This is a genomic window from Amedibacillus sp. YH-ame10, assembly GCF_053848885.1.
On record NZ_JBSPFA010000009.1, the window covers coordinates 1 to 57,671 of the forward strand.

49 protein-coding genes (1 of these 49 running past the window's edge) are annotated in these 57,671 nt (G+C 30.7%); 43 read left to right on the forward strand and 6 right to left on the reverse strand.

All coding sequences use genetic code 11. From position 1 onward, the window contains the following. The 16 genes from ltrA to ACWG42_RS05170 all read left to right on the forward strand — a co-directional run. On the forward strand, positions 1–1,230 hold a 1,230-nt coding region (gene ltrA, locus ACWG42_RS05095), incomplete at its 5' end, for a group II intron reverse transcriptase/maturase (RefSeq protein ID WP_455790558.1). Between the two features lie 321 nt (positions 1,231–1,551). Then, positions 1,552–2,274 carry a LytR/AlgR family response regulator transcription factor gene (locus tag ACWG42_RS05100; protein WP_455790559.1) on the forward strand — a complete coding sequence of 241 codons (723 nt, stop codon included), beginning with the start codon at positions 1,552–1,554 and terminating at the stop codon, positions 2,272–2,274. A gap of 147 nt (positions 2,275–2,421) precedes the next feature. Continuing rightward, positions 2,422–3,567 carry a sensor histidine kinase gene (locus tag ACWG42_RS05105; RefSeq protein WP_455790560.1) on the forward strand — a complete coding sequence of 382 codons (1,146 nt, stop codon included), beginning with the start codon at positions 2,422–2,424 and terminating at the stop codon, positions 3,565–3,567. A 107-nt stretch (positions 3,568–3,674) separates the two neighbouring features. After that, entirely contained in the window at positions 3,675–3,818 is a 144-nt protein-coding gene (locus ACWG42_RS05110; protein ID WP_455790561.1) for a cyclic lactone autoinducer peptide, read from the forward strand. After that, positions 3,818–4,396 (forward strand): accessory gene regulator ArgB-like protein, encoded by a 579-nt coding sequence (locus ACWG42_RS05115; RefSeq protein ID WP_455790562.1) that lies wholly within the window; start codon positions 3,818–3,820, stop codon positions 4,394–4,396. The genes ACWG42_RS05110 and ACWG42_RS05115 overlap by 1 nt, the downstream gene beginning before the upstream one ends. Further along, positions 4,389–4,862, forward strand: a complete 474-nt coding sequence (locus ACWG42_RS05120; protein WP_455790563.1) for a hypothetical protein — start codon at positions 4,389–4,391, stop codon at positions 4,860–4,862. The genes ACWG42_RS05115 and ACWG42_RS05120 overlap by 8 nt, the downstream gene beginning before the upstream one ends. Before the next feature lie 2 nt (positions 4,863–4,864). Further along, entirely contained in the window at positions 4,865–13,456 is an 8,592-nt protein-coding gene (locus ACWG42_RS05125; RefSeq protein WP_455790564.1) for a DUF6531 domain-containing protein, read from the forward strand. A gap of 587 nt (positions 13,457–14,043) precedes the next feature. Continuing rightward, positions 14,044–14,553: a hypothetical protein gene (locus tag ACWG42_RS05130; RefSeq protein ID WP_455790565.1), complete on the forward strand. Its 510-nt coding sequence runs from the start codon at positions 14,044–14,046 to the stop codon at positions 14,551–14,553. 86 nt (positions 14,554–14,639) lie between these two features. Next, on the forward strand, positions 14,640–15,749 hold the full coding sequence (locus ACWG42_RS05135) for a hypothetical protein (protein WP_455790567.1): 1,110 nt from the start codon (positions 14,640–14,642) through the stop codon (positions 15,747–15,749). Positions 15,750–15,835: 86 nt separating this feature from the next. Then, positions 15,836–16,720: a hypothetical protein gene (locus tag ACWG42_RS05140; protein ID WP_455790568.1), complete on the forward strand. Its 885-nt coding sequence runs from the start codon at positions 15,836–15,838 to the stop codon at positions 16,718–16,720. A 117-nt stretch (positions 16,721–16,837) separates the two neighbouring features. After that, positions 16,838–17,392 carry a hypothetical protein gene (locus ACWG42_RS05145; protein ID WP_455790570.1) on the forward strand — a complete coding sequence of 185 codons (555 nt, stop codon included), beginning with the start codon at positions 16,838–16,840 and terminating at the stop codon, positions 17,390–17,392. A gap of 504 nt (positions 17,393–17,896) precedes the next feature. Next, complete coding sequence (locus ACWG42_RS05150) at positions 17,897–18,034, forward strand: hypothetical protein (RefSeq protein WP_455790572.1); 138 nt, start codon at positions 17,897–17,899, stop codon at positions 18,032–18,034. 2 nt (positions 18,035–18,036) lie between these two features. Then, complete coding sequence (locus ACWG42_RS05155; protein WP_455790573.1) at positions 18,037–18,822, forward strand: hypothetical protein; 786 nt, start codon at positions 18,037–18,039, stop codon at positions 18,820–18,822. 57 nt (positions 18,823–18,879) lie between these two features. Continuing rightward, the gene (locus ACWG42_RS05160) at positions 18,880–19,551 is read left to right on the forward strand and encodes a hypothetical protein (protein ID WP_455790574.1); all 672 of its coding nucleotides are present in this window, start codon (positions 18,880–18,882) and stop codon (positions 19,549–19,551) included. A gap of 386 nt (positions 19,552–19,937) precedes the next feature. Then, positions 19,938–21,137 (forward strand): diguanylate cyclase, encoded by a 1,200-nt coding sequence (locus ACWG42_RS05165; RefSeq protein WP_455790576.1) that lies wholly within the window; start codon positions 19,938–19,940, stop codon positions 21,135–21,137. Between the two features lie 95 nt (positions 21,138–21,232). Then, the gene (locus tag ACWG42_RS05170; RefSeq protein WP_455790578.1) at positions 21,233–22,435 is read left to right on the forward strand and encodes a class I SAM-dependent rRNA methyltransferase; all 1,203 of its coding nucleotides are present in this window, start codon (positions 21,233–21,235) and stop codon (positions 22,433–22,435) included. A 17-nt stretch (positions 22,436–22,452) separates the two neighbouring features. Here ACWG42_RS05170 and ACWG42_RS05175 read toward each other — a convergent pair whose 3' ends face one another. Then, the gene (locus ACWG42_RS05175) at positions 22,453–24,807 is read right to left on the reverse strand and encodes an HAD-IC family P-type ATPase (RefSeq protein WP_455790579.1); all 2,355 of its coding nucleotides are present in this window, start codon (positions 24,805–24,807) and stop codon (positions 22,453–22,455) included. A gap of 154 nt (positions 24,808–24,961) precedes the next feature. On the opposite strand from ACWG42_RS05175, the gene ACWG42_RS05180 reads away from it, so the two are divergent. Next, complete coding sequence (locus ACWG42_RS05180) at positions 24,962–25,384, forward strand: PaaI family thioesterase (protein WP_455790581.1); 423 nt, start codon at positions 24,962–24,964, stop codon at positions 25,382–25,384. A 48-nt stretch (positions 25,385–25,432) separates the two neighbouring features. Here ACWG42_RS05180 and ACWG42_RS05185 read toward each other — a convergent pair whose 3' ends face one another. The 3 genes from ACWG42_RS05185 to ACWG42_RS05195 form a co-directional block, all read right to left on the reverse strand. Beyond that, positions 25,433–26,020, reverse strand: a complete 588-nt coding sequence (locus ACWG42_RS05185; protein WP_455790583.1) for a uracil-DNA glycosylase family protein — start codon at positions 26,018–26,020, stop codon at positions 25,433–25,435. A gap of 62 nt (positions 26,021–26,082) precedes the next feature. Beyond that, the gene (locus ACWG42_RS05190; RefSeq protein WP_455790584.1) at positions 26,083–27,807 is read right to left on the reverse strand and encodes an ABC transporter ATP-binding protein; all 1,725 of its coding nucleotides are present in this window, start codon (positions 27,805–27,807) and stop codon (positions 26,083–26,085) included. Continuing rightward, the gene (locus ACWG42_RS05195) at positions 27,804–29,522 is read right to left on the reverse strand and encodes an ABC transporter ATP-binding protein (RefSeq protein WP_455790585.1); all 1,719 of its coding nucleotides are present in this window, start codon (positions 29,520–29,522) and stop codon (positions 27,804–27,806) included. Before ACWG42_RS05195 ends, ACWG42_RS05190 begins: the two co-directional genes overlap by 4 nt. Before the next feature lie 148 nt (positions 29,523–29,670). Here ACWG42_RS05195 and ACWG42_RS05200 point away from each other — a divergent pair, with 148 nt between their 5' ends. Then, positions 29,671–29,961, forward strand: a complete 291-nt coding sequence (locus ACWG42_RS05200) for a hypothetical protein (protein ID WP_455790586.1) — start codon at positions 29,671–29,673, stop codon at positions 29,959–29,961. Positions 29,962–30,019: 58 nt separating this feature from the next. Here the strand turns inward: ACWG42_RS05200 and ACWG42_RS05205 are convergent, their stop codons facing one another. Further along, positions 30,020–30,241 (reverse strand): hypothetical protein, encoded by a 222-nt coding sequence (locus ACWG42_RS05205; protein ID WP_455790588.1) that lies wholly within the window; start codon positions 30,239–30,241, stop codon positions 30,020–30,022. 182 nt (positions 30,242–30,423) lie between these two features. On the opposite strand from ACWG42_RS05205, the gene ACWG42_RS05210 reads away from it, so the two are divergent. The 17 genes from ACWG42_RS05210 to ACWG42_RS05290 all read left to right on the forward strand — a co-directional run bounded on the left by ACWG42_RS05210 (position 30,424) and on the right by ACWG42_RS05290 (position 50,789). Continuing rightward, on the forward strand, positions 30,424–32,418 hold the full coding sequence (locus ACWG42_RS05210) for an alpha/beta hydrolase family protein (protein ID WP_455790589.1): 1,995 nt from the start codon (positions 30,424–30,426) through the stop codon (positions 32,416–32,418). A gap of 62 nt (positions 32,419–32,480) precedes the next feature. Beyond that, complete coding sequence (locus ACWG42_RS05215) at positions 32,481–32,618, forward strand: hypothetical protein (RefSeq protein ID WP_455790591.1); 138 nt, start codon at positions 32,481–32,483, stop codon at positions 32,616–32,618. A 143-nt stretch (positions 32,619–32,761) separates the two neighbouring features. Then, positions 32,762–33,925, forward strand: a complete 1,164-nt coding sequence (locus ACWG42_RS05220) for an aminotransferase class I/II-fold pyridoxal phosphate-dependent enzyme (protein ID WP_455790666.1) — start codon at positions 32,762–32,764, stop codon at positions 33,923–33,925. Beyond that, positions 33,922–34,542 carry a Type 1 glutamine amidotransferase-like domain-containing protein gene (locus tag ACWG42_RS05225; RefSeq protein WP_455790593.1) on the forward strand — a complete coding sequence of 207 codons (621 nt, stop codon included), beginning with the start codon at positions 33,922–33,924 and terminating at the stop codon, positions 34,540–34,542. The genes ACWG42_RS05220 and ACWG42_RS05225 overlap by 4 nt, the downstream gene beginning before the upstream one ends. A 164-nt stretch (positions 34,543–34,706) precedes the next feature. After that, a complete protein-coding gene (locus tag ACWG42_RS05230; protein ID WP_455790594.1) occupies positions 34,707–36,041 on the forward strand; it encodes an NCS2 family permease in 1,335 nt (444 codons plus the stop codon). A 120-nt stretch (positions 36,042–36,161) separates the two neighbouring features. Beyond that, positions 36,162–37,703 carry a glutamine-hydrolyzing GMP synthase gene (guaA, locus tag ACWG42_RS05235; protein ID WP_455790595.1) on the forward strand — a complete coding sequence of 514 codons (1,542 nt, stop codon included), beginning with the start codon at positions 36,162–36,164 and terminating at the stop codon, positions 37,701–37,703. Between the two features lie 292 nt (positions 37,704–37,995). After that, entirely contained in the window at positions 37,996–38,202 is a 207-nt protein-coding gene (locus ACWG42_RS05240) for a helix-turn-helix domain-containing protein (RefSeq protein WP_455790596.1), read from the forward strand. Positions 38,203–38,355: 153 nt separating this feature from the next. After that, positions 38,356–38,481, forward strand: coding sequence for a helix-turn-helix domain-containing protein (locus tag ACWG42_RS05245; RefSeq protein WP_455790598.1), 126 nt, complete (start codon positions 38,356–38,358; stop codon positions 38,479–38,481). A 675-nt stretch (positions 38,482–39,156) separates the two neighbouring features. Further along, positions 39,157–40,113, forward strand: coding sequence for a hypothetical protein (locus ACWG42_RS05250; RefSeq protein ID WP_455790599.1), 957 nt, complete (start codon positions 39,157–39,159; stop codon positions 40,111–40,113). 85 nt (positions 40,114–40,198) lie between these two features. Then, complete coding sequence (locus ACWG42_RS05255) at positions 40,199–41,260, forward strand: hypothetical protein (RefSeq protein WP_455790601.1); 1,062 nt, start codon at positions 40,199–40,201, stop codon at positions 41,258–41,260. Between the two features lie 162 nt (positions 41,261–41,422). Beyond that, complete coding sequence (locus ACWG42_RS05260; RefSeq protein WP_455790602.1) at positions 41,423–43,432, forward strand: ATP-dependent nuclease; 2,010 nt, start codon at positions 41,423–41,425, stop codon at positions 43,430–43,432. Beyond that, a complete protein-coding gene (locus ACWG42_RS05265; protein ID WP_455790604.1) occupies positions 43,414–45,453 on the forward strand; it encodes a UvrD-helicase domain-containing protein in 2,040 nt (679 codons plus the stop codon). Before ACWG42_RS05260 ends, ACWG42_RS05265 begins: the two co-directional genes overlap by 19 nt. A 60-nt stretch (positions 45,454–45,513) precedes the next feature. Next, a complete protein-coding gene (locus ACWG42_RS05270) occupies positions 45,514–46,557 on the forward strand; it encodes a hypothetical protein (RefSeq protein ID WP_455790605.1) in 1,044 nt (347 codons plus the stop codon). 451 nt (positions 46,558–47,008) lie between these two features. Beyond that, positions 47,009–47,542 carry a type III toxin-antitoxin system ToxN/AbiQ family toxin gene (locus ACWG42_RS05275; RefSeq protein ID WP_455790606.1) on the forward strand — a complete coding sequence of 178 codons (534 nt, stop codon included), beginning with the start codon at positions 47,009–47,011 and terminating at the stop codon, positions 47,540–47,542. Positions 47,543–47,758: 216 nt separating this feature from the next. Then, positions 47,759–48,313: a hypothetical protein gene (locus ACWG42_RS05280; RefSeq protein ID WP_455790607.1), complete on the forward strand. Its 555-nt coding sequence runs from the start codon at positions 47,759–47,761 to the stop codon at positions 48,311–48,313. Positions 48,314–48,847: 534 nt separating this feature from the next. Further along, complete coding sequence (locus ACWG42_RS05285; protein WP_455790609.1) at positions 48,848–49,936, forward strand: hypothetical protein; 1,089 nt, start codon at positions 48,848–48,850, stop codon at positions 49,934–49,936. Positions 49,937–50,306: 370 nt separating this feature from the next. Next, positions 50,307–50,789 carry an AAA family ATPase gene (locus ACWG42_RS05290; RefSeq protein ID WP_455790611.1) on the forward strand — a complete coding sequence of 161 codons (483 nt, stop codon included), beginning with the start codon at positions 50,307–50,309 and terminating at the stop codon, positions 50,787–50,789. 40 nt (positions 50,790–50,829) lie between these two features. Here the strand turns inward: ACWG42_RS05290 and ACWG42_RS05295 are convergent, their stop codons facing one another. Beyond that, the gene (locus tag ACWG42_RS05295) at positions 50,830–51,669 is read right to left on the reverse strand and encodes a LysR family transcriptional regulator (protein WP_455790613.1); all 840 of its coding nucleotides are present in this window, start codon (positions 51,667–51,669) and stop codon (positions 50,830–50,832) included. Between the two features lie 131 nt (positions 51,670–51,800). Here ACWG42_RS05295 and ACWG42_RS05300 point away from each other — a divergent pair, with 131 nt between their 5' ends. From ACWG42_RS05300 to ACWG42_RS05335, 8 genes are all read left to right on the forward strand, one after another. Then, entirely contained in the window at positions 51,801–52,316 is a 516-nt protein-coding gene (locus ACWG42_RS05300; RefSeq protein WP_455790615.1) for a DUF4865 family protein, read from the forward strand. 838 nt (positions 52,317–53,154) lie between these two features. Then, a complete protein-coding gene (locus ACWG42_RS05305; RefSeq protein ID WP_455790616.1) occupies positions 53,155–53,496 on the forward strand; it encodes an ASCH domain-containing protein in 342 nt (113 codons plus the stop codon). A 36-nt stretch (positions 53,497–53,532) separates the two neighbouring features. Then, the gene (locus tag ACWG42_RS05310) at positions 53,533–53,889 is read left to right on the forward strand and encodes a hypothetical protein (protein ID WP_455790618.1); all 357 of its coding nucleotides are present in this window, start codon (positions 53,533–53,535) and stop codon (positions 53,887–53,889) included. An 88-nt stretch (positions 53,890–53,977) separates the two neighbouring features. Further along, entirely contained in the window at positions 53,978–54,763 is a 786-nt protein-coding gene (locus ACWG42_RS05315) for a class I SAM-dependent methyltransferase (protein ID WP_455790620.1), read from the forward strand. A gap of 135 nt (positions 54,764–54,898) precedes the next feature. Next, a complete protein-coding gene (locus tag ACWG42_RS05320; RefSeq protein WP_455790621.1) occupies positions 54,899–55,669 on the forward strand; it encodes a MurR/RpiR family transcriptional regulator in 771 nt (256 codons plus the stop codon). After that, on the forward strand, positions 55,659–56,435 hold the full coding sequence (locus ACWG42_RS05325) for a MurR/RpiR family transcriptional regulator (RefSeq protein ID WP_455790622.1): 777 nt from the start codon (positions 55,659–55,661) through the stop codon (positions 56,433–56,435). The genes ACWG42_RS05320 and ACWG42_RS05325 overlap by 11 nt, the downstream gene beginning before the upstream one ends. Positions 56,436–56,526: 91 nt before the next feature. Next, positions 56,527–57,351, forward strand: a complete 825-nt coding sequence (locus ACWG42_RS05330) for a Cof-type HAD-IIB family hydrolase (RefSeq protein ID WP_455790624.1) — start codon at positions 56,527–56,529, stop codon at positions 57,349–57,351. 12 nt (positions 57,352–57,363) lie between these two features. Next, positions 57,364–57,671: the start of an alpha-glucosidase gene (locus ACWG42_RS05335; RefSeq protein WP_455790626.1), read on the forward strand. Its footprint extends 1,369 nt past the window's final position; only the first 308 of its 1,677 coding nucleotides appear in the window; the start codon lies at positions 57,364–57,366; its stop codon lies off the right edge, out of view.

The following is a 57,671-nucleotide window of genomic DNA, read 5'->3' on the forward strand; positions in this document are numbered from 1 at the left end:
AAGGCGATTCAACAAGTCGTAAAGAACAAAGGAACAAATGGGGTAGACAAGATGTCAACCATGGACCTAAAGAACGTTATGACGAGTGAATATCGAGAACAGTTAAAAGAAGAGATACGCACAAGAACATACAAGCCAAAACCAGTGAAGCGAGTAGAAATACCAAAAGCAACTGGAGGGAAACGTATGTTGGGGATACCAACAGTGATAGATAGAATGGTACAACAAGCGATATCACAAATACTAACACCGATATATGAAGAGCAGTTTAGTGAAACAAGTTACGGATTTCGACCAATGAGAAGTGCGCATATGGCAATCGAAAAAGCATTGGAGTACATGAATCAATATCGAGAATGGATAGTAGATATTGACCTAGAGAAATTCTTTGACAAAGTGAATCATGATAAGTTAATACAGATTGTATCAGATACCATAAAAGATGGAGATGTTATATCGCTTATACGAAAATATCTACAAAGTGGAATCATGATAAACGAAGAATATAAGGAATCAGTAATAGGAACACCCCAAGGCGGAAATCTATCTCCGCTACTAGGGAACATTATACTAGATAAACTTGATAAGGAACTAGAGAGTAGAGGACTCCCATTTGTGAGATACGCAGATGACTGTTTAATCTTCGTAGGAACAGAGAAAGCTGCAAATAGAGTGATGAAAAATGTCACTTATTTTCTAGAGAAAGAACTGCGCTTGAAAGTGAATGTCACAAAGAGCAAAGTAAGAAGACCAGAAGATACAAATTATCTAGGCTTCAACTTCTATAAAGAAAAGCAACTCTATTTATACAAAGCAAAACCAAGCAAACAAGCAATACAACGATTAAGAGAGAAAATCAAAACCATAACATTAAGAAGTAATGCGATGAGTATGGATGAAAGACTCACAAGATTGAAGTATTTGTTTAGAGGATGGTTTAATTACTTCAAAATAGGAAGTATTAAAGTGCTATGTAAGAGAACGGATGAATATGTACGAAATCGATTACGAATATGTATATGGAAACAATGGAAGAAAATCAAAACAAAATATAACGCACTAAAGAAATTAGGAATAAGTAAAAGCAAAGCATGGGAATGGGCGAACACGCGAAAAGGGTATGCCAGAGTAGCAAGTTCATTCATCATGTGTAGAGCGGTTCCTAATAAAGTTCTAGAGAAAAGAGGATTCCTAGCAATGGAAACCCTCTATCGAAACAATTCTATATAAAATATGCTGAACCGCCGTATACGGAACCGTACGTACGGTGGTGTGAGAGGACGATAAATAAAATAATTATTTATCTCCTACTCGATTACAACAAATTAAGGAATCATAGTTTTAGGCAGTAAAAATTCCACTAAAACATCTAAATATACATGAAATATGCCTAATTTTACAAGGATACCAAGAAAATTAGTAAAAGTATTGTAAAATAAATGGGTCATATACAGATGCGTTATATTTTCCTTATGGAACGAATTTTTGTTATAATATGAGTAAGAAAATACAAAACAGTATTCATATTATTATCAAATAGGGGGATGAGATATGAGGAAAATAGCTATATGTGATGATCAAAAAGAAATTGCTAGCTTTATCGAAGATGTATGTCGAAAATATTATCATCAAAAGGATATGGTATCCATATCTTATTTTGAGTCTGGAGAGGCATTGTTGAATAGTGAGCAACACTTCGATGCTATGTTCTTGGATGTCGAGTTAGAACATCTCAATGGAATAGAGACTGGATTCGAGATTAGAAAAACAGATCACGACGTTTTGATTATTATGATTTCAGCGCATGAAAAGTATAAAATGGATGCATATCCACTACACGTTTTTAATTTTTTAGATAAACCCTTTACAGAAAGAGCAATTTTCGAAGTGTTAGAAAAAGTAGAAGAGTATTGCGATAAGAAAAAAGAGCATATATTTGTTTCATTTAAAATGAAAGAGGGGGCAATGAGTTTTGATATTTCCGATATACTATATTTTGAATCAACCAATCGGAAAATTCAATTAGTGACAAAAAAAGAGACCTATCAATTTTATGGAACGATAGGAGAGTTATCAGAGCGTATGAAACAATATGGGTTTGGCATTCCACATGCATCTTTTATTGTTAACTTTTCACAAGTACAAACTATGAAAACCAAAGAAATAGTCCTACATACTGGTCACACGATTCCCATGACAAAGTATAAAGCAAAAGAGTTTAGAGAATCCTATACAATATTTTTAAAAAACCAAATAAGAAAGTTGAAGGTATAAATGTTGGAAACTACAATGATAGTAATAACCTTGACTGTAACAAATTTCATTACAAATTTAATTATATTTAACTTCTTTTCTATCAAATATAAAAAAAGGTATGAGGGCAGTTTCTCGATTCTGTTCTTATTATGTGCGACAATTTTTATGGTAGTAGTGAATCTAATGCATAATGCAACCTTTAATTTGTTAGCTTATCTTATGATTTTTATACTATTGAACTATGTCGTATTTGAATTGAAAAATCCAAAAGATATACTGCTTAATATATCATTCTTTTTAGTTGTATTTTTATTACTTGATACCTTAAGCTACATCCTTTTAGAAGCTATTTTCAGTTTTAAAGAAAATGCTAATTCTTTTTTTGTAACGAATCTTAAGATGGTTACAGCATCCTTAATGCAATTTGTTGCATATAATATTCTAAAAAATTTCGTTCTTAAAAAAGAAATACATACGTTATCGAAAAAAGATTTGTTTTCATATTTTTTTGTATCTATATCTAGTATTTTGGTAACATATTTATTCACGCTATTTAGTGATGATGTAAATGGGAACATAAAGCTTTTTTTCTTTACAGTGGTATTGGGATTCATGCTTATTAACATTTGGTATATTAAAACATTAGAGGCTCTTTCTCAAAAGAATGAACTAGAAAAGTCATTGTATGTGATGAGCGAAAAATCAAGAATGCTATTCCAGCATTATCATTCCCTAGAAGAAAAAGAAGAACAAACTAGAAGAATTCTCCATGATATAAAAAATCATTTACAGGTATTAGAAAAGGCAGTTCAAGAAACAGGCGTAGAAGAAAAAGAATACTTAAACGAAGTCAAAAATACAATCGATCAACTAACAACGAAAGTAATTATCGATAGAAAAATTTTAAATATATTATTTATAGAAAAAATTGAAGAAGCTTCCAAGTATAAAATTGAAATCAGATTTCATATTGATCACGTTGATACAAGTTTCATTAAAGATTTTGATATTATTACTATTTTTTCAAACATCTTAGATAATGCAATTGATGCGGTCAAAGAAGTGCCTGAAAAAGATAGACTCATTGATATTAATATAAGAAAAGTTTATGATTTCTTATTGATATGTGAGATGAATCCTTGTATGAATACATTGCAGAAAAATAAAGGAAAAATACTTACAAATAAGAAGGGACACTCAGGTTTAGGGTTACAGAATATAGAGCAAGTCCTAAAAAACTACGATGCTAATATGGTTGTTGAAATTGATGAGGATTTAATGTTTAGCAACACCATCATGTTTACAATGTAATGAAATATGTCTAATTATACATGAAAAACGCCTAATTTTACATGGTCACAATTTTAAACATAGTTATATTGCTATACTTTTGTCATGAAAAGGGAGAAAAATATACTATGGAAATAAAGAAGAATGTGATGAATGTAATAAAAAAAGGTGCAGAAAGAAATTTAAAACAAGCAGCAAATGCAAAATGTATTTGGTTTTGTTATGAACCCAAAGCACCTAAGAATCTAACAAAGTTCAAACGTAAAAAGTAATGAACATTGTCATAAACAAAATACTGCAATATATGCATAAGAATCATCTTGTGGAAGATGAAGATATCGAGCTATACCAATATGGTATATACTTGATGTTTTTAAAACTTATGCATTATTGCAGTATTCTTGCTTTAGGTTTTTTGCTTGGAAGAGTATGGGAACTACTTATCTTTTTATTGTGTTATACGCTCTTACGTTCCTATACGGGAGGATATCATGCGAAACATGAATTTACGTGTTTACTAATATCTATAGCAATGATACTATGCATACATTTAACAATAGATAGACTATCCAATGTAGTAATCTTTGGTATCGTATTGTTAAGCGTTGCGTTTATCTTATTGTTTGCTCCTCATCCAACAAAGGAAAAAATAATAGAAGAAGATGAAATGAAACGAAACCATAAAGTTTCGATTATTCTAACCGCTCTATTATTCCTTGCGTTTATTACAACATTCTTATACAACCTTACAGGATTATATTATTCGATAGGCTATAGTTTATTTTATTCTTCTTTTTATCTTGTCTTAGCAAAAGGCATGAGTGTGAAAGGGAGAGAAACAAATGAATAGAATTTTATTTACATGTAAATATTTTAAAATAAGAGTAAGGGAAGTACTAATTGCAGTGTTAGTGCTTATTTTACTCTTTTTTGGATTAAACGCATGTCAAAACAATGAAGTCGAAAAAGAAAAAGAAAAAAAGAAAGAAGAAAAGATTGAAAACATTTGTACATTTACAAATGAAAACATCAATATTTTAAATCAGTTAATGAGTAGAGTAGACCTATGCAGTGAAGACTGGTTTAAAGACCTCAATGACTACATCACTAGATTAGAAGATCAAAATAAATACCTTGAAAAGAAAAACAAGAAAGAATTTGAGACAGTATTGAGCTATCAAAAGGAATTTCTTAAAGATTTGGAAGGCTTTAAGGATAATCAAGATGATACAACGATTGATAAAATGGAAAAGTCTTTTAAGGAATATAAGAAATTATATGATGGTAAGTGCATGAAAGGTGAAAAAGGGAAGTAAACATGAAAAAGAATATACATAGATTTTGGAATAAAAACTGGAGAAAACTAGCAGCTAGTTTTTTTACTGCAATCATGATCTTTCAAGCGATGTCTGGAGCAATGGATGTTGCTGCTTATGAAATTGGAAAGGTGAAACTTGCAGATACAAAAGGAAAATTTTATGGGAGAAATATCAATGATACCAATTTGTCAAAAAACAAAGGGGTATCAAGTGATGAAAAAGAAATTCTGAAAAAAGAACCGGCTCTCAACATTGCAAATGAGAAATATGATTCTAGCTACGAAGAAAAAGAGAAGAGAACAGAAAGTAGCAAAACATATAAGTTACCAGATGGAACTTATGTACAAGAAACATTTTTTGAACCAGTACATAAGAAAGAGGGAAAACAATTTGTAGATATTGATAATACGTTAGAAAATGTAGCTAAAACAAGAAGTAACCCTATATATGAAAATAAAGATGGACTGTATACTTTTAGTATACATGATACAAAAGCTTCAATAAAAAACGCCTCTGAAAAAGAGTTGCAAATCACTAATGACAGTGCAAATTTATCCACATATACAACGAAGGAAAATGTTATTTTATATAGTGAAGCATACAATAATATTGATATGGAATATCGTTTGCATGGAAATTCAGTATCTACAAATTTCTATGTAAACGGTTTTACAACTACTGAAGAAATAATGTTTAAAATCAATAAAGGAGACCTAAATGTTAAGGATGAAGTAGATGCATTAACTTTTTCCAATAATAAGGATGAAGTAGTATTTAGCTATACAAAACCGATCATGTATGATGCAAACAATGTGGCAAAAGCACCAGGTTTTTCTTACAAAGAACAAGATGAAGAAATCATAGTTTCATTATCTTTAGAAACAGAATGGACTAATGCTATTGATCGTGTTTATCCAATAACGATGAGTACAAGGACAGCAGATGAGAGCATTAAATTATCCGTTGAATCCTCGTATAATCGATCCTTATATCCAACTACAACGAGTCAATATTACGATTTGTTTGTAGGTTACGAAAATGGAATGATTTCAGGATTGGGGTATCCAATTGGAGTTACAAGAACATATATTCATATTGCACCAATAAGCATTGGTAACAATAAAAAAATTGTTGAAGCAACGCTAAACTTGACAAAAAAACTTTCTTATTCAAATCAGTGGAATACAATTGAAATTGGTAAAACAACAGGTTATGTGGATCCATCCTCAATTAATTGGAACAATAAACCTAGTGTATCACCAGTTTCTACAACAGATATCGGTTCGAGTGAAGGAATTAAATCTTTGGATGTAACTTCTTACATTACTGATATCTATAAAGGAGTGAATAACACAATCGAGTTAAAGGCAACTAACGAATCTGCATCTTATTTGCCTAATGTTTTTCTCGGGGAAAGTAGTGCGACTGATCGTCCTTCCATCACTATTAAGTATAGGGATGATTTCGATGTGGATCCAAATCTTCCAATTGATATATTTGATACTGAAATGCGAATATTTTCTATCCTAAATAAAGGATTTGAAGCCTTTAGCTTTGATGGTGTTGCAAAACCCGATTCACAAATGTTGTTTGAATTAGTAGAAAAAGGAAAAGACAAGGTAATCAAAACTGAAACATCAAAAGGTAATGTAAATAAATATTTTATCGATCCAATTTATATTACAAATCACATTGCAGATACGCAAAGTTACCCTAAAGATAAAGTGAATTATACGACTGAATATATTTATAAAGACAGTATTCTTGAGTTTGATAAGCCTTATGAATATATTGTAAGAACAAAAATAGGCTCTAACATAAGCACAAAGGAATTTAGGACAGACGCGTTTATTAAATATAAAGTTAAAGCTGGAGATAACTTGAAAAATATTGCAAGTTATTATGGGATTCCTATTGATGCAATCAAAATTGATAATAACCTAGCTACAAATACTATTAAAGAAGACGATATTTTATTACTGCGATTTTATAAAAATAATGATAAAGTTAGTTCTGATGTCTATACACCACCTGTAAGAACTATAGAGTATAAGGCAAAATATGTTGATCGTGGGGCAAACTGTGTAGGTGGAATTTGTCCTGTCATTGATCCTGTTAATTCGACTACTGGAAATTACTATTATGAAGGAACAGATTTTACCATAAAGGCTGCAGAAGAATTTAATTTTACAAGGTATTATAATTCTACGGGACCACAGTTTTCCAATATGTTTGGGAATGGTTTTACAACATCAATAGAAAGTTATATTTCTTATGATAAAAATGGAAATATGTTATATTTTGCAGGAGATGGTAGAATTTATGAGTTTGAAAAAGATGGTGCTAATTTTAAAGCTAAACAAGGAGATAAAATAGAAGTATCTAAATCTGGAGAAGTTGTAGTGATTAAAGATTTAAATGAATCAACAACTTACCAATTTGATGTATATGGATATTTAGATCAAATCATCACGAAAGAAGGTATTATAACTAAGATTAATTATGATACTTATGGATTGATAACATCTATTAAAGTTGGTGAAAGAACCATTACACTTTTATATAATGATAATAAATTAGTAAAAGAGATTACATTACCAAGCAATAAAAAAGTACAGTATAAATATGATGATAAAAGAAACTTAATTGAGTTTATAGACGCAAATAGTAACTCTAAAAAATATACCTATGATAAGAATAATTACCTAACCTCTATCATTGATAAAAATAATAATACTGTAACTCAAAATACATATGATGGTGAAGGTAGGGTTACTAAACAAATCGATGGAAATGGAAATACATCAACACTTACTTATGGAGATCACAAGACAACTATTAAAAAAGGCGATGGTAGCGTGGAAGAATATACTTTTGATAGTAATTATGATACTTTAGCTATAACTCAAGATGGTGTAATTACATCGGCATATACATACGATTCTTACCGTAATATTACTTCGATGACCAATGAAGATGGTAACGTTACAAAATATACATATGACAAAACAAATTTGTTAAAAACAGAGTATCCAGATGGGACCTACGAAGAATATAGATATGATGCATTAGGAAACGTTATATATGAAAAAGAACGTGATGGAAAAGTAACTAATAAAACATACACAGGTAGCGATCTCACTTCAACAAAAGACAATCAAAATAATGAAATTGTATATACCTATGATGATAAACGTAGGGTTTTAACTGAGGTTAATCAATTGGGTGTAAGTAAATCATATTCTTATACAGGTAATATGATTGCTTCTATCACCTATGACAATGGATTAATAGAAAATTTTGAGTATGATTCAGATGGAAATACATTGAAAGAGAGTGATAATCAAGGAAAGATTACCACATATGTTTATAATTCCAATAATCAAATGACACAAAAGAATTATCATGATGGTACTAATGAACAATGGGGATATGATGGTAATGGAAATATCGCAAAATATAAAGATCGTATAGGCGGAATAACAAATAATAAATATGATAAAAATAATAACTTACTGAGTTCTACAAAAGGTAACTTGATAGTGCAAAGCACTTATAATGAAATTAATCAGGTAGTCACAGAAACGGATGAACAAGGACTTACAAAATCATATACTTATGATATTTATGGTAGAACTTCAACAGAAACCGATGTTTATGGAAATACAATATCTTACGAATATGATGGAGAAGGAAATGTAATAAAAACAATAGACACTTATGGTAATGAAGAAATAAAAGAATACCAAAATAGTAATGTTGTTAAAGAGATATCGAAAGAAGGGCTCATTACCACATATAAATATGATGAAATGAATCGAGAAATCGAAAAGAAAAATCCAAATGGGTCAATCGAAACAAAAACATATAAAAATCTGTTACTTATAAATGAAGTAGATGCTAAAGGAACAAGTATTGATCACGAATATGATGAATATGGTCGTGAAATTAAAACCACCTCAACATATAGTGATGGTGTTGTTTTAACAGTGGAAAATGCATATGATAAGTATGGAAATGTAGTTGTAACAAAAGAAAATGGAGCTATTACAAAAAATATATATGATGTGTATGGTCAATTATGTACAACAATAGATGCATTAGGTAATGTTTCTTCAAAAGAATATGATTTTGATGGAAATGTGATAAAGGAAACAGATGCATTAGGAAATAGTGCTATTACTAAATATGATGGCTTACAAAATGTTTTGTCCGTTACAGATAAAAATGGCAACACAGAAACAAAAGCATATAATACACTAGGACAATTGATAAGTGAAACTGATGCATTAGGATGTATAAAAACATATTTTTATAATGAAAAAGGGCAAGTCACAGAAAGTAAAGATTCATATAATCGCAAAACAGAATATAAATATGATGAATTTGGAAATATGGTAGAGGTAATTATTGAAGGAAAAACGATTGAAAAGAAGGAATATGATTCATATGGACGAGAAATATACAATGAGACATTAGAATCTATTACATCTTCAAAATATGATGACTTTGATCGCGTGATCGAAAAAACGAATGAACTAACTGGATTAACAACATTTATGGTGTTTGATCAGTATGGCAATACTATAGAAGAAAAAGATAGTGAAGGATTATCAACGACTTATGAGTATGATAATGATAATCGTAAGATAAAAGCAATTGATGCATATGAACGTGAAGAGACATATATTTACAATGTTCGTGATCAAATAATAAAAACGAATGCTTTTGATGGTACTATTACTACTTCAACTTTTGATGCAAAAGGAAATGTGATAGAAAGTAAAGATGGACTAGGGAAAGAGACAATAAATACATATGATGTGATGGGACGTCTTATTGAGGTGAAACAGGGAGATAAGATCATTGAAAATGTTTATGATAAGAATGGCAAGATAATAGAAGTTATCAATCATAGTAATGGCACTTCCACGAAAAAGGTTTATGATAAAAATGGAAATACAATTGAAACGATTGATGCATTAGGTAATTCATCAAAAACAGGGTATGATGCAAAAAATCAAGCAATTTCATCAACAGATGCAAACGGAAACACATCAACTAAAGAATATGATGCTTATGGAAATGTCATAAAAGAAACCAACGCTTCAGGTAATACAAGACAGACAAAATTTAATGAAGTTGGTCTTAAAGAAATGGATGTGGATGAAAGAGGGTTTGTAAATACTTATGAATATAATGATGATTTATTATTAGTAAAAGTAATCGATTCAAGGAATTACAATACAACTTTAGAATATAATGATAGAAAACAAAAAATAAAAGAAACTAATGCTAATGGTGGAGTAACAGAATATGAGTATGATAGTTATGGTAGAGAAATAAAAACGACTAGCCCAAATGGAAAGGTAAATGTAAAAGAATATGATTCATTGGGAAGTATCATCAAAGAAGTTGATGGAAAAAAGACTACCATTCATGAATATGATACACTTGGTCGTTTAACTGAAACAAAAATAAATAATGTAGTACAAGTTAAAAATGTATATAATGAATTTAATCAAATTATTAAAAGTTATGATGCGAATAAAAACGAATCAATTTTCAAATATAATGATGACAATAAAGTTATTTATTCTAATGAAAAAGGTTTTGTTAGTACAAAAGAATATGATATAGATGGAAACATTATCAAACAGATTGATAATAAAAAGCTGATAACAGAAAATACATATGATGCGAACAACAATCTCTTGCAAGTAAAGGTTAATGGGAATGTAAAAACAACAAAAGACTACGATGCAAATGGAAATGAAATAAAGGTTATCGATAATGGAGCAGAAATTAGAAAGAAGTTTGACCAAGAAAATAGACTAGTTCAAGTTGAAGTACCTTCTGCTAATAAATCAGGAGAATTTATTGTGTATCAAAGTGTCGTATACGATGAGGCAGGCAACGTCCTGAAAAAGATAGATGCAAATGGTTGTTTTGAAGAAAAGAAATATGATGCTAATAATAACACCGTTGAAGAAATAAATAAAAATGGTTTTAAAACATTGTATGAGTTTGATGGATTAAATAATGTTTTGAAAGTTCAAAATCATAAGGATCGCTATGTTAACTATACATATGATAAAGCAAACAATGTAACATCAAAAAACATAAATAATAAATATGCTGAATATACATATGATTTGGAAGGTAACTTAGTAGCAGAGAAAAATGAAAATGGGTATACAAGTAAATATTCATATGATAACTTCAATCGTAAAACAGAACAAATCAAGCCAGATGGAAATACTATCATTTATAAATATGATAATCTAGGTAATAAACTATCAGAAAACAAGAATATTTTTACATACGATGCAAGAGGAAATGTGTTAACATCTACAAACGAAGAAGGTACGATCAAAAATGTATATGATGCATTTAACAATAAAGTAGAAACTGTTGATACTAACGGTAAAAAAGTTAAGAATACTTTCAGCGATGATAACAAACTAATTCAAAAGGAATATGCAGGGATAGAAATAAAATATTCATATAATGAAAAAGGAGCCTTAGAAAAAGTTCTGAAAGATGACAAATTAATATCTAAATACGAGTATAATGAAAGAAATGAAATTACGCGTAAAACCCAAAATGATATTATCACACAAAAAACATATGATGATATGGGAAGAATCGCAACTCAAACTGTATCTAAAAATAACAATGTGATTGCAAATACAGCGTATACTTATGATGCTAATGATAACATTGTAAAAGAAATCATCGACGGTAAAGAAAACACATATGTATATGATGGTTATGATGAGTTGGTAGAAAGTCATAAATATATAAATGGTAAAAAGGTAGATACTACATATAAACAAGATCTATTTGGTAATCAAGTAAGTAGTTCTTCAAATGATGGGAAGAAAACATATAAATATAATGAAAAAGGCCAAGTAGCCACTATAGATACAAAAGAAGGAATTATAAAATATAGTTATAACGATAATGGGAATGTGTCCAAAAAAGTGAATGAAGATGGAAGAATTGATATTTACACATATGATGATCTTGATCAGTTGATTAAATTAGAACAAGGACAATTTACTTACGAATATACTTATGATGCAGAAAAAGAAAGGATTCAACAAGTAATTACAGACACAAAAGACTATCACTATGATCAATGGTATAATTATAGCGAACCACTAGACGTTGTTGGAAATTTAGAAATAGAAGATACATTTAAAAATCTAAGAGAACAAGCAAAGAAGAAACAACATAATCAAAATGTGTGTACAAGTGTATTAAGCGATAGTTATGATGTAACTTATTTTAAAGAACCAGAAGTTATTGATTATACAGTGGATAGAAGTATGGAGTATAGTGAAGTATTACAAGCAGAAGACACAATCCATGTGTATGGAGATACTTTATTACAGACTGATGAAGTAAATATCGTTAGTGGACTTAATAATAGCATTATTGCAAAAGTAGATGATACTAATATTAAGAAAATCAACTACAGTGATTACGGAGCAACAAATGATATTACGTCAGGAAATGGCTATAATGGAGAAATGTTAGATGAAAGTGGTCTAATTTATTTAAGGGCGAGGTATTATGATCCAAGCGTATCTAGATTTGTACAAATCGATAATAATTACAGCGGTGAAAAAGAACAAGTTGCATCACAGAACAAATATGTATATACTTTAAGTAACCCATATAAATATGTAGATAAGGATGGAAATAAAGCAACTACATGCCCACCAGTGGGAGTGGGAACAGCGTCGGGAGTTGCAAGCGCTCTAAATTATCTAACTATGAGTGATAAGGATTTTAAGAAATGGTTAGCAAAAAAACCAATATGGGAAAGACCAACTTATATTACTAATAGAATAGTGTTCCAAGCGGACATGAAAAAAGCACAACAAAACAAACCTAAGCCAACAACCAGCGGAAGTGGAAAAAATACAGCAATCGGAAATAGTGGTGGAAGTTCCCAAAATAAAATTGTGAAAGCTAGAATTGAGGTAATCTGTCCTGAAAAAAACAGGCAAAAGACCAATGATAGAAAAGTTCATACTTATTTCAAATTTTCTTATGATTTACCTACTGTTAATCAAAATTATGGTGTGTTTATTTTGAAAATTGGTAAAAGTGTACTTTCAAAATTTTATATGACAGGTCATGAAGCAAGTAAATTTGAAAACGCAGGATTTACATTAAACAATAAATTTGATTTGGGTTTCGATATAAGTTTGGATTCTGTTCAGACGCTGTTAGGTAATTTTGGAGGAAGTTTAAGTTTTGGTAGCTGGGGAAGTATGAATTTTTCGATAAATACAAAATGTGGTGATACATCCTTTGCTGCTAAATATACTTATCAAACAATTAATGTATTTGCGAACGATACTGTAGAAGTAAGTGCCACATATAAAGTTAACGAAAATATTTCTGTAAAAAACTATTTTAGTATAGGACTTAACAAATATTTAGCCGCTGTATTGATAGTTGGAGCCGTTGTCGCTTTCCCTGCTATAGCATCATCCTTCGCCACTGCAGGACCGTTGTTAGCGGAATATGCTACAGGTTTAGCAACTGGAGAAGTAATTAAAAATTTTGCTTAATTTTAAGAGGAATGAAGTAATAGAAAAATGTCAAATTGTATTGGTATAGTCTCAAAAGTGCACCAAGAAAATTTCTTCACATTTCTTTATAGAATAAATGTAAAGAAATATAAATTGTTATGGTACTTTTTCTTGACATAGTACCACCATATAAAGCAAATTAATAAGATTTTCAGTTAGGCCTTTACTTTTATTACAATGCAGAAGGAGGTATTTGAGAATTCAATATGAATTTTTATATGGAAGTAACCTTTAAAATATGATGTTTTGTGAAGAAACGCAGAGGCTTTTGAGATTATTAATCAAAAATAAAAGCATATAAAGTATATAGTTACATTTGAAGGAGATAAAAATAAATATAAAACAACTCCATCATTCTAGTGTGTATATTTGAATTTGAAAAACTGGTCAGCACGATAAATAGTGATTATTTTGCAAGTAAAAAAGTTAGATGGAACAGTTCTTTGTAATTAATAAAATTATTTCTAATTAAGAATACACAATATCTTTTGAATAATAAACATAAGAAGAGAAAAGGAGAATTATGATATATGTATCAAGTACACAAGAGTATCATACAAAATCGTATGAAAATATTGTTAATTGTATTAGTTTTAGCTTTAGCAGGATGTAGTATTAAATATGATAGTTCTGTTAATAATTTGAAAATGCTCTTATCAAATTATTGTGGTGATAGCGATTTACTTGATAAAGGAATGATTTTCGAGAGGAATATTCCTAATATAGGTTATTATGCTATTGCGAAAGTAGAACAAGAGGGAGAAGAATATTTACTGATGGTTCTTCAGAATATTGGAACCAAGAAAAATCCTGATGGATTCAATGTAGTTGGACCAATATTTTATCAAAACGAATATCATATTTTTGATAATGAAGATAAAGATTATGGACATGGAAAAAATTATTATTTGATTGTTTTAAATAATAAGATATCAAATGTAACATATGACGGAAAAAAATTAGAGATCGATACAATAAAATATACTTTAAATAACAGCGAAAATTATCTATCTTCGTTTGTGGTGATAACAGATAAAGAATCAAAGCTTAATAAGACTTTACTAGCCTACGAATGAATCTATAGTATTGGAAAGCATTTTTAATGGTAGTTTAAACAGCTTCAATTTCGCACTAACAAGAAAGGATCAATAGGTATAGATGGATGAAGAATGAATATATTATACAAAACTTTAAGTTGTTATTAGTAATGTTTTCTATAGCTATATGTATATATATTCTTATAGAAAATATGGAACTTATTTTATTTATATTAGTATCTATACTTTTAATGGGAATAGCAAATGGTATATTTTGGTTTTATATATTTACTAAAAGTAGATTAAATAGAATATTACTGATTATAATTGCAACCTTTATATGGCCTATTCTATCTATGATAGGAACACTTACACTGATGCCTATTTTACTATTCGAAGTTATCTATATAATTATGTCAACAATACAAAAATGCATAGTATTTTTGAAGGAAGGAAGAAATAATGTAATGACTCCAGAAGTAAATATCTATATAAAGAAAAAAAGATGTCTCTCGCTATTGCTTATTATTATGTTTGTAGTCGCTATCTTGATTGTTAATTTATTGGTTATCCCCTTCATAATCAAGATATTTATATGTATATTTTTATTTTTAATATGTTATATAAGTAAAATAGTGCTTGATTTGAACCTAATTAGTATCTTTGATCCTATCCTCTGTGATAGATGTGATAGTAAACAGTATTATGAGATTAGCAAAGATCTTAATGCTAAATATCCTAAGAATTACGCAATACTAAAGACGTATGCAATAGGATTAAGATTTTATGAAAGTGGTTTGGAAGAGAAAATTACTTTGTTGAATAAATATCAACAGTATAATTCACATCTGTTTTATATGAGTTTACAAATTGAGGTAGTACCAGAGTCTGATAAAAAACAATATTTTTATAAATTTTACGAAAAATCTAGACAGTTTAATGAGAGGAAATTTAAAAAACATAAAGGATTAAGTTGGGACTATAACATTAAAATACTTGATATGAAAAAAATGATATTTGAGGAAGAGTACAAGAAAGCATTGTCTATAGGCGAAACAATTTCAAAAAATACCACCAAATTCAACGAAATACGATTAGAGTTTTTAAGAGGGGTTTGTTTTTATCATTTGAATGAAATGGATGAAGCAATAAATCGTTTTAACTATATTATTTCGGAAGGAAATACTTTGAAGATGGTTGAAGATGCTAGAATATATTTAAATAAGATACAATAATATCTTTACCAATAACAAAGGATTGAATATTGTAAAAAGCATCTTTCGCTTGTGCTTGAAATTATAGATTAATAGAAGGGGTTAAAATGAAAAAAATTAAATATCTTGTAATTGGAAGTCTATGTGTTTTGTCTTTGCTAATGCTGTGGTTAAGTTGCTATACTGATTCTTTTAAGATTACAGATTTTAATCAAGCAGATAAAGCTGAAGAGAGAGCATTGGATTTATTCTATACAACAAATAGCAAAAATATTTCTAAGGGTAAAGTGTTTGATTTGAAATATACCTATTTTGATAAATTTGAAACTAGAAATTCAATACTAGAAATAGTCAAGAAAACTGATGTAGATGTAGGTGATATTGAAATCCAAACGGTTAAGAAGAATGATGAACCATTCATTACAAGAAATTATGGGAAATTTGGAGCGAACTCATATAATTTTTGGAGTAATGAAAGAGTGTATCTCAAGTTCATAGTTGGTAATGATTTTTTAAAAGACCATTCAATAAATTTGAGAAAAGAAATATTTATTACCAATACTAAAGAATATGGAAATTTTACAGAAATTAAAGTAATTATAAGGTATAGAGATTCTGAAGAAACGCATACTGTAAAATTTGAAGAAAATGATGTATTTGAAAATCTAAGCTCTATAAAAGGTGAATTATCTTTTGATAGTAAATATGAAGCGCAGTTACTTACATATTATTATGGATTACTTTTCGAGCGTGATTTCTCTAGATGGTGTTTAGAAGTTGAAGAAGTATTAAATAGTAAAAATATTGAGTATTTACAGTTTGATCGAATTTTTCATATTCCATGTGATTTAGAATATCATGATTTACAATCTATATATAATTTGAATGATGATGAATTTGTTGCTTATAAAACAGTTATTATGGAAGCAATTGAAAAAGGTGGACTTTATGAACAATCGGGATATGTGAAAAAACTATTGATTTTAGATTAATTGATTTAGCAATTATGTAAGGTATACAGTCATTCTTAAATATTAAATATTATGAATCTTCTAAATTTGATGACATGCAGACTTCTTATACAGCAAAAGTGTAAAGGAAAAATTTATATGAAAAATATTAAAATCAAATTATTTGTTTTATTATTAATAGTAATATCCCTATTTGTTTTATTTAAGGTTTTAGATGATTATGCCCATCCAAAGTACCCCCTTTATAAAATAAGTGATATAACAAGCGAAGAACAAAAACTAATAAAGGAATTTTATAATGGACAAGAAATTTCTAGAGGCAAACTATTTGATATCAAATATATTGAATTCAATTCAATTGATGATTCTGGTATTCAATTTATTAAGAAAACGAAAAAAAAGATACCAGACTTGCTGATTACTGTTTATGATCGTAAAACGGGTGAATCAATAGGGTGGACTAATATGCCTGTAAATTATGATACATTTATGGCAGCACCTTATGAAAAAAATGGAAAACTTTTCTATTATTTAGCAACGAACATGCTTTGGCCATTTAAATCAAGAACCGATTATAGTGATAAATCCCTAGAAAAGGATAGAGATTTAAGTAAGCTTAAACTGGTTATTACTTATAAAAATGGTGAAGAAACACATTATGTAGATGCTCTTGTAACTCCTGAAAATAAGTAATTATGTTTATTTAGAGATGTAAGGCTAGGCTGCTCGCTAATGATGTGGAACTGAAATCATTTTTTATAATTTTTGTGTTGGATATTCTGATGGTTGTATTGTTCTTTACGTTAGTTTATGCATATCTATACGTGTCTATATCATATGAGCACATATTTCAAAAATATTCATATTTATATTTTCTTAGCTTTTTTTGAAACAGTATTAATTTTGTTAAACTTGGTATGGATATATTTATAGATAAGACCTACAAATTATGAGATTGAAAATGGATATTTAAATGAATAATGATCTTTAAATCAAAAATTTATATAAATAAGTTTGTGTAGGAAAAAAATCAATGGTGGCTTAGAGGATTTAAGAATAAAAAAATCGAATTTTCATTTTATTTACCATGTGGTTTGCTATATATACTTATTTGAAATCAAAAAGGGTTAGAAAAACTAACGAATAAAAAGTGATTTATGATATTTTTAAATTGGACCAATTGCATGGGTGGTTTCTATGATACTTGAAATAGGTGTGGATATTTTTGATTTGATTTTAGGTTTAAAATCAAAGATTTCAGATTTTATAAATTGGATATTGGAAAGTTCATGGAATAATGTATGTGCTTTTGTAAAGGCAATAGGGGAGAAATAAAAATGAAAAAATGGAAATTAGTAATAGATGAAATTTTTAAAGAAAATCTACTCAGTCACCGAAAGTTATATTATACATATACATATGTACATATGGTGTTGGGAGAAGAAAAAAATCTAATAAATAGAAAAGTTTCTAACATTGAAAAAATAATTTTCTTATCACAATGCTATTCATTGGAAAAAGATGGACATTCTATAGTGGATTTCAATACATATATTTTTGAAGGAAGGGTTTATTTTAAATATCTAAGTGATTTACTTAGAGTAAGCAAAATAAGTGGTTTTTATGGTGAACCAATTGCAAAAGATTTTAATAGAATAACAAATCATCATTATCATAAAGTAATTGAAAAATATTCTAAATTATCTGAAGATGAAATTGAAAGAGAATTTAAAGAAAAAATAAAAAAGGTAGAAAATGATGAGAACAATTTTTTACATAAAAAGTGCGAATTTACAATTGCAAGACTACTTGCGAGACATAGCGCATGGAGATATAATCATGCAGCTATACTTCCATTGTTGAAGACTGCATTATCGTATTTATGTGCAGGATTTGTTTTGGCATGGATAGTTTATATAATAGCGCTTTGCTTAACTCCTTTTGGAATATTTTTGGGGATCTTAAAGCTTGATGTAGCTTCACTTATTGTGATATCTATCCTAATTTTTCCAGTTTGGATATTTTGGACATTTAAAATATTACATCCTACTGATTATGAGATGAGTAATGATTACAATAAAGATTTTAACTATAAATGGTTTTCAAATAAAAAGATAAAATAAATCAACTGCGTAATAAATACTTAAATGCATTAAGAAAGTTAAATTAGAGGGAGCATTATGTATATACTATGGATATACAAGGTTTATGGATTTATGGGAAGGTCATATTTTGATAAAAATAATTCAATAGAAATTTTTGAAGATTTATTATTTCTTGTCCAATATGATGTTTTAAAACAAGGTAAACGCTCTTTTCTAAGAGGAAAGATATATTTATATGATAATAAAGTGAGAATAAAATACTTAAGTGATTTATTAAGAGTTTCATCATTTCACTTTTTTAGACCAAAAGGTGCATCTTTGAATAGTTTAAATTCATATATCGAAATTATGAAAAAATATATGAAATTAAGTGATCAAGAAATTGTAGATAAGGTAATGAATATAATAAAAAATGAAAAACTAGATGAAAAATATTTTGAATTTAAAAAATATGATAGCAAACCTATGAGATATATGGCAAGAATATCTGCGAATGGTTCTGAAAACATGTATGGTTTTATCAGAACATACTTAGTTAGTGTTCCCACATTAGCAATGTTTTTAGCACTAGTGTTTGTGTCCATTTATGTAGCTTCTGTTGATATTGAACTGTTTATCAAAAATCTACCGATCATTGCTTTCTTTATAGTCATAGAGTTCGTGATGATTGGTATCTGGGTAATATGGACCTGGAAATGGATGAAACCTACAAAATATGAAATAGAAAACAGATATTTGAATGATTGATCATTATTGTTTTGTAAAATTAGATTGAGTGAAGTGAAAAATATTTATGAATGAATTTTTAATAATCAATTGAAAAATAGTTATTGGGATGGTAAATGTAAAAGTGCATTTATAGGAAGATTGGAATATGTAGAGGATTGATATGTTAATTTTAGGAGGGATTTTCTTTATAGAGCAAAATGAATTTTATCGAAAATACGAGCTAGTGTGTGGGCTTTATAAGGAATTTAAAAAAGTTTTTTTATAGGTCACATTATGTGTATATCCATAGTTGAATATGATTTATCAATAGGTGAATTTAGATAGGAAATAATATAAAAATAAAACATTGTAAAAGACCCCTTATTTACGGTATACTATAAACATAAAACGGGGAGATGAAGTAAATGGAATGGAAGAAAAAAGTGGGAAATTTATTCTATAAATTGACGCCAGAACAGAAGGAACAATTTAAACAATATATTCCTACAAAAGTATATTTTACGGAAAGAAATATTTCGATTGTAGTTGCGTTGATACAGCTTTCTATGATTATCGTATTTTTAGTTAATAAGAGATTATCTGTACACAATCCTCGCTATATTGCTTTTTTTAGTTTATATGTGTTTTTACTAGTTGTGACGTGTATTGCTTTAGTATCTTATCGTTATACGGTTAGAAAAAGAAAGTATCGTGTGTTTTTCTTGTTGAGAAGAACCTATGCGATTATGTTATGCATTTGGGTTATGGGGATTACATACTTAGAATTAGAAGGTGGAAAGGGATTAAGTTCTTACTATTATTTAATACCTACCACAGCTGCAATGTTATTGTTGAATCCTTTTGAAAGCATAGCAATCTTTGGTGGAGCATGGGTAGTACTATCCTGTATTATCTTGAATTCGGGTGCAGCAAGCGAAACTGCATTTGGTAACTTAACCAACAGTATCTTTGTCACTGTACTTTCCTTATTTATTTCTTATCGTTATTATAAAAGTACGGTTACAGAGTTTTGTGATCGAGAACTTATTCATAAACAATATGAAGAAATTGAAGATAAGAACAATCTTTTGTTAGGATTGGTTCAAGAAGATCAATTGACTTGTTTGTATAATCGTCATTATTTAACGAATCAATTGTATCCTTTGTTTGAAGAGTGTAAAAAGGAAGAGTATCATGGAATGTTCTTAATGGTAGATATTGATTACTTTAAACAATACAACGATTTGTATGGGCATTTACAAGGAGATGAATGTCTTAAGATTATTGCGTCAACACTTTCTGCTGTGTGTCAAAGTTATGGGGCTTCTGCTATTCGCTATGGAGGGGAAGAATTCCTAGTAACAAAGATTTGTCAGAGTGCATTTGATCCTAAAGCGATTGCGCAGAAAGTATTTGAAGCCATCAAAGAAAAACATCTTGCTCGTAGCGATGTAGAATTGCAATATGTAACCGTTAGTATTGGTGGTTGGTATGGTTCTTTGAATCGAATTGAAACGATAGAACATGCTATACAGTATGCAGATGAAGCATTATATGAAGCGAAATCAAATGGAAGAAATTGTTCTGTTTTCTCAAAGAAAAGCGATAGCCCTGTACAAAAATAGTTTGTAAAGGGCTTTTCTTTTAGGGTTCGTACACTTCTATTGGAAAAACGATTAAATTTAAGCTATAATGGGTACGAACATAAGTGAGGTATGAGATGAATAGAAATTATCCTAAAATAACAATTAGTGAAGAAGGAGAAACATGGCTTCGTAAGGGGCAAATGTGGATGTATAAAAACAATGCACAGGAGGTGGATGACAACATCGAAAATGGTGCACCTGTAGATATTATGACAACTCGAAAGGAATATATGGGAACTGGGTTTCTTTCTAGGGAAAGTCATATCACTGTACGTATTCTTTCTAAGGATCAAGAAGAATTGATTGACCGTGATTTTTTTAAGAAGAGAATTCAATTTGCATATGACTTTCGTAAAACATTAGAAGTAAATAATATTACAAATTGTAGATTGATCTTTGGAGAAGCAGATCTATTACCTGGTTTGACGGTTGATCGATACAACGATATATTAGTGAGTCAAATCAGTTCTTATGGTTTGGATAAAATCAAAGATATGATTTATGAAATTTTATTAGAGGTTTTACAGAATGATGGACAAGATGTAAAAGGAATCTATGAAAGAAATGATATCAAGGTACGTGAAAAAGAAGGATTACCTATGGAAAAGGGATATTGGAGAGGTATGGAGTTACCAACGAAAACCATTATTCAAGAAAATGGACTGTATTTGCATGTGGATGTAGAGAATGGTCAAAAGACAGGGTATTTCTTAGATCAAAAGGCAAATCGTGTGTTATTGAGAAATATGGCACATGGGAAACGTGTGTTGGATTGTTTTAGTCATACGGGAGGATTTGCGTTAAATGCAGCCTTTGGCAAGGCTAGTAAAGTCGTAGCGGTTGATGTATCTCAAACCGCATTAGATCAAGGATTAGAGAATGCAAAACTCAATCAATTAGAAGATCGCATTTCCTTTGTAAAAGCAGATGTATTTGATTATTTAGATCACTGCCAAGAGGAACAATTTGATATCATTGTACTAGATCCACCTGCATTTACGAAATCTAGAAGGACGATCGATCATGCCTATAGTGGATACAAGAAAATCAATAAAAAAGCAATGATGCTATTGGGAAAAGGTGGTTACTTAATTACGTGTAGTTGTTCACGCTTTATGGAAATTGATAACTTTGAAAAGATGTTGAGAGAATCCGCAATGGAAACTGGAGTAACTCTAAAACAGGTTTCAGTGACACAACAAAATCATGATCATCCTATTTTATGGACCATGGAAGAAACATCTTATCTGAAGTTTTATATATTTCAAATTTTATAAGAAAAAAACAGGGCGTTCTATCTTGTTAGATAGACACGGTCCTGTTTTTGTTTTGGTTCTTTCTTTGAAAAGAATTCAATTATCATGGAGATTGAAATAGAAATCAAAATACCTATCGTTGATACAAGCAATGTTTTCTTAAAGAAATCAAAGGATAGTGTAGGAATATGGAGAATGTTAGGGAATAGGAATACCGCAAGGATAAAGCCCACAACCATTACACTACATATACATATACGAAGTCTTGTGAAGGGAATACAGGAGCGTATAACGGCTTGCATACTAATGATGGCTACACAGAAATACATCATCGTTTCCACAAGTTCACTATCGCTGAAGGGATTTGTAAATTGAATCATAAAGATTACAATTAAAATCGCAACTGCATTTGGTAATGCTTTTTGAAAGACGGATGGAAGGAACTTCCCTTTGATAGGTGCAATGTTTGGTTCCAATATGGTAAGGAAGGCTGGAAAGGCTTCTACTGCTAGATCAATCAATGTGATTTGTATTGGAAGGAAAGGGAATGGGAAATTAAAGAGTACACATAGAATAGATAATATAACAGAATATATGGTTTTAATGAAGAATACACCAGCAACTCTACCCATATTATTTACAACTCGTCTTCCTTCTAGTAACACATCTGGAAGATAAGAGAACTCGGAGTTTAACAAGACAACCTGTGACATCTGTTTCACTGCGTCACTTCCTTGTGCAATCGCTATGGAACAATCCGCTTCTTTTAACGCCAGCATATCGTTCACTCCATCCCCTGTCATTGCGACGCTATGACCCTTCGCCTGTAGCGCTTGTACAAGCAATCTCTTTTGATTTGGTGTAACTCTACCAAATACACTATAGTCTTCCACAACATCCGAAATAGCTTCGAATGTATCTTCTACGGATGACATATCAAGGAATCGATCATACGTACTTAATCCTGCTTCTTTTGCAATCGCGGAAACAGTATCCACATGATCGCCTGAAATGATTTTGATATCAATGCCTTCCTCTTTGAAATAGGCAAGTGTTTGCGATACATTGGCACGTAAGGTATCACTTAATACGATGGCATACAAAGGTTCTATGGAGTTTATATTGGAAGTGGGTTCTATTTTGGTTGTGGTACGTCCTATGATGATGACACGTTTACCGCTTTGAATATATTGTCTAACGTTTGTAGGTATTTCTTGGAGTAGTTTATCGGGTGCACCAATGATGAGTGTACCAAATCCCTCAAAACTAGATGCGCTCCATTTACGTAGGGATGAAAAAGGTATTTGAGTACTAGGTTGATAAGGATGATGTTTAGGGAAATAAGAGCATAGTGCTTCATAAGTCGCATTGTTATCATCACTATAATATAAAGTGGAGGATACATAGTTTTGTAGTTCTTTGTCTTTATCTTCCACAAAGGATATGACTTGTTCAACTTCTAGGTTTCCACTTGTAATCGTACCCGTCTTATCTAAACAAAGGGTATCAATATGCGCAAGAATTTCCAAGGAGTATAAATCTTGAATTAGAATTTTTTGTTTCGCAAGTTTTCCTACACCCGCTGCCAAAGATACACTGATCAATAATACCAGTCCTTTTGGCAACATGCCTAAAAGCCCAGCACTACTTGATATCACACTACTTTGCAGTGATTGATCTCTTACAAAATAAGCTTGTACAAATAATAAGATACCTAATGGAATGATCATAAGACATGTAATCTTGGTAACTTTGCGCATGGAATTCAATAATTCTGATTGTACATTGCGAACTTTTTTTACTTCATTGGCAATCTTCGCTGCATAATTATCATTTCCAATATGCATTACTTTCGCATAGCATTTTCCAGAAATGATACTACTTCCAGAAAGTAATTCACCATCCACTTCCTTATGAATAGCATCGCTTTCTCCAGTTAATAAAGATTCATTTACTTCTACAGCACCATACACAATTTGACTATCGCAACAAACTTGCGTGCCACTATCTAATATCATAATATCATCTAGTACAATATCATCCACTAAGATACGTTTTTCTTCCCCATCTCGAACAACATTTACTTCTGGTATCATCAACAAGGATAGTTCATCAACAAGTTTTTTTGCGTGTAATTCTTGTGCAATTCCAATGATTACATTCGCCAATATAATGGCGATAAATAACGTATTGCTATAAGCACCCACGAGTATTAAGGCAACCGCAATCAATACATTCAATAAATTAAAGAGTGTACATATATTTTCTTTTAAGATTTGTTTTGTACTTTTTGTAATAGAGTGTTGTGTTTGATTCACAAAACCCTTGGTTCTTCTTTGTTCAACCTCTTCCGTTGTAAGGAAAGGGATATTTTTAGGAAACTCTTTCTTCATAACATCAACACCTCTCCTTAATATTATGAGCGACAATTGTTAAGTAAGTCTTTCCATTGTATAAACTTTTCATAAACATTCAAAAGAGCGCAATTCTTATCTTTTTAGTATCTAAATTTGCAATTCTTCGTTATAATATACGTGAGGTGTTAAGATGGAACATGAAACTATGGAAGAACTGCAAAAACGTTTGAATTCATCTTCAATGTATTTGCAGAGTAATGATATGCATGTCGTAGAAGTGAAAGAAGGATATGCAAAAGTAGAGATGGTAATCGATGAACAAATATTAAATGTTCATGGGTTTGTACATGGTGGAGCACTGTATTCTCTAGCAGATACAGCGGCAGGTGCCGCAAGTTTTGCGACCGGAAGAGATAGTGTGACGTTATCTGGTACTATCAACTATATCAAACCAGGTAAGGGTGGTAAGTTGATTGGTATTGCGCAGGAAATAACGGCAGGAAGAACTACAGGCTTATATGAAGTCTTTATCTTTAATGATCGTGAGGTATTGTTGTCAAGAGCTACCTTTACAATGTTTTTCTTAGATGGGGATCGTTATAAAAATAAATAGAAATTACGATAGAAAAGGCGTTTTCCAAGAGGAAGACGCCTTTTCATGTTAGGAGATAATATCTAGCATTTTTGCGATATCTTCTGATGCCATTTGAACTTTTGATTTCTCTATGAGGATATTTTTGCCTGTCATGATATAAGAGGGGATGATTCGTATATCCTTATAGTAGAAAGAAGTATCTCGTAATTTGTAAGTGGAAATGGATGGGATGACGGCCTTTTTACTTTGGTTCTTTGTGATTGTGTTATAGGCTTTTTTTGCGACATCACCCATTAACATGATGACTTTTACATTTGGAAATAAAGAAAGTTCTTTTTCTAGAATAGGTAAACTTCGTTCGATATCTTGTTTGGAAACTGTGGTAGTAAGTTTAGGGATTTTTATAGCGTTGGTGATATAGATACCAAGATCCAATATATCTTCTATCGTTTCTACATGTGCACCAGCGTTTTGAAAGAGTGGAATGGTGGTACTTAAATATTCATCTCCAATCTCCCCATAGAAATCCTGTCTAGGGTCCATAGGAACTACCTCATTGATCATAATGGCATGAATGTTAGTTGGATCTAGTGTAAGCGTAGGTACGCTCATATCGCTTGTTAATAGGGTAGAAAGTTCTTGTTTGATTTGCATAATGTCACCTCTTTATTTTAGTATAGCAGAGAAATGGGACAACAGTATGTCATATTCGATGATTATTGGAACTGACTTTCATATAATTGGGCATAGGAACCATGTTGAGATAAGAGTTCTTCATGTGTTCCATGTTCGATGATATGTCCATGTTCCATAACGAGTATGAAATCACTATGAATGATGGTGGATAAACGATGTGCAATAACAAAGCTTGTTTTCCCTTCCATTAATTGTTTCATAGCGTTGTTTACGTGTTGTTCACTGCGTGTATCTATGGAACTGGTTGCTTCATCAAGGATGAGAATGGAAGGATTCTTTAGTAAGACTCTTGTGATGGAGAGAAGTTGACGTTGTCCTTGAGAAAGGGAACTACTATTGGTATGTAAGATTGTATCGTATCCATGTTTTAATTTACGAATGAATTCATGTGCTCCACTTTGTTTTGCGGCCTGCATGATTTCTTCTCTAGTTGCGTCTTTTTTACCATAGGCAATGTTTGCGGCGATGCTATCTTCAAATAAGTAGGTATCTTGTAGTACCATACCAAATTGTTGTCGTAAGGAATCTCTTGTATACTCTACAACGTTCATTCCATCAATGGAAATGGTTCCTGCTTGTATATCGTAAAAGCGCATAAGTAGGTTAACGAGGGTTGTTTTACCTGCACCAGTTCTCCCAACAATCGCAACTTTTGAACCAGCTTTGATATGTAAACATAAATTTTGCATAAGTGGTTGATCACTTACATAGGCAAAGGATACATCTGTGAATTGAATATCTCCTTTTGTTTGTTTCATATTTGGTAAATGTTCATCTTGTGGTTCTTCTTCCATATCTAATATGGTAAAGATTCTTCGCGCACTCGCAACACCACTTTGTAATTGGGTGATCACACCTGTGATTTCATTGAAGGGTTTTGAAAACACATTAGAATACATTAAGAAGATGGAAATACTACCAATGGTAATCTCTCCAGAAAGGGCTAATAAAGCTCCTGCAAGTCCAACACAGGCATAGGCAATATTGGTCACAAAGCGTGTACTAGGGTTCGCAAGAGAGCCATAGAACTGTGATTTCACACCTGCGTGATAGAGCACTTCATTTATTTCTTGAAAGTGTTCATTCATCCAGGATTCAAATTGATATGCTTTTACTGTTTTTATTTGTGATAGCATTTCTTCACTATAGCCATTTAGTTTTCCAAGGGTAGATGCTTGTTGACGGAAATACTTTTGTGAACGTATGGTAATGGTTCTAGCGACAAGATAGGTAAAGGGAGCAGATAGAATAACAACGATACTCATTACAAGGTTAAGCTTTAACATAATTGCAATACAGAACACAACACTAACTGTTCCGCTAATAATTGTAGATAAACCTTGTAGTAATCCATCCGCAACAATATCAATATCATTGATATAACGGGATATTAAATCTCCATGTGCATGTGAATCAAAGAAAGAAATAGGGAGTTTTTGCATCTTATCATAAAGTAGTTTTCGTAAGGTTGCGCTACTCGAAAAAGCAATCTTATTGGACGTATACATCAACACCCATTGAAATAGTGAATACCCAAGATACACACACGTTAATGCGATACAATATAGGACAACGCGATAAATCGAAGCGTGTGCTAAATAATCATCAATCGCATCTCCAATCAAGATAGGAGCTACTAGATTTAATACAACAAAGATAATGGAAGATAAAAATGCAAACACCAATAACCATTTGGATGTTTTCACAAATGCTAGAAGGCGACGTAAAATAGTTTTTGTACTCATGATGCATCCCTCCCAATTGCCTGTGTTTGACATATTTCTTGATATACATCACAAGTATCGTATAAATTGGTATGGGTATCAAAACCAACCAGTTTTCCATCATGCAATACAAGGATTCTATCACAATCTAATAATGTACCAACACGTTGGGATACGATGATTCTTGTCATTGGATAAGACCTAAGTGCTTTTCTTAACATCGCATCGGTTTTAAAATCTAAGGCAGAACAAGCATCATCTAGAATTAGAATGTCTGCTTTTCTTAATAATGCACGAGCGATACAAAGGCGCTGTTTTTGCCCACCAGAAAGATTTGCGCCTCCTCGTGTTAACATCGTATGAAGTCCATCTTTCATCTCTTGTATAAAATCCATTGCTTGAACATCACATAATGCTTTTTCAATATCTTTGGTATCATAGTCTTTATGCAATGTGATGTTCTGTAGTATGGTGTCATTGAAGAGTTCACATGTTTGTGAAACAATGGCGATATGATCTCGAATAGAATTGTTTGTGAGGGTTTGAATAGGGTGTCCATAGAAAGACACTTGACCATCTGTTGCATCATAAAAGCGCGCCATCAAATGAACGAGTGTAGATTTACCAGATCCAGTACCACCAATGATTCCGATGGTTTCATTTGGACGAATGGAAAAACTTATATCTTCAAGAGAACGTTCACTATCATCATAGGAAAAACTGACATGATCAAAAGTGATGGCATATTCTTTATCTTTTGTATTGGTTAGTTGTTCATGCCCTTCTTTCATAGAGGGAGCATGCTCAAGAACTTCGTTCACCCTCTGTGTGGAGGCACTTGCTTTTGTGAAGATTACGATTAAATTACTTGTTGCGATAAGTGCAATTAAAATGGAGGTAGCGTAATTGATAAAGGCGATAATCGTTCCTGGATCCATTGTACCTGTATGTATTTCAATAATCCCTGTCCATAATAAGAATACGATTGCGCCATTGACAACAAGTGCAGTCAAAGGACTCAATAAGGCTGAACAGCGAGAGACCTTCATCATCTGTTTTGACAAATCATCCACTTGTGCATCAAAGGTTTGTTTTTCTTTTCGTTGGGAAACAAATGCTCGAATCACGCGTACTCCAGAGAAGTTATCATCTAGGATTTCCGCGAATCGATCAAGCTTCTTTTGATATGCACGGTATAAAGGAGAACTATAGCGAATGAAAATAAAGAGTATGCCTGCGATGAAGGGAATCGTTGCAATCAATATCAAAGCCAAACGAACATCTAAGAACATCGACATAACCACTGCCCCAATGACAATGAAAGGAGAACGGATGACTAAGCGAATTAACATGGCAATCGCAACTTGTAGTTGTTGAATATCATTGCTTAAACGATTGCTAAGGGAAGAGGTGGTAAAGTGGTCAATATCTTGAAATGAAAATGATGAAATATGACGCATCATTGCATTTCTTAGATTTGTCCCAAAACCTTGTGAAGCAAGTGCCGCAAGATATTGACAAGTCATACTAAATGCAAACGCAATGATCACCATGAAAATCATGACGCCTCCCAAAATCATCACGACTTGAGTGTTGTTTTTTACTACTCCCTCATTGATGACAAATGCCATAATAGTCGGTAATAACAATTCTAAAATGGCCTCTATTAACTTACATAGAGGTCCCACGCTACATTGTATTTTAAATGGTTTTAAGTAAATGGCCAGTTTTCTCATGTGTCTTCCTCTTTTTATCATTAGTATTATAACGTTTATGGTTCATTACATGCAAATAAGAAATCAAATTTCTAAAGAAAATCTATGAAAAAGGAAGGAAAATCCAAGATTTCATGCTATACTATAAACAATAAAGGTGGTGCTAAACATGAGTAAATCAATACCCATTAGTGGGGCAAATGCTGTAAAAATTATCTTAAAAGATAAAGAGGACTTTATTTGTACGTTAAAGAATAAGATGGATGGCAACAATGAAGTAACGTATGTATTTGATATTACATATGGTACGTATATTGGAACATTTAACTTCCGTATAAAAGATGAAGAGTTTGTAGCCGCAAATCTAAATATTACAACTTTGAAAAAAGTGATTACGATGGATAATGATGCCAATATCAAAAAGCTTTGCGATTATGTATTTCAAACATACGTAAAATAAAAAACTGCTGTATCACACTCAGCAGTTTACAGGAACTATGGGGAAGTAGTTCTTTTTTTTAATCTTTACTAGATACGTTAAAGTATACCATGGACAATGCCGGTTCGCTTTTTAAAGTATCCTTTACTAAACGAACGATATCTTTGTCATCAGGATTTTCACATTCATATACCATATACATGCCATCTTTACCTGTATAAGTAAACATGGGATCTTCGATTTTTAGAATAGCATCCTTGATGACATCTGCTTTTGTCGCAGCTCCAACAAGAATTTTCAAATTTACCCCTCCTTTTAAATATACCAGCACCTAAATTATATCACGTTTTCAGAAAGAAATAACAATTTATTGTAAAATTTTGCACATTTTACATTTGTTTCATACGTGTAAATATAAAGGGATTGCTTTTTATTTTTACGTATTTATATTACAATAAGGATAATGCCAGGAGGGTTTACTTCATGAAAGAGAATATAAACATAAAAGATTTTTTAGATTTCAAGTTTCTTTCAAATGTTCAATATGCAAATGATGGAAAACATTGTGCGTTTGTGAAAAGTGTTTGCGATGAGAAAGAAAATACATATCATTCCTATCTTTATATCTATGATGGGAAACATTGTAGGCAATTAACGGGTTATGGAAAAGAGAGTATGTATCTTTGGGAAGATGAAGAACATATTCTATTTGCAGGTATGCGTGATGAAAAAGATAAAGAGGACATCTCTAATGGAGAAGAAAGAACATGTTTTTATCGTATCTGTATCCATGGAGGAGAAGCGCAAAAAGCGTTTAGCATTCCTTTGTCACTGACATCCATAAAACAAATAGAGAAAGATCAATTTGTATTTAGCGCGAATTATGATTTGATGTATTCTTATATGTATGCACTTGATGAGGACAAAAAAGGACGCCTTCTAAAAGAAAAGAAGGAAATGCAAGATTATGAAATATTGGATGAAGTCCCTTTTTATGGTAACGGAGAAGGATTTACAAATAAAAAACGTAATAGTTTGTTTTTATATGATGTAAAGAATCATGAAATTACTCGTATAAGTGAAGAGTTATTTGCTTTACAGGATTATGAATTAAGTGAAGATCATAAAGGGGTATATTATGTTGGAGAAGCATACACAGCTTGTCCATCTCTAAAAGAGGGGATTTATTACTATGATTTCCAACAACAAAAAAGTGAGGTTTTCATAAAACCTGATGTATATAGTATTTCTAAGATATTGCCTTATATGGGTACACTGCTCGTTATTGCTAGTGATCAAAAAAACTATGGAATCAATGAGAACAGTAAATTCTATGTATGGAATGCCACAACAAAAACTTTGGATTTATGGAAAGAGTATGAGGATTCTTTTGGTTCATCTGTTGGAAGTGATTGTCGATATGGTGGAGGACGTGTATTTAAAGTATACAAGGATGAAGTTTATTTTGTAACGACATTATATAATCGAAGCGTTCTTTATAAATTAGATAAAGACGCAAATTTACACAGTGTTTATGATGAAGAGGGTAGTGTTGATGCCTTTGATATTGCGAATGGAACGCTGGTGTTTGTTGGTATGAAACCAAATAAACTACAAGAACTATATCGTTACGATTTAGAAAATAAATCATGTACACAGTGTACGCATGAACATGATGCGTATCTACAAAGAAAAGATGTTAGAGAATGTGTTCCTTGTTCCATACAACAAGGGGATATGACTTTATATGGTTGGGTGTTAGAACCAAGAGATTATGATCCTAGTAAACATTATCCAGCGATAATAGATATTCATGGTGGACCAAAAACCGTGTATGGAGAAGTCTATTATCATGAAATGCAAGTGTGGGCGAATATGGGGTATTTTGTTTTCTTTATGAATCCAAGAGGAGGAGATGGAAGAGGAAATACATTTGCAGATATACGTGGGAAATATGGCACAATTGATTATGATGATTTGATGAAATTTACCGATGTGGTTTTAGAAAAATATCCATGTATAGATGCAAATCAAGTTGGCGTGACTGGTGGAAGCTATGGTGGATTTATGACCAATTGGATCATCACACATACCGATCGTTTTAAGGCCGCTGCCTCTCAACGTTCGATTTCCAACTGGATAAGTTTTGCGAATACTTCCGATATTGGAGAATTCTTTGCGAAAGATCAACAGGCAGCAGATCCACAAATCGATCATGAGAAATTATGGAGCCACTCTCCATTAAAATATGCGAAAAATTGTGTAACCCCTACTTTATTCATTCATAGTGATGAAGATTATCGTTGTCCTTTAACAGAAGGAATACAAATGTATATGGCGTTACGTAACCATGGTGTTGAAAGTAGACTTTGTATGTTTAAAAAAGAGAATCATGAATTATCAAGAAGTGGTCAACCAAGACATCGTGTGAAACGTTTAGAAGAAATTACGATGTGGATGGAGAAACATTTAAAATAAGAGAATTCAAGAATTATTTCCAATGAGCACAAGGAATGTGTAATTATAACTTTAGGAAATGCGTGAGTTATAATAGTGAACTTGAACAATTTGTCATGTTATGTGAGGATTCCATTATTGCGAAAGCAATCGTAAAAGAAATAAAGCGTTGTTGTGAAAATAAAGAAATATGTTCACAACTTATACAGGCGATAGAATAAATGAGTTGGCTAAGAGTGTGCGTATATCATTATGATAACGAAGCATTGTATGCCAGCTTTTTTCTTTGTGGGGAAGATATGAAAACATTGAAGTACACAGTAAAATGAATTATAATAGACAAAAGATGAAAGAAGTGATCAAGATGAAATTTTCAAAAAGAATGGATACATTATCAGTCGATGTTTTTACTCGATTAGACGAAGAGAAACAAGCATATATCAAAGCAGGAAAAGAAGTCTATGATTTTACCATTGGAAGCCCTAATATTGCGCCTTCAAAAGAAATACAAGAAGCATTGATTGGTGCGGCGAAAGATCCAAAGAGTTATATGTATGCACTACATGATACTCCTGAATTAAGGAATACCATCAAAGAGTGGTACCATCGACGTTACCATGTGGAACTAGATGCACAAAATGAAATCTTGGCACTTCAAGGTTCTCAAGAAGGATTGGCACATATCGCACTTGCGGTTTGTGATGAAGGAGACATTGTCTTAATTCCAGCACCAAGTTATCCAGTGTTTGCGAATGGACCTCGTATTGCAGGAGCACAAATTTATGAAATGCCAATGAAGGAAGAACATGACTATTTGATTCAATTTAATGAAATTCCAGAAGATATTGCTAAACGTGCAAAGATGATGATTGTATCTTATCCAAACAATCCAACGGGAGCTACAGCAAGCGATGCTTTTTATGAAGAATTAATTCGTTTTGCGAAGAAGTATGAAATCATTGTGTTACATGATACGGCTTATAGTGAATTGGTATTTGATGGAGAAGATGGAAAAAGTTTCCTTTATTATGAAGGAGCGAAAGATATTGGGATCGAATTCAACTCTTTTTCTAAAACCTATGGTATGGCAGGAGCACGTATTGGAATTTGTGTTGGAAATGAAGAAATCGTAGGAATGCTTCGCAAGTTGAAGAGCAATATTGATTATGGGATGTTTTTACCTATTCAAAAGGCTGCAATTTGTGCGCTAACACAGGATCAAAGCATTGTGAAAGAAACAAGAGAAATTTATCAACGCAGAAGAGATACCATAATCAAAGGATTTCATGAAGCAGGCTGGGTAGTGAAATCTCCAAAGAGTACAATGTTCATATGGGCAAAGATTCCACTCGATATGGATAGTGAAAGTTTTGCGATTGAGTTGTTACGAAAGAGTGGTTTGTTGGTAACACCTGGAAGTTCATTTGGAACATATGGAGAAGGATATGTACGTATCGCTCTTGTACAAAGTGATGAAGTGATCGAAAAAGCACTCGCTTCCTTAAAGGCTTCTAAGATGTTTTTATGAAATTGATGGTCGCAATAGGGGGAGGCAGTTTTCAAAAGGGAGAAACCAAAAAACTTGATCAGTACATAATTTCTTGTACGAATAAAGTAAACCCAAAAGTCTTATTTTTACCAACAGCTAGTAAAGATGATCAAGGGTATGCAAAACGTTTTAAACAGTACTATCGTTCCCTTGGTTGTGAAGTAGAATCTTTGCGCTTGTTTCATACAAAATTAGGTAGAGATGAAATCAAAGAGAAGATATGTGGGTGTGATATTATATACATTGGCGCTGGCAATATGCGTATGTTAATGCAAGCTTTTCAAGATATGGGAATTGTTGAGATGTTACAAGAAGCATATCAAAAAGGTGTTGTATGTGTTGGAATGAGTGCTGGTGCGAGTTGTTTCTTTACATATGGATATAGTGATCTAAAGGATGATGGGACTGTATTTGATTATGTAAAGGGTTGTGATTTTATTAAGGGATGCTTTTGTCCACATGCACAAGATGATAGACGCAAAGGGTTTTATGATGGGAAAAAGGATGTTGGTTTAAAAATCGCGTGTAAGGATTTGGATGCCTATATTTATCAAGAAGAAATAGCGTTTTTTTACTTAGAAAAGAATACTTTATAAGTCAGTATATTCAATTGAAAATTGTTACAAATTCGTATATAATGGATAAGTCTTATGATGATCTAGCATTTATGTATACGAAATTGCAGAATATTACGAATACATTTGCGGGCACTGTAAGCTTATACAGTGCTTTTTTAAAAGACAAAAACAGGGAGGAAATTATGTTAGAAAAAGTATTTAAATTAAAAGAGAAGAATACAACTGTAAAAACCGAATTGATTGCGGGTGTTACTACGTTCTTAGCAATGGCGTACATTCTTGGAGTTAATCCAAATGTATTAGCAGATGCTGGAATGGATTTATCTTCTGTATTCTTAGCAACTGCATTATCTGCAGGTATTGCATCTGTAATTATGGGCGTTGTGGCAAACTATCCAGTTGCTTTAGCAGCAGGAATGGGAGTCAATGCATTGTTCGCTTATACGATTTGTGGACAGATGGGATTCAGTTGGCAAGCAGCTTTAGCTGGTGTCTTTGTTTCAGGATTGATCTTCGTTGTTATTTCTGTAACTGGAATACGTAAAATGATAATCAATGCAATTCCAAAACAATTGAAAATGGCAATCGGTGCGGGTATTGGTTTCTTTATTGCCTTTGTTGGTTTGAAGAATGCTGGAATCGTTGTAGCAAATGAAGCAACGGCAGTATCTATGGGGAACTTTGGGGATCCTACAGTATTGTTAGCAATCTTTGGAATCTTATTAACAATCTTTCTATTGATTAAAAAAGTACCAGCAGCTGTATTTGTTGGTATGGTCATAACTGCTATTATTGGAATCATTTGTGGTAGCGTGTTTGATGTTGCGGGAATGCCTGCATTACCAGAAAAATGGATTGAAACAGATTTCCAAATGAAGGCAGCTGGTAGTTTCATACAAGGATTTGGGGATTTATTTGCAGATCCAGTCAATGCATTCATCGTTATCTTCTCATTCTTGTTCGTAGATTTCTTTGATACAGCAGGAACACTTGTCGCAATTGCGAACAAAATTGGTCTTGTGAATGAAGATGGAGAATTAGAAAATGTAGAACGTGCATTGCTTGCGGATGCAGTTGGTACTGTTGCTGGGGCAGCCTTAGGTACATCTACTGTTACCTCTTTCGTAGAATCCTCTTCTGGTGTTGCTGTTGGTGGTAAAACTGGATTAACTGCTGTTACCACTGGAGTTCTATTCTTTGTATCTGTATTATTTGCGCCAATTGTATTATCTGCAGTAACAAATGCGGTCACTGCACCTGCACTTGTTGTAGTAGGTATCTTAATGGCTCAACAATTAAAAGAAATCGATTGGGAAGATATGATTTTCGCTAGTTCAGGATTTATTACGGTAGTTGCGATGATCCTTACATACTCTATTTCTAACGGTATTGCATTTGGTTTTATTTCTTATACAGTAGCTATGATTGCGGCTGGAAAAGCAAAACAAGTGCATATAACGGTATGGCTTCTAATGATTATCTTTGTGATCTATTTTGCATTACCACAAATAATGTAGAAAAATATTTAAAAAAACAAAAAATAATGCTATTATATTAAACGTCTAATATATAGTATTAAAATAACCGATACTATTCTTATATGGATGGTATCGGTTTATTTATAGAGGAGGATTTCAATGTCAGATAAAATTATCGTACTGGATTTTGGTAGTCAATACAATCAGTTGATCGCAAGACGTATCCGTGAATTTGGTGTGTACTCTGAGTTACATCCACATACCTTAACGCTAGAAGAAATAAAAGCGTTTGGCGACGTAAAAGGAATCATCTTTAGTGGTGGTCCAAATAGTGTTTATGAGGCAGATGCATTTAAGTGTGATCCTGCTATTTTTGATGCAGGGATTCCTGTACTTGGAATATGTTATGGAATGCAGATGACACATGATATGAATGGTGGAAGTGTGAAGGCATGTGAAGCTAAAGAATATGGTCGTACAGAAATTACTGTAGAAACAGAAAGTCTTTTATTCAAGGGACTTCCAAAGAAACAAATCGTATGGATGAGTCATGGTGATCAGGTTGCTGAATTAGCATCAGGATATGTAAAGGATGCATCAAGTGAGACTTGTACTTATGCAGCCACTAGCAATACACAAAAACAAATCTACACATTACAGTTTCACCCTGAAGTAAGACATAGTGAATTTGGAAATGATATTCTAAAGAACTTTGTCTTTGAAATATGTAAAGCAAATAACGATTGGTCTATGCACAGTTATGTGGATATGCAGATTGAAAAGATTCGTGAAACAGTTGGAAGTGATAAAGTATTATTAGGATTAAGTGGTGGTGTTGACTCTAGTGTAGTTGCGGCATTACTACATAAAGCAATTGGTGATCAATTGATTTGTATGTTTATTGATCATGGATTGTTGAGAAAAGGTGAAGCAGAAAGCGTTATGGAAACATTTGGACGTGAGATGAACATCAACCTAGTAAAAATCGATGCGAAAGAGCGTTTCTTAGGAAAACTTGCGGGTGTAAGTGAACCTGAACAAAAACGTAAGATTATTGGAAATGAATTTGTTTATACATTTGATGAAGAAGTAAAGAAATTAACTTCCGGAGAAGATATCAAATGGTTAGCACAGGGAACTTTATATACGGATGTGATTGAATCTGGTACAGCAACAGCACAAACCATTAAGAGTCATCACAACGTAGGTGGATTACCTGAAGATATGCAGTTTAAGTTAATTGAACCTTTAAATACTTTATTTAAGGATGAAGTGCGTGCATTAGGAGAAGAGTTAGGTTTACCTTCTAGTATGGTATGGCGTCAGCCATTCCCAGGACCAGGACTTGGTATTCGTATTCTTGGAGAAATCACAGAAGAAAAATTAACAATCGTTCGTGATTCCGATTTCATTTTACGTGAAGAGATTGCGAAAGCAGGATTGCAACGTGAAATTTGGCAGTATTTCACCGCAGTAACAAATATGCGTTCTGTTGGTGTCATGGGAGATCAAAGAACGTATGATTATGCAGTAGCCATTCGTGCTGTTACATCCATTGATGGTATGACAGGAGATTGGGCTAAGATACCTTATGAGGTATTGGATATTATTTCGACTCGTATCGTAAATGAAGTGAAGCATGTAAACCGCGTACTGTATGATGTGACAAGCAAACCACCAGCAACAATCGAATTTGAATAGTTGAAGCTTAGCTGTAATACTCTATACAAGAGATTACAGTTTTTTTGACATTTATATAGTTACAAAGAGGCAAATTTTTTCATTAATTCGTTGTATATATAAATAGATATATCATATAGCAAAACGGTTGAATTCTACATAAATGATCAATTCTGTTAAAACATAATAAATAATTTTCTAAATTTACTCTTTTGTAATAGTAATAAGTTATGATATGATATTAATAATAGTAGTTCTATATAAATAATATGTAGACTGATTTTGGGGAAAATCATAATAAGGGGTGGCATAAATGTATAAATATTTTAGGTTGAAAGATTTAAGAGAAGATAATGACTTGACACAGGAGTATGTCGGAAATCTTCTTAATACAACGCAACAACAATATAGTAAATATGAAAAAGGTGTACAAGAAATTCCTGTACATCATTTAATCACGTTAGCAAAGCATTATAAAACAAGTTTAGATTATCTTGTAGGATTAAAAAAAGGAAAATAATGTAAACAAATACATTTGATAAGGTTTAAAACAACTACATCTTATGAGGTTTATTCTATGATAGACTTAAGTGATATATATTGTGTATTGTTATCCACAGTTAAAGGACTTGAGAGAAGATAAAGATTTGACGCAAGCGCTTACATAGGAAAGTTGTTAAACACGACACAGCAACAGTATTATAAGTATGAGAAGGGGATACAGGAGATACCTGTTCATCATTTAATTACTTTAGCAAAGTTTTATGGGGTTTCAATAAATTATATAGTAAAAAAATAATTAAATAATTCCAATTTATAATTATTTGTATGAAAAAGAAAGTGAAAGGGAGAGAAATTTATGACACATTTTGAAAGTGAACTTTATAATATCTTGAATAGAACTAAAATTATAAAACCACCTATTCTTAATCAAATTTAAACATAAATGGATACAATTGTTTAAGTTGAGAATGGATAAATGATTGATATAGAAATATTTTACATAAGTATTTATAGAGTCATTAACTTGAGGAAAGTAATTGTAACTTTTCAATGAAGCAAACAAATCAAGTTAGAGAATTATTACGAAATATGTTGATAGATAATATAGCTTTCTAAACAGCCTTGGAAAAATGACTAGAAAAATAATTGATAGGAGGAATAGATTGAGTAGAATCTGAATTTGTTTTGTTTCAAAGAAATTTTCACTAAAATGACAAGAATGATGGAGTGAGTATTTAGTAGATAAAATAGAAATGTTCAGAAATTGATCTTACCTATTGTATATGATATTACAAAGGAAAAAGTTATGTATTAAGTATTCATCACTAGCAAGTAGCAAGTAACAAGTATTGGATTTAAGATACTATCCTTGCGAAAAAACAGCAATACTTTTGTTCACCAATTGATTAAAAGATTAAAATTGTTATAGATTGGGAAAATAAATATAAAATTTATGGAGGAAGAAAAAATTATGGAATTTAGAGCATATGATATAGCAGAAAGCGTTCAAGAAATAGAATTATCGAATGAGAGAAAAAATAATATAGATTGTATTTTTAAACAAATATTAGGTGATAGCAATGAAAGCAAAAGAAAACATTTAAGTGTAAAATGTTGCCTTAGTAGTGAGCATCAAAGTAAGGATTACGTATTATTTGATTATTCTCAAAATGAAAATAAGCAATTTGATTATTCAAAATTTGCAACTGGATTATTTAATGCTGAAAAAACTAGTGATGGACAAAAGCGAAAAAAAACTATACAAGAAGGTTTCTTGTTCATAAAAAGTGATGAAAGTAATCTCTATTTAATGAAATTAGAAAAAATCGAAGATGTAGATTCTGAAACCTTTGTGATAAGGGGGGCTTTAGGGACAGATAATAATTATTATAAGCTTTGTGTTTTTAAAAATGATTTTGAAAATATTATAATTGTTGATAAAAATACAAGATTAGCAGTCTATTGGTTCGAGAAATTTCTTGGATTGAGTCGAGTAAGAGATGAAAATCAAAATACTAGTGAATTAATTGAATTAATTGATGAAAGAAAATTATACTCTGATATGAATTTAACTGATACTGAAAAATTAAATCTTTATAAATTTACTGAGGATTATCTCTTTAATAATGAAGTATTTGATAAAACACAGTTGGTAAGTTATTTGAATAGTAAAAACATTATAAGTACTAACAGCTTAGATGAGGTGTTTACCGATATATCTAGCAATATTGATTATGAGTTTAATATTTCGAAGAGCAAATTGAAAGAGCGGTATAAGAAAGTTATAAAAATTTCTGATTATACAGAAATCAAAACAGATAATTTTGAAAAATTGAAAAGAAGACAGGGAATTGAGTTAAAAGAAAATAAGATTATATTAAATGTAGATGATTCATTTCTAAAATTAGTGAAGGAAGATCTAGAATAATATGTCTGTTAACAATATTACGTTAAATGGGACTTCATGGGAGTTTAAAAAGTGTACTGAAAATACAGATATCTTAGAATTCCTAATGCAACATAATATTTCTATTGAAGAGGAAGATGAGAAATCTATAGTATATAATAATTCTGATTTCCTATTTATGGAGGAGGAATACTTCCAATCTGTTTCCAATTTTATCAGTATTTTAGATAAAATGTATATAAAGCGTTTTGATGGAGCACTTAAATATATTTCTAAAGCAGGAACTATAGCGACTCTTGAAAATACAGATTACTCTATTTATAATGAAATAGTTAGTGATAACAATATTGATATTAGCAATAAGCAAAGAATAAAAATATCTATTCAAATTTTAAGTTATTTCTCAGAAAGTGATACTGTAAAAAAAATTAAAAACATTTATATTCTGCTTTTCTTATCAAATGTAACAAATTATAAAGATAATATTTTTGATTTTCAAATAAAGTCAGATAATAACCTTTTTAAATTTACTATAAATTATGAGGATGATATGAACTTTGATTTAACAAATGTTTATAATTGGATAATTGAAAATCAGAAACACACTAATGTCTATAAAATAAAATTAGGCATTATTAGAAATGTTATTTCAAAAGATAAGAAATACAACTTAAGCTCAAAAGACTTATTGAATTGTGACAGTATCTTTAATAGGATAATACATGGAGAAGTAAGCGATTATTTCGAACAAGTTAATTTATTAAAAAATGATTTTATTAAACTAGAAGAATCAAAAAATAAAATTCAACATTCTTTACATTTGAAATTATTAACTTGGCTAAGTGCAATTGGAATAGCTATTTTCGATGCTATTAAAGATTCTAAAAATACCAATTTAGCTCACTTAATTATTTTTTCTCATACAGAGAAAGTACAAATTATTTTAGTTATCTTGGCTTGCGCATTAATTATAATTTTTATTATATATTATGTTGAATTTTATCAGCATATTAACGAATATAAAAGAATTGAAAAATTTTACATCGACAAATTGCATTTTATTGGAGAGGATTTTAAATATTATATCAAAAAACCAAGAATACAATTTGCATATATTTTGTTGTTTTTAATTTTTTTATTTATTATTGTATGTAGATTTTTTATATAAATGGGCAATGAAAATATTTTTTTTCTTCGTCTATATTATAACGTTTAATAGATTAAAACTTCATCATCATGTATTGTAAAATGAAAGTTAAATTAAGAGTGACCAAATAAATGACGAAATAAATAAGTCATAAGACAAAATAGTTATAGGGAGGATAAATCAATGTATATAAAGACTATTCAAATTCGTAATTTCAGAATATTATCTGATTCTACACTTAACTTTAAAGATAATCTTTGCTTATTAATTGGCAGAAATAATAGTGGGAAAACTTCATTTTTTGTTCTATTTGAGAGATTTATGAATAATTTATCGTTTGATTTTAATGACTTTTCATTGTGCAAAAGAAAAGAAATTTTAAATATAAATGCTGAAACAATAGAGACTGATTTAGCAATACAACTTATATTAAATATTGAGTATGAAGAACAGGACAATCTTTGTCATATATCAGAGTTTATCATGGATTTAGATGCGACACGTAAAGATGTAAATATCCTTTTTGAATGTATTATCAAAAAAGAGGAACTTTTAGAGGCCATGAAAAACACAAAAAAAATTTCTAAAGAAAAGTTCATTAGGAAATATCTTAACGAGTATTTAGAAAAAAATATATATACATTTAATAGTTTAGAAGATCTTGAAATAGAAAATAGGATTCGTTTGGTAAAAAAGGATATAAAAGATGTTAAAAAACTTATAGATTTTGAGATTATACATGCCAAAAGAAGTGTATCGAGTTCTGAAGAAAAAAGTGGTAACAAGGTTCTCTCAAGATTGGCCACTAATTATTTTAATAATTTAAATCAAAATAGTCCTGATAAGTTTGAAAAAATTAATTCTTTAATTGATATTATGGATTCTGAATTAGATAGTAATTATGAATTGTTTTTTAATGACTTTCTTGATAATGCGAAAAATTTTCTGGGTTTAGATACCCTTAGAGTTGTTTCTAATTTAAAGGCACAAGAAATATTAAGTGATTCATCAGAGGTGGTTTATGGTATTAATACCTCGACTGAGCAATTACCAGAATATCTAAATGGACTAGGTTATATGAATATTCTATATCTTTTACTTAATATAGAGATTAAAAAAAATAATTTTATTAAAAATAACAAAGATATAAAACTTCTTTTTATAGAAGAACCAGAAGCACATACTCATCCTCAGCTTCAATATATTTTTTCTAGAAAGATTAATGATATTATTGACGATATGCCAGGAGTACAATCAATCATTACTACACATTCACCACAAATTGTATCAAATCACCCCTTTAACAATATAAGATACATGCTTTCCGAAAAAGATAAAAATGGATACATTAATATAAAAATTTTAAATTTATATGAGGATTTGAGAGATAAATACAAAGATGAAGAACAGCAATTTAAGTTTTTAAATCAATACTTAAGTCTAGAATCAGCAGAGTTATTTTTCGCTGATAAGGTTATATTTATTGAAGGAGTAACCGAAAATATGCTAATGCCATATTTCATAACTAAATATGACAAACAGGAACTTATAAAAGAGAAATGTTATTTAGAAAAACATCCTGGTGAAAAACCTAGTTATATTCCAATATCTTCTCAGAATGTGTCAATATTACAAGTGGGTGCTAATGCTAAGACATTTAAACATTTTTTTGAGATTTTAAAAATAACAACACTTATTATTACTGACATAGATACTACAAAAGCAACAATAACAGAGAAGGGTATTAAGTATAAAGCAGAAGCAGTACAGGACTCTCCTGACAATATTAGCAATGCAACAATTAAATATTTTTTAAGTGCACCAAGTATTAAAGATGAAAAGGATTTTCAAGATTGGTTAAAAAAATTAATTAGTGGTAGTCTCTCAAATCCAACTGATTATGTTTATATAGCATATCAGAAAGAAGAGAAAGAATATCATGCACGAAGTTTTGAAGATGCATTTATAAATGTAAATTATAACGAAATAAAAGATAGATGTGAGGAGATTAAGGGGCTAAAAAATATAGAAGAATTTCATACCAATCCAAATATATACGATTTAACATCCAAAGTCATTGATAAGAAGTCAGATTTTGCTTCTTCACTGCTTTTTATAGCACATGTTGAAAATGTAGATTGGGCTATTCCTTCTTATATTAGGGAGGGCTTAAAATGGCTACAAAAAAATTAGATGTAATGCCTCTATGTAAAAAATATTTAGACGATAAACAAAGTTTCATCTTACAAGGAGGGGCAGGTAGTGGAAAAACAGAATCTGTTAAAGAACTGCTCTTATATTTATCTAATACAAATCCAAGTGCACGCGTAATATGTATTACACATACTAATACTGCTGTCCATGAGATCGAAGAACGTATAGGGAACAAATACCCAGTAAGTACTATACATTCCTTTTTACACGATTTGATTAAGAGATATAAAAAGAATATATATAGTATTATATCACCACTATATTTAGTTCCTGAGATGGAGCGCTTAGAACTTGAGGATATTGAGAATGAAAAAGAATATAATAAAGCAGAATATGACAAATTTAAGAAAATATACGAAAAATTTGCTAGAAAACTTTACATACTTAAAAAGGAAACAATTGATAAAGTAACTGGTAAAAGGGAGTATGATAAAGATCCAATTACATACAATGCCTTGTTGAATCAGCAAATAAGTGATTTGAATCAATATATTATTGAAAAGATTAATTCAAAAGATTATATGAACATAAAATATAATGAGACAAAATTTGATAGTTTAGATGATTTAACATATGGTCATGATGGCTTACTAGCCATAACACATTTACTATTTGAAAGATATCCGATTTTAAGTAAAATTGTAACAGATAAGTATGATTATATTTTTATTGATGAATATCAAGATACATGCAAAGAAGTAATTAAGGATTTACTGAAATTAATAAAAAAGAATGCTAGAAATAGAATAGCTATGTGTTTATTTGGTGATTCTATGCAAGCGATATATACCAATGGAGTAGAGGAAGTTGATGATGTTGTAGAGCATGGAGACTTAGTTGTAGTACCCAAAGAAGATAATTATAGATGTTCTTATGAAGTTATTGAAATTATTAATACTTTAAGGTTAGATGATATACAACAAAATGTAGCTTTAGCTCGGTTACCAACAGGTGAAATTCAAGATAAAAATGATAGACATGGTAGTGTAAGAGTACTATATTCTATTTGTGATAAAAGACCTCATAGTAGAAGTTCATCTGAAGAAAAAGAAGCATTCTCATTAAAGGTTGATTTATTAATTAAAGAAGCAGAAAAAAATAATATACAGGCAAAGATTTTATTATTGACAAATAAGGCAATAGCTGAAAAAGAGGGTTTTAAGAAACTTTATGAGACATTTGATAAAAGGTATACTGAAGTTAATGATAGAATGGAAAATTACCTAAAACGTATACAAATATTAGACATATGTGATATTTGTAGTTCTTATAAAAAAGAGAAATATAATATTACTATTAAATTTGTAAAAAGGGGTGGATATATAATACAGAACTCTCAAGATAAAATTAAATTGCAAGAAATTATACAACATCTTTTATCAGATAGGGAGATATCAGTATCTGGTGCATATCAATATGCTTTAGATAATAAATTAATTAGTGCAACAGAAACAAGCAAGCATATTATTATGTCAAATGATAAATTTAAAGAGAATCTGTTAAAAAACACTAAGTATCAACAGTTTAAGGATTTATTTCAAAAAGGTTTAAATACTTATGCAAGAATAAGAGAATCATTTGATTTAGGTTCAGAAGAGGAGTTTAATTATTACAATGATTTGCTAAAAAAGGAAAACTTTATAGAAACCTTATTTTCAGAGTCTATAAAATTTTCAGAGGTATTAAGTTATACCAATTACTTAGATGAGGCAGGTAAACATATAACGATGCATAAAACAAAGGGTTCAAGTATTGATTCAGTGATTGTTGTTATGGAAGAGTATTGTTGGAGTGAATACGATTTTTCAACTATATACAACGATAAACAAGCTCAACTTAAACAGAAACAATGGATGAATTCTCAGAAATTAATATATGTTGCATGCTCAAGGGCAAAAAAATCTTTAGTTTGTATTCGTTTATTGTTAGAGAGTGAAGTTGAATGTTTTAAAAATAAATTTCCAAATGCAGAAGAAATAAAATTTATTGATAATAAATAATAAAAGAATATTCTAATATTTATTGAAAAATGGACATTAATATTGAAGAGGGGGATACAATTGTTAGTAATTGATGTTTATGGAAAAATAGAAAAAATAAAAATTTCGGATAAATTAAATATATATATATCAAACGTACCTACCGATTGGAAGAATGGATTAGTAGAAGATATGCTTAAAGAGATTCGCCTACAACCTGTGATTATAGATGAGGAAATGAGGGCGTACGGACAAAGTTTCCAACCAGAATATTCTTTATCATATTTACAAGAAATCGTTCATGTGAATATAGAAGATTACTCTAAATTTAATTTAGAAACTATTAAAAATTGTGTTCAGTGTCTTGCTAATAATATGGTGTGTCTATTTTTTGACTATGATTATATAGATATGCCTTTCTTTGATTGGACAACAAATTGCTTTGATGGAAGATTTTGTGAGGAAGACTACGCAGAAAAAGTTATATATTTCAGCAACTTTGTAAATGAAAAAATAGAAGATGGAATTCATATGAATTGTATTTATACAGGTAATATGGATAATAGAGAAGAGACTAGAATAATTTCAAATCTAAGTCTACGTCTAAAATCAGAATTTAAAGGATGGAAGACTCAGAATCAATATATAGGTGATTTAAAATCTATGGGCAAGAGCATTGATTCAATGATTGAATCAGAAAATGATTATTATAAATTAGATTATATTATGAATGGTATTTATAAAGATAATAGTTATAATCATAACCACTATCTAAAAACGTTTTCACTGCTAGAATTGCTATTACTAAAACCTAAGCAAGAAACAAATCAACTAGATGCATTGTTGGTACCTTATTTAGATAGAATTTATGGGAGCGATTCCTTGGATGTAGCAAAACTGTTAAGGCAAATGAGAAATAAAATTGGTCATGGCGATTTTAAGGTATTTAATGGTAAAGCAGAAAAATTTGCACAAAAATATATGAAAGATTATAATTTTGATTACTCTGAGTATAGTAGACTAAACTGGATATTACTACATACTTGTTGTCTATTAGATGATTTATTGCGTACAGCACTTTTTAGACAGATTAAAGTGAGTAGTAAAAAGATCAAGGAAATATAAAAGTGTCAGAAAAGCGTCATTTATACCATACAGATAATTAAAATAAATTAATAAAGTAAAAAAACATTGCTTATATTAATGAATATCAAATTTTTTCATTTATTTGTATTTTTTCTTCATCATTTAACATATGCCTATATTGTTTTATGACCTTGCTTTATTAAAAATAGCAAAAATATTGTAAAATTAGTGCAATAGGTAGAATAGATACTAAATCCTAATTTAAGCAGATTAGTGAAAATATATGGATTCATGAAATTTGAATAAACATCTGTAACTTAGCATATCATAATATTGTCAATAGGATAAAACCTCATTGACTTATGCATGTAAAAATGTATAATATATTTGAAGGTAGAAATACCGATAGTACGGCTCCTACCGCCATAAGTGTAGGGCGTTAAAGTGTGGAAGGACATTGTTCCTTCCTTTTGTTTATAATGGAGGGCATATGAAATTTTATACTATCAACATAGATTATATAAAGTATCTAAATTCATTTGATCATGAAGTTTATTTGAATAAGAAAAGGCATGATTATGAGAATAAACCATATATAGGGATTATTGTGTTTGATAATGGTATAAATTATTTTGTTCCTTTGACTTCAGCAAAACAAAAGCATTTAAAACTTAAAAACACTGGTAAAGATTATCTTGTTATTTATGAAAATATAACAAAGGAAGAAATACATAAAAATGATATTTATCTGAAATTGCCAAATGCACAAATTAAAAAATTAATTTCAGTTGTTGACTTTAGAAAGTCTATACCTGTGCCTGATGGCAGTTTTTTTGAAATTGATATAAGGAAACATAAAGATCGAGACCTGCTTGCGAAAGAATATGCGTTTTGTGCGAGTAAAAAAGAAACAATCATAAGTAAAACAAAAAGTGTTATAAGATATCAAAAGAGAACAGGAGATGTCTTATTTGCGTATTGTAACTTTAATATATTGGAGACAAAAATGTTAGAATGGAAATAGAAATATTTACGATAAGTAATTGTAAATTATTGATACCAGTTTGATAACATTAGCTTGTATAGTCAGAATATTTGGCGTAAAACAAAGATGAAAAAGGGTTGAATTTAGTATAATGATTGTTGTGAAGAATTTGAATAGTGCTAATGTAATATCGTTTGGGAAAAGAGGAACTATTTCAAAGTGATTGATGTAAGAATCGTGGCAAGGGGAGTTGTTATGAAGAAAGAAGATATTATTAACTTATATGAAGAACTCAATAAAGAGTTGGAAGAAAAAAGAATTAATATAAACAAAAGATATTCAAAAGAATTTGATAATATTATACGGATGTTAGATACACAATACAAAATATATGTGATTATATTAAATAATGCTAAATTTTATGGTGATGAATATTTTGATATGACATTTTCGATTGCATATAAGAATTTTCTTTCTATTTATACTTGTTTGAATTTAAACATGATTGGATTATATGGAGAAGCAAACATAATTTATAGAAATATATTTGAGAGTTTAATGATCGGAAAATTTGTTTTACTTACAAATAGCAAAAAACTATATAAGAGATGGTCTGAAGAAAGTGAAATTCAGATTTCTAAAGATGTTATTAATAAGATAAAAAAACCAAATCAAGAGAATTTGAAATTATTTTGGAAAAATTTGTGTCAATGGTCTCATGCTACAATTTTGTCTGGTCAAATATTGTCTAAAAATGATTATAAAAGTGAAGAACTCAAAGCTAGTATAATTGTTTTGAAGATATTATAAATTATAATTTTATGATTAGAAACGCAGATAATAAATCTTATTATTATATGAAAAGATACGGTGATGGAATATGGGAGAAATACAAAAAGTTAAAAAGTGAATTCAATCCATTGAAAAGAAAAGCAATAAGAAATATGAGTGATTTTAGTAAAATGATAATAACCGATTTTTCTGAAATATGGAAAATGTAATTAAAAGTATAATTAATTGTATTTTTTTTATCCTTAATCTTTTCTTTGGTAAGTAATGTTACCAATATGAAAAATTAAGCTATAGCAAAGCCTTAATGGTCATTCCAGTATTTGAAAACGAGCAAGAATATATCAATTTTTCGGACTATATCAGAATGCATATTAACGATTTTAAAATAGCGTTTAAAAGCAAAATATTGATGAGATGTTTCCAGTTATCGATACCAGTATTATCTACAAAATAGGAAAAACTATAGTTCAGTAGTTTGAAGATTGGGGATATACATACTAATTAAAAAGATTAAATTTTATTGCAAAATTATTATCAAAGAAGGAGAAATAAATGAATGATAAAATTAGTAGTGAAACAAAAAAATGGATTAACAATATAAACAATAAGGCAGGAATAATAACATTAATTACCTCTTTTCTTATATCGGTAACAATATTTTTGTTTAATTTAATTTCGAACAGATATGAATTAGGATATAGTGCATTTTTTGGTTTGAAAAAAACAATAAGAATTGAATATGACTTTGTGGGAATGTTTTTTACCTTTATTATCGTATTATTATTTTTTGTATCTGTGTTTCTTGCATTAGAACCTAAAATTCAAGATAAGAGAGAAAGTAGTGAAACTAATTATAAAAAGACGTTTTGTACACAATCAATGTTATTAATGCTAATACTTTCAGTCTTTTATTTATTTGTGCTTACACGTGTAACACTAACAGATAAAGACATTTTTAGATGCATATTTTTACCAGCTATTCCTTTATTGATATTGTTTTTTTTACAACATTATTTTGAAAGAGAAGGTTACAGCTTAATAATAACAATCATTTTATTGGCTATTACAATATTTGTTGTTAGCTGGGCAATATACGAAGATATCAATTGGAAGGAATCATTTATCTTAGTGTTAGAGATCATGATGGTTTCAAGCTATTTTACAGCTGTTAGGTGGATTTATGATAAGTTAAATATATTTACTGATAAGGTAATTTGTTTTTTTGGTAAATCAATGGAGAATACTAAAGAAGAGAATGATCTAGAGAAAAAAGATAAGAAATGGAAACCCATTTATTTGTTGAGTGTAATAATAGTAATTATTATCATCCCTATCGCTATCCTGCTGATTCTATTCACGTCATTAGGTTGGAGCAGCGCTGAAAGAACTAGAGAAATTTATATGACAAAGCATGAAGAAAAAGAGTATATATTATTTGAACAAGAAGATTATTATATTGCATTACCAATAGAAGAGATGCCTAAATGTTCTACAGAAAATAAAACTGTTATGAGGTCAATCGAAAATGAATATGTTTATCTTAATAAAGAAAGTATATTAACTAAAGCGATTAAATTAGATAAAATAGAGAGATCTGAAAATAATGATTTTTTAATCATAGAGTATTCCAAGGATAATTAAAGGAAGTTCCAATATAATATGAAAAAAATTATATAAACATGCAAAGTTACTTATATTAATTTCAAAAGTTTAAAAGCTACACTACGCTTAAAATGATTGATACCATTCTGATACTATTTCATTGCAAAACCACATATAAAATGTATAATATGGGTAGGAAACAGTTTAAAATGTACGTCAACTTGAACAAATATGTTTAGTAAACGGTCGGCTAAGTAGTATTTGAATAGTTGCAAGTGGTTAAGAGGTGTCCGGTAGGGATGCCTTTTTTTCTGCGTATCCCACCTAAAATAGATTTATGATAACTTGCGTATATCAACAGATTTCTATATTTTTATATATGCGTATTTCAACAAGGAGGTTAACTCATATGGTACTAAGAAGAAAAATATATTCAAAATTGCTTGATTGGAAAAATGATAGTAATGGTAATAAAACGATTTCATTAGAAGGAGCACGACGTAATGGCAAGTCAACTATCGTTGAAGAGTTTGCTAAAAATGAGTACACAAGCTATATAGTTATTGATTTCGCTAAGAAAAATTCGGAAGTAGAACAGTACTTCATAAATTATTTAAATGATTTGGACACTTTCTTTATGATGTTATCAACATATTATGGAGTAAAGTTATCAAGACGTAATTCATTAATTATATTCGATGAAGTTCAAATGTTTCCTCTAGCACGAGCAGCTATTAAATATTTAGTTGCTAATGAAATATATGATGAACAGGATACTGATTGTTGTATTCTTGAAATTCGTTTTACAAGAGGTATGCTGATAAAGGATTATCATGTAATACGATGTCAAATTTATTTCATGAATAAGAGTGTTCTACTAAGTGAGAATTAGGGAAAATTTCAATAGGGTAGAAAGCCATTTATACTTTCTGTTATTTCAAAAATTTTTCAAGAAGCTCCAATGAAAGAGCGAAATCAGAAGGATCGCGCTCCATCGAAATCCACATATAGAGAAAAGATACTTGCAATTCCTCTATCTTAAAACTTTGTATATCATCCCTATTTCGAAGTGTACTTGCTGGTAACAAAGAAACTCCATTTCCACTTGCTACCATAGTAAGGATTCCCTCAACTGTGTCAAATTCAATTATTTGTCGTATGTCATATGCTTGTTCATTCCACCAACTCAAAAGAGTGTTGCGATAGGGACAAGTTTTTATATTGTTTGTTATAATGGGATAGTCTTTTATACTTTCTAGTGTTTGGCAGGTGGAAGGAGCTATGAGTCTTATATCCTCTTTCCATTGATGGATTCGTTGTGCATGTCGTAGAGGTGAGGGCTGATTGGTAATCACACAGTCAAGCAAATTGTTTTTTAACTGTGTTTCGAACAAATCTTGTTGCAGTGTTGTAATTGAGATTAACATGTTCGGGAAACGTCTTTGGTATTCTGTTAGAAATTCTGGTAGTACATAATTTGCAATTGTTTGAGTTGTACCAATCCTCCATGTTTTTGAAGTCTTTTTCAATAAGGATGAAGTTGTATCCAATAGAGATAATATTTTTTCTGCTTGATCAAGTAATACCTCTCCATCAGAGGTTAAGGTGACACCTTGACTGTGACGGATGAACAATTTTGTACCCAATTCTGTTTCAAGGTTTTTGATATGTGCAGTGATATTGGATTGTACATATCCCATTTGCTCTGCTGCTTTGGTGATTGATTTTGTATATGCCACTTCTCTAAAAACTCTCAATTCAAAACTTTCCATACTTATTTCCTCCATCATTTTTAATGATAGCAAGCATCATTATGAACTATTATACATCCCTTCTTCTTGAATGTATAATAGGAATGCATCAAAGAAGTAAGAAGGATTACTTCACTGAGGAGGGAGAATATATGATTGCTATGCAATATAAGATTTTATTACCAGAGGATTATGATATGGAAATTATTCGAAGTCGCGTTTTAGAAAATGGTGAGAAAACAGATGGATTTCAAGATTTACTTTGGAAAGCATATCTGATTTCAGAAACAGGTCGAAAAGAGTATTCTCCATTATATTTGTGGAAACACCATGCTGGAATGAATACATTTATTTTTAAAGGCTTCTATGATAATATTTTGGCTTCCTTTGGTTGGCAAAAGATAAATGTCGGTATACCTTTCATCTTGAAGTTTGATGAACATTTCGATTGCTCACATTATGTAATGGAAATAGAAAAAACTATATCGCCTATGGATCATATGAAAACGTTGGAGATGTCAATGAAACTGGATAATTGCTTGGGGGAAGTATTAATTTATAATCCAGACAAATGGAAATATAGCGAATTTTATTTTTTTGGTAATCGGCCAAATGAAATAGAGAATGGTAGAGTATATGAAATTCTACATTTATCAAAAGGGAAGTAAAGATTGTTGCGAAGGTCGAGTACAAGTAAGAAATGTAAAAGAACCATAGAGATTCATTAATCATATGGTTCTTTTATGCTCTCGCTCATACTTTTTACAAAGTATTTTTATAGTATTATACGATATCGATATATGGATCATGTATCATCATTGTTGGTATATCTTCTGTTAATTGAAATTATCTTGTGCACTTCATAGAAAAGAAGTGAATCTATCCTATACAAGAATAAAACTATTATTTCTTTACACTTTCACGTTTCATCAGTTGATATTCCATAAAGCAGTGTTATCACTTTTGATTCTGATTCAATTCAATCAATAAATCAATGGATTTTTTCCAAACTCATAAAAGTTTTGTTTGATGGTTTTTCCTACTGGAGAAATATATTTCGTTAAAGGAATATCATCGTATCCAATTATGAATGAATCAGCTACGAAATGAACTTAACCCTGTAAACCGTACATTCATATCTTAAGATGAGAAATATGATATGAGTAATCTTCCAGAGAACATTGTTTTTCGTTGAAGGAACCTTTTATGTATTATGGCAAACCATATACATCAATCAATATTAATAATTATTCAACATTTGAAGGCTATCCTTCAAAATAAGATCATATTCGCAATCTGTATTTTGTAGGTTAAAGGTGAATGGTTCCAGGTGTGATGCCAACCGCAATGATGATTAGTACAACAGCAGTTCAGTATTTCTGTAAAGATACAGATAGCATGTTTCAAGTTGCGACTTATTAGATAAAGGAATATCTGATAAGTCTTTTTAAATGGAATGTATCATGTTAAAATGACAGAATAGAAACGATGTTGAGGAGGTATATCATGAATTTTGAAATGACTTTATGGGCAGACTCGTTTGAGGCAATAAAGAATAAAACAAAGACTATAGAAATGCGTTTAAATGATGAGAAAAGAACTCAAATACAGAAGGATGATATCATAGAGTTTACTAATATAGATACGAAAGAAATTTTGAGATGTCTAGTTTTAGATAAACATATTTATCAATCTTTCGATGAATTATATTTGGTTCATGACAAAAGTTCCATAGGTTATACGCAGGAACAAAACGCAGATCCTAACGACATGTTATTATATTACTCGCAAGAAGAAATTGATAAGTATGGTGTTATGGGAATTGAAGTACGTGTTATAAATGAATGATAATCATTTTAGTAATCTTATAAGGAGTAAAATTATATGAAAAGTGATATAGAACAAGATAAGGAAGAAATTTTACAAGAATTAAAATCTCTTATTTCGAGGTGTGAAAAAGCTCAGCTGAAGTTTAAAGAAGGATGTTCTCAATATACTTTACTGAAGAATCGATTACATGCATTATATATTTCAAAAGAGCTTATTGAAAAACAGATACGAACGTATTCCAAAGAAGAATTAGAAAAGGCATTGCCTCCCATTCTATCAATCATTCACAAATGTACTAAGGCGCAAAGCAAATATGAAGCAGGGACAGCACAATACAATCGCTACCTTAAAACTTTACGTGCAATGGAGCTATCAAAGGAATTGATTGAAGAGAGTATGAAGAACCTTTAGTACTTATAATAAGGGAATTAGGTATGCTTTAAACTACGCATGATATTTTCAATAACGTAGTGTAAATGATGGAAAGGAAGTTTGAAACATGCATATTACAGACAAAAATGTAGATGGTGGAAAAGCTTTTGATTGGGGTAAGACATCAGCTGATTACGCAAGATACAGAGACATATATCCACAAGAATTCTATGATAAAATCACTTCTCGCAATCTTTGTATAACAGGACAAAATGTTCTTGATATTGGGACTGGAACAGGTGTTTTGCCAAGAAATATGGTTCGCTATGGTGCAACATGGACAGGTACAGATATTTCTGAACAACAGATTGAACAGGCGAAAATGCTCTCTGTTGATATGGATATCAAGTATTATGCATTGCCTACAGAACATATTGATTTTCCAAAGAATTCATTCGATGTGATTACCGCATGCCAGTGCTTTTGGTATTTTGATCATGAACACATTATGCCTAAGTTATATGATATGTTAAAGCCGAATGGAAGGATTCTTATCTTGTATATGGCATGGCTACCTTTTGAGGATAAAATTGCTGGGGCAAGTGAAAACCTTGTGTTGAAATATAATCCTGAATGGAACGGTTGTGGAGAGAGGATACATCCTATTTCCATACCTGAATGCTATCGCGATAAATTTGAATATGTTTATCATGAGGAATACCCTTTATCCATCAAATTCACACGTGAAAGTTGGCATGGACGAATGAAAGCATGTCGAGGTGTTGGCGCTTCTCTAAGTGAAGATGAAGTTAAAGCATGGGAAGAAGAACATATGCAGTTGTTACAGGAGATTGCTCCTTCTGAATTTGAAGTTTTGCATTATGGAGCAATTGCAGAATTAAGGAAAGTGTAATGTAAACTATGCACCTTAGAAATCATACAGTAAGGGGATGAAGCAATTCTAATAATTCTCAAATTTTGTAAAACAAAATTGTTTTTTCTATCACAAAATGTCATAATTAAGCATATAAGGATTAGGGTGAACGCTGTGGAATTAGAAAAGTTGATGAATACCTATTACGATGACTTGAATACGAGTGATAAACAGATTCTTAAGACTATTTTATCAAATCGTTTATTGCTTGCCCAAGCTTCTTGTGATGAAGTAGCACAAGCTTGTCATGTATCGCGAGCAACGCTTTTAAGAGTGTGTAGAAAAATATCCTTACAATCATTTTCAGAACTGAAGTATTTACTAAAAGAAAGTGATGTAGAACAGCCTACACAACTAGATTTTCATAATGTATGTGAATCGTATCATCTTATGATACAAGATTTAAATAAAATATCATTTACACAGATTTGCGAAAAACTATATCATGCGGATACCATTTATATATATGGCACTGGTAATGAACAAAAAAGCATTGCTCAGGAATTCAAACGTATCTTTTTGACGGTCGGGAAGTGTGTCATTGACCTATTTGATTATGGTGAGATAGCACTTATGAAAGATGGGTTTCAAAAAGATGATGTATTTATCATAATTTCATTGTCAGGGGAAACTAAAGAAGGAATTGAAGTCATGAAAGATATGTCTTCTCATATACATACCTTATCCATTACACGTTTACAAAATAATACAATTTCTTCGATGTGTGAAATGAATGTATATGCAGCAACACAACGATTGGATAATAAACAATATGTTTCTTATGAAATGGTTGGAGTTTTTTATGCGTTGTTGGATATGTTGTTTATGAAGTATTTAGAATATAAGAAAAAGATGGAACATGGGGGTGAAGAAAATGAAGTTTGAAGAATTAATCAACGTGCATTTTGATCACTTTACAGCCAATGATGAATATATTTGTACTTGTATCGTACAACATAGAGAAGATTGTATTCATTTAGGAATTGAAGAGTTCTCAAAGAAATATCATGTTTCCACAAGTGCGTTATCTAGATTTGCACAGAAATTACAGCTTCCAGGGTATAGTGAATTAAAAGCTCTGCTACGTTTTGAAGGGAAAGCAGTCGATAGAAAAGAATACGACATGAAAGATGTATTAGATACCTATCATCATGTGATTGATCATGTAGAACAAAAGGATTGTACGTTATTATTTGAAAAGCTTTATAATGCGAAAAGAATCATCGTATATGGAGAAGGATACCAACAAGGAAGAGCCGCAAAAGAAATGAAGCGAATTTTTCTTCCAACAGGGAAGAGCTTCTATGATATGTATGGAGTAGATACGATACCATCGTTACAAAAGTTTGTACAAGAAGGGGATGTTGTCTTCTTTATATCTTTGCATGGTGAACAAAAAGAAGTGATATCTTTTGCGAAACAGTTGAAATTAAAGGGTGCGTTTTTGATATCTATTACAAAAATGAAAAGTAATGAACTCTCTCATTTATGCGATGAAAGTTTCTATATCGATACCATGCAAATGGAAATAGATGACACATTGCACTATGAAGTTACAACACCGTATTTTATTCTTATAGAATTATTATATGTGAAATATAAGTTATATTGTGATGTGAACATTTTTTCAAACAATGAAAATAAGAACTAGAAAAGAACATATTTACGAAAGGGCTCTCAGCGATTGAAAGCCCTTTACTTTTGGTTTAAGATGAAATTGTCAAAAGAGAAAGGAACATATCATGGTCAAACTTATACTACTTGATATCGATGGAACACTGAGAGATGAACGTCTTGGAATTCCTAATTCCGCAATCACTGCGATACAAGAATGTCGAAAAAGGAATATCCTCGTAGTCATTTGCACAGGAAGAAGTAAAGCAACAATTCCAGATGATGTACTTACAATTTCATTGGATGGATATATCACGGGTGGAGGTAATCACATTGAACTACATCACCAAGTATTATGGGATGCGTACTTCCCTCAAGAAATGATGATGAAATGTATATCGGTTTTAAAAGATGCGAATATTGGATTTGCATTAGAAAGTGTCGATGAAGTATTCATGAATAAAAAGGCACAAGAAATTCTATGTGCGATGAATGAACAAAAAGGAAAGACACTACGATCAACAGATAAACAATTCATCCAAGAAAAAATTCGATACGTTGATAACATGGCACAGTACAATATGGAACCGATTCATAAACTCTACCTATGGGGAAAGCATGAAGTATATCAAAAGATACAGGATATCTTAGGTACTTCCATGTACTTGGTACAACAAGAAAAAGATACTGATACAACCTATTTTGAAATCGTTCAAAGAGGATGTGACAAAGGCTCTGCAGTACAAAGAGTACAACATGAGTGTGATATCAAAGAAGAGGAAACCCTATGCTTTGGAGATGGGCAAAATGATCTAGATATGTTTCATTATTCCAATATAAAAATCGCAATGGCAAATGGGCATGAAGCACTAAAGGCAAAAGCCACATCGATTTGCGAAGACATATTTCAAGATGGTGTATACAACGAACTAAAAAGAAGAAAGCTTATCTAAGGAGGAGACATTATGAAGAAACAATGGTGGCAAAAAGAGGTTGTTTATCAACTATATCCAAGAAGTTTTAAAGATAGCAATCAAGATGGAATAGGGGATCTTAAAGGTATTCAATCGCAATTAGAGTACTTGAAGAATTTAGGAATTACCATGATTTGGTTATGTCCAATCTTCAAATCTCCAATGGATGATAACGGATATGATATTAGTGATTACTTATCGGTGGCGGAAGATTTTGGAACGATGTCCGATTTAACGGATTTGATCGAAGAGGCAAAAGAAAAAGGAATTAAAATCATCCTTGATTTAGTATTAAACCA

Bases quoted from the DNA above. Each gene is read 5' to 3' on its own strand.
- ACWG42_RS05240 (WP_455790596.1), top strand. From the start codon at position 37,996: ATGTATAAATATTTTAGGTTGAAAGATTTAAGAGAAGATAATGACTTG.
- ACWG42_RS05160 (WP_455790574.1), top strand. From the start codon at position 18,880: ATGTATATACTATGGATATACAAGGTTTATGGATTTATGGGAAGGTCA.
- ACWG42_RS05300 (WP_455790615.1), top strand. From the start codon at position 51,801: ATGATTGCTATGCAATATAAGATTTTATTACCAGAGGATTATGATATG.
- ACWG42_RS05295 (WP_455790613.1), bottom strand. From the start codon at position 51,669: ATGGAAAGTTTTGAATTGAGAGTTTTTAGAGAAGTGGCATATACAAAA.
- guaA (WP_455790595.1), top strand. From the start codon at position 36,162: ATGTCAGATAAAATTATCGTACTGGATTTTGGTAGTCAATACAATCAG.
- ACWG42_RS05290 (WP_455790611.1), top strand. From the start codon at position 50,307: ATGGTACTAAGAAGAAAAATATATTCAAAATTGCTTGATTGGAAAAAT.
- ACWG42_RS05135 (WP_455790567.1), top strand. From the start codon at position 14,640: ATGAAGAATGAATATATTATACAAAACTTTAAGTTGTTATTAGTAATG.
- ACWG42_RS05170 (WP_455790578.1), top strand. From the start codon at position 21,233: ATGAATAGAAATTATCCTAAAATAACAATTAGTGAAGAAGGAGAAACA.
- ACWG42_RS05255 (WP_455790601.1), top strand. From the start codon at position 40,199: ATGCAACATAATATTTCTATTGAAGAGGAAGATGAGAAATCTATAGTA.
- ACWG42_RS05230 (WP_455790594.1), top strand. From the start codon at position 34,707: ATGTTAGAAAAAGTATTTAAATTAAAAGAGAAGAATACAACTGTAAAA.
- ACWG42_RS05145 (WP_455790570.1), top strand. From the start codon at position 16,838: ATGAAAAATATTAAAATCAAATTATTTGTTTTATTATTAATAGTAATA.
- ACWG42_RS05125 (WP_455790564.1), top strand. From the start codon at position 4,865: ATGAAAAAGAATATACATAGATTTTGGAATAAAAACTGGAGAAAACTA.
- ACWG42_RS05165 (WP_455790576.1), top strand. From the start codon at position 19,938: ATGGAATGGAAGAAAAAAGTGGGAAATTTATTCTATAAATTGACGCCA.
- ACWG42_RS05305 (WP_455790616.1), top strand. From the start codon at position 53,155: ATGAATTTTGAAATGACTTTATGGGCAGACTCGTTTGAGGCAATAAAG.
- ACWG42_RS05285 (WP_455790609.1), top strand. From the start codon at position 48,848: ATGAATGATAAAATTAGTAGTGAAACAAAAAAATGGATTAACAATATA.
- ACWG42_RS05110 (WP_455790561.1), top strand. From the start codon at position 3,675: ATGGAAATAAAGAAGAATGTGATGAATGTAATAAAAAAAGGTGCAGAA.
- ACWG42_RS05140 (WP_455790568.1), top strand. From the start codon at position 15,836: ATGAAAAAAATTAAATATCTTGTAATTGGAAGTCTATGTGTTTTGTCT.
- ACWG42_RS05185 (WP_455790583.1), bottom strand. From the start codon at position 26,020: ATGCAAATCAAACAAGAACTTTCTACCCTATTAACAAGCGATATGAGC.
- ACWG42_RS05130 (WP_455790565.1), top strand. From the start codon at position 14,044: ATGAAAATATTGTTAATTGTATTAGTTTTAGCTTTAGCAGGATGTAGT.
- ACWG42_RS05330 (WP_455790624.1), top strand. From the start codon at position 56,527: ATGGTCAAACTTATACTACTTGATATCGATGGAACACTGAGAGATGAA.
- ACWG42_RS05210 (WP_455790589.1), top strand. From the start codon at position 30,424: ATGAAAGAGAATATAAACATAAAAGATTTTTTAGATTTCAAGTTTCTT.
- ACWG42_RS05275 (WP_455790606.1), top strand. From the start codon at position 47,009: ATGAAATTTTATACTATCAACATAGATTATATAAAGTATCTAAATTCA.
- ACWG42_RS05325 (WP_455790622.1), top strand. From the start codon at position 55,659: ATGAAGTTTGAAGAATTAATCAACGTGCATTTTGATCACTTTACAGCC.
- ACWG42_RS05175 (WP_455790579.1), bottom strand. From the start codon at position 24,807: ATGAAGAAAGAGTTTCCTAAAAATATCCCTTTCCTTACAACGGAAGAG.
- ACWG42_RS05150 (WP_455790572.1), top strand. From the start codon at position 17,897: ATGATACTTGAAATAGGTGTGGATATTTTTGATTTGATTTTAGGTTTA.
- ACWG42_RS05220 (WP_455790666.1), top strand. From the start codon at position 32,762: ATGAAATTTTCAAAAAGAATGGATACATTATCAGTCGATGTTTTTACT.
- ACWG42_RS05260 (WP_455790602.1), top strand. From the start codon at position 41,423: ATGTATATAAAGACTATTCAAATTCGTAATTTCAGAATATTATCTGAT.
- ACWG42_RS05315 (WP_455790620.1), top strand. From the start codon at position 53,978: ATGCATATTACAGACAAAAATGTAGATGGTGGAAAAGCTTTTGATTGG.
- ACWG42_RS05180 (WP_455790581.1), top strand. From the start codon at position 24,962: ATGGAACATGAAACTATGGAAGAACTGCAAAAACGTTTGAATTCATCT.
- ACWG42_RS05115 (WP_455790562.1), top strand. From the start codon at position 3,818: ATGAACATTGTCATAAACAAAATACTGCAATATATGCATAAGAATCAT.
- ACWG42_RS05200 (WP_455790586.1), top strand. From the start codon at position 29,671: ATGAGTAAATCAATACCCATTAGTGGGGCAAATGCTGTAAAAATTATC.
- ACWG42_RS05225 (WP_455790593.1), top strand. From the start codon at position 33,922: ATGAAATTGATGGTCGCAATAGGGGGAGGCAGTTTTCAAAAGGGAGAA.
- ACWG42_RS05195 (WP_455790585.1), bottom strand. From the start codon at position 29,522: ATGAGAAAACTGGCCATTTACTTAAAACCATTTAAAATACAATGTAGC.
- ACWG42_RS05190 (WP_455790584.1), bottom strand. From the start codon at position 27,807: ATGAGTACAAAAACTATTTTACGTCGCCTTCTAGCATTTGTGAAAACA.
- ACWG42_RS05155 (WP_455790573.1), top strand. From the start codon at position 18,037: ATGAAAAAATGGAAATTAGTAATAGATGAAATTTTTAAAGAAAATCTA.
- ACWG42_RS05310 (WP_455790618.1), top strand. From the start codon at position 53,533: ATGAAAAGTGATATAGAACAAGATAAGGAAGAAATTTTACAAGAATTA.
- ACWG42_RS05100 (WP_455790559.1), top strand. From the start codon at position 1,552: ATGAGGAAAATAGCTATATGTGATGATCAAAAAGAAATTGCTAGCTTT.
- ACWG42_RS05105 (WP_455790560.1), top strand. From the start codon at position 2,422: ATGGTAGTAGTGAATCTAATGCATAATGCAACCTTTAATTTGTTAGCT.
- ACWG42_RS05280 (WP_455790607.1), top strand. From the start codon at position 47,759: ATGAAGAAAGAAGATATTATTAACTTATATGAAGAACTCAATAAAGAG.
- ACWG42_RS05250 (WP_455790599.1), top strand. From the start codon at position 39,157: ATGGAATTTAGAGCATATGATATAGCAGAAAGCGTTCAAGAAATAGAA.
- ACWG42_RS05120 (WP_455790563.1), top strand. From the start codon at position 4,389: ATGAATAGAATTTTATTTACATGTAAATATTTTAAAATAAGAGTAAGG.
- ACWG42_RS05265 (WP_455790604.1), top strand. From the start codon at position 43,414: ATGGCTACAAAAAAATTAGATGTAATGCCTCTATGTAAAAAATATTTA.